This is a genomic window from uncultured Roseovarius sp. (assembly GCF_947489715.1).
Taxonomy (GTDB): Bacteria; Pseudomonadota; Alphaproteobacteria; order Rhodobacterales; family Rhodobacteraceae; genus Roseovarius.
Map to the genome: position 1 here is coordinate 1 of NZ_CANLER010000010.1, position 57,671 is coordinate 57,671.

The 57,671-nt window shown below is 50.6% G+C and carries 50 protein-coding genes (1 of these 50 running past the window's edge); 19 read left to right on the forward strand and 31 right to left on the reverse strand.

What is annotated here, in order from left to right:
* The 4 genes from Q1B27_RS20185 to Q1B27_RS20200 all read right to left on the reverse strand — a co-directional run.
* On the reverse strand, window positions 1–893 hold an 893-nt coding region (locus Q1B27_RS20185), incomplete at its 3' end, for a PA14 domain-containing protein (RefSeq protein WP_299850445.1).
* A 1,251-nt stretch (window positions 894–2,144) separates the two neighbouring features.
* Window positions 2,145–3,344 (reverse strand): glycosyltransferase family 4 protein, encoded by a 1,200-nt coding sequence (locus Q1B27_RS20190; RefSeq protein ID WP_299850447.1) that lies wholly within the window; start codon window positions 3,342–3,344, stop codon window positions 2,145–2,147.
* Between the two features lie 3 nt (window positions 3,345–3,347).
* Window positions 3,348–4,421, reverse strand: a complete 1,074-nt coding sequence (locus tag Q1B27_RS20195; RefSeq protein ID WP_299850449.1) for a Gfo/Idh/MocA family oxidoreductase — start codon at window positions 4,419–4,421, stop codon at window positions 3,348–3,350.
* Between the two features lie 7 nt (window positions 4,422–4,428).
* Entirely contained in the window at window positions 4,429–5,562 is a 1,134-nt protein-coding gene (locus Q1B27_RS20200; protein ID WP_299850451.1) for a Gfo/Idh/MocA family oxidoreductase, read from the reverse strand.
* Between the two features lie 234 nt (window positions 5,563–5,796).
* Here Q1B27_RS20200 and Q1B27_RS20205 point away from each other — a divergent pair, with 234 nt between their 5' ends.
* Entirely contained in the window at window positions 5,797–6,618 is an 822-nt protein-coding gene (locus tag Q1B27_RS20205; protein WP_299850453.1) for a glycosyltransferase family 2 protein, read from the forward strand.
* Window positions 6,619–6,620: 2 nt separating this feature from the next.
* Entirely contained in the window at window positions 6,621–7,424 is an 804-nt protein-coding gene (locus tag Q1B27_RS20210; protein ID WP_299850455.1) for a sulfotransferase, read from the forward strand.
* A gap of 1 nt (window position 7,425) precedes the next feature.
* Here Q1B27_RS20210 and Q1B27_RS20215 read toward each other — a convergent pair whose 3' ends face one another.
* Genes Q1B27_RS20215 through Q1B27_RS20225 form a run of 3 tightly spaced genes read right to left on the reverse strand, consistent with a single transcriptional unit; the run spans window position 7,426 to window position 10,237 of the window.
* Window positions 7,426–8,403, reverse strand: a complete 978-nt coding sequence (locus Q1B27_RS20215; protein ID WP_299850457.1) for a glycosyltransferase family 2 protein — start codon at window positions 8,401–8,403, stop codon at window positions 7,426–7,428.
* Window positions 8,396–9,244, reverse strand: coding sequence for a sulfotransferase domain-containing protein (locus tag Q1B27_RS20220; RefSeq protein WP_299850459.1), 849 nt, complete (start codon window positions 9,242–9,244; stop codon window positions 8,396–8,398). The genes Q1B27_RS20215 and Q1B27_RS20220 overlap by 8 nt, the downstream gene beginning before the upstream one ends.
* A gap of 3 nt (window positions 9,245–9,247) precedes the next feature.
* Window positions 9,248–10,237: a glycosyltransferase family 2 protein gene (locus Q1B27_RS20225; protein ID WP_299850462.1), complete on the reverse strand. Its 990-nt coding sequence runs from the start codon at window positions 10,235–10,237 to the stop codon at window positions 9,248–9,250.
* Between the two features lie 523 nt (window positions 10,238–10,760).
* Between Q1B27_RS20225 and Q1B27_RS20230 the strand changes: the two genes are divergently transcribed.
* The 4 genes from Q1B27_RS20230 to Q1B27_RS20245 all read left to right on the forward strand — a co-directional run bounded on the left by Q1B27_RS20230 (window position 10,761) and on the right by Q1B27_RS20245 (window position 15,551).
* Window positions 10,761–11,858: a Gfo/Idh/MocA family oxidoreductase gene (locus Q1B27_RS20230; RefSeq protein WP_299850465.1), complete on the forward strand. Its 1,098-nt coding sequence runs from the start codon at window positions 10,761–10,763 to the stop codon at window positions 11,856–11,858.
* Window positions 11,858–12,745 carry a hypothetical protein gene (locus Q1B27_RS20235; RefSeq protein ID WP_299850469.1) on the forward strand — a complete coding sequence of 296 codons (888 nt, stop codon included), beginning with the start codon at window positions 11,858–11,860 and terminating at the stop codon, window positions 12,743–12,745. The genes Q1B27_RS20230 and Q1B27_RS20235 overlap by 1 nt, the downstream gene beginning before the upstream one ends.
* A gap of 3 nt (window positions 12,746–12,748) precedes the next feature.
* Window positions 12,749–13,582, forward strand: a complete 834-nt coding sequence (locus tag Q1B27_RS20240) for a WecB/TagA/CpsF family glycosyltransferase (RefSeq protein WP_299850473.1) — start codon at window positions 12,749–12,751, stop codon at window positions 13,580–13,582.
* Window positions 13,583–13,973: 391 nt separating this feature from the next.
* On the forward strand, window positions 13,974–15,551 hold the full coding sequence (locus tag Q1B27_RS20245) for a hypothetical protein (RefSeq protein ID WP_299850477.1): 1,578 nt from the start codon (window positions 13,974–13,976) through the stop codon (window positions 15,549–15,551).
* Between the two features lie 90 nt (window positions 15,552–15,641).
* Here the strand turns inward: Q1B27_RS20245 and Q1B27_RS20250 are convergent, their stop codons facing one another.
* The 3 genes from Q1B27_RS20250 to Q1B27_RS20260 are packed head-to-tail and all read right to left on the reverse strand — an operon-like array spanning window position 15,642 to window position 19,287.
* Window positions 15,642–16,505, reverse strand: coding sequence for a CpsD/CapB family tyrosine-protein kinase (locus tag Q1B27_RS20250; RefSeq protein WP_299850480.1), 864 nt, complete (start codon window positions 16,503–16,505; stop codon window positions 15,642–15,644).
* Window positions 16,506–16,519: 14 nt separating this feature from the next.
* On the reverse strand, window positions 16,520–18,079 hold the full coding sequence (locus tag Q1B27_RS20255) for a lipopolysaccharide biosynthesis protein (protein ID WP_299850483.1): 1,560 nt from the start codon (window positions 18,077–18,079) through the stop codon (window positions 16,520–16,522).
* Entirely contained in the window at window positions 18,076–19,287 is a 1,212-nt protein-coding gene (locus Q1B27_RS20260; RefSeq protein WP_299850485.1) for an AAA family ATPase, read from the reverse strand. Before Q1B27_RS20260 ends, Q1B27_RS20255 begins: the two co-directional genes overlap by 4 nt.
* Window positions 19,288–19,776: 489 nt before the next feature.
* Between Q1B27_RS20260 and Q1B27_RS20265 the strand changes: the two genes are divergently transcribed.
* Window positions 19,777–20,469, forward strand: a complete 693-nt coding sequence (locus tag Q1B27_RS20265; protein WP_299850487.1) for a sugar transferase — start codon at window positions 19,777–19,779, stop codon at window positions 20,467–20,469.
* Window positions 20,470–20,593: 124 nt separating this feature from the next.
* Window positions 20,594–23,038 (forward strand): tetratricopeptide repeat protein, encoded by a 2,445-nt coding sequence (locus tag Q1B27_RS20270; RefSeq protein WP_299850489.1) that lies wholly within the window; start codon window positions 20,594–20,596, stop codon window positions 23,036–23,038.
* A gap of 389 nt (window positions 23,039–23,427) precedes the next feature.
* On the opposite strand, the gene Q1B27_RS20275 is transcribed toward Q1B27_RS20270, so the two are convergent.
* Window positions 23,428–24,096, reverse strand: coding sequence for a VPLPA-CTERM sorting domain-containing protein (locus Q1B27_RS20275; RefSeq protein ID WP_299850491.1), 669 nt, complete (start codon window positions 24,094–24,096; stop codon window positions 23,428–23,430).
* Between the two features lie 389 nt (window positions 24,097–24,485).
* Window positions 24,486–24,713: a hypothetical protein gene (locus Q1B27_RS20280; RefSeq protein WP_299850493.1), complete on the reverse strand. Its 228-nt coding sequence runs from the start codon at window positions 24,711–24,713 to the stop codon at window positions 24,486–24,488.
* A gap of 267 nt (window positions 24,714–24,980) precedes the next feature.
* Here Q1B27_RS20280 and Q1B27_RS20285 point away from each other — a divergent pair, with 267 nt between their 5' ends.
* The 3 genes from Q1B27_RS20285 to Q1B27_RS20295 all read left to right on the forward strand — a co-directional run bounded on the left by Q1B27_RS20285 (window position 24,981) and on the right by Q1B27_RS20295 (window position 27,749).
* The gene (locus Q1B27_RS20285; protein ID WP_299850495.1) at window positions 24,981–25,601 is read left to right on the forward strand and encodes a polysaccharide biosynthesis/export family protein; all 621 of its coding nucleotides are present in this window, start codon (window positions 24,981–24,983) and stop codon (window positions 25,599–25,601) included.
* Window positions 25,602–25,622: 21 nt separating this feature from the next.
* Entirely contained in the window at window positions 25,623–27,014 is a 1,392-nt protein-coding gene (locus tag Q1B27_RS20290) for a hypothetical protein (protein ID WP_299850497.1), read from the forward strand.
* A gap of 72 nt (window positions 27,015–27,086) precedes the next feature.
* A complete protein-coding gene (locus Q1B27_RS20295; RefSeq protein WP_299850499.1) occupies window positions 27,087–27,749 on the forward strand; it encodes a rhomboid family intramembrane serine protease in 663 nt (220 codons plus the stop codon).
* A 13-nt stretch (window positions 27,750–27,762) separates the two neighbouring features.
* Here Q1B27_RS20295 and Q1B27_RS20300 read toward each other — a convergent pair whose 3' ends face one another.
* The 9 genes from Q1B27_RS20300 to regB all read right to left on the reverse strand — a co-directional run bounded on the left by Q1B27_RS20300 (window position 27,763) and on the right by regB (window position 41,525).
* Complete coding sequence (locus Q1B27_RS20300) at window positions 27,763–29,115, reverse strand: efflux transporter outer membrane subunit (RefSeq protein WP_299850501.1); 1,353 nt, start codon at window positions 29,113–29,115, stop codon at window positions 27,763–27,765.
* Window positions 29,116–29,626: 511 nt separating this feature from the next.
* Window positions 29,627–29,947, reverse strand: a complete 321-nt coding sequence (gene trxA / locus Q1B27_RS20305) for a thioredoxin (protein WP_299850503.1) — start codon at window positions 29,945–29,947, stop codon at window positions 29,627–29,629.
* Between the two features lie 61 nt (window positions 29,948–30,008).
* Complete coding sequence (addA, locus tag Q1B27_RS20310; protein ID WP_299850505.1) at window positions 30,009–33,392, reverse strand: double-strand break repair helicase AddA; 3,384 nt, start codon at window positions 33,390–33,392, stop codon at window positions 30,009–30,011.
* Window positions 33,392–36,325, reverse strand: coding sequence for a double-strand break repair protein AddB (gene addB, locus Q1B27_RS20315; RefSeq protein WP_299850507.1), 2,934 nt, complete (start codon window positions 36,323–36,325; stop codon window positions 33,392–33,394). Before addB ends, addA begins: the two co-directional genes overlap by 1 nt.
* Complete coding sequence (locus Q1B27_RS20320) at window positions 36,318–37,010, reverse strand: nucleotidyltransferase family protein (protein WP_299850509.1); 693 nt, start codon at window positions 37,008–37,010, stop codon at window positions 36,318–36,320. The genes addB and Q1B27_RS20320 overlap by 8 nt, the downstream gene beginning before the upstream one ends.
* Complete coding sequence (locus Q1B27_RS20325) at window positions 36,986–38,011, reverse strand: phosphotransferase (RefSeq protein ID WP_299850511.1); 1,026 nt, start codon at window positions 38,009–38,011, stop codon at window positions 36,986–36,988. Before Q1B27_RS20325 ends, Q1B27_RS20320 begins: the two co-directional genes overlap by 25 nt.
* Window positions 38,004–38,480, reverse strand: a complete 477-nt coding sequence (tsaE, locus tag Q1B27_RS20330; protein ID WP_299850513.1) for a tRNA (adenosine(37)-N6)-threonylcarbamoyltransferase complex ATPase subunit type 1 TsaE — start codon at window positions 38,478–38,480, stop codon at window positions 38,004–38,006. The genes Q1B27_RS20325 and tsaE overlap by 8 nt, the downstream gene beginning before the upstream one ends.
* A 40-nt stretch (window positions 38,481–38,520) precedes the next feature.
* Window positions 38,521–40,044, reverse strand: coding sequence for a PAS-domain containing protein (locus tag Q1B27_RS20335; RefSeq protein ID WP_299850515.1), 1,524 nt, complete (start codon window positions 40,042–40,044; stop codon window positions 38,521–38,523).
* A gap of 89 nt (window positions 40,045–40,133) precedes the next feature.
* Window positions 40,134–41,525 carry a sensor histidine kinase RegB gene (regB, locus tag Q1B27_RS20340; protein ID WP_299850517.1) on the reverse strand — a complete coding sequence of 464 codons (1,392 nt, stop codon included), beginning with the start codon at window positions 41,523–41,525 and terminating at the stop codon, window positions 40,134–40,136.
* Window positions 41,526–41,615: 90 nt separating this feature from the next.
* On the opposite strand from regB, the gene Q1B27_RS20345 reads away from it, so the two are divergent.
* Window positions 41,616–42,245 carry an SCO family protein gene (locus tag Q1B27_RS20345; RefSeq protein ID WP_299850519.1) on the forward strand — a complete coding sequence of 210 codons (630 nt, stop codon included), beginning with the start codon at window positions 41,616–41,618 and terminating at the stop codon, window positions 42,243–42,245.
* A 75-nt stretch (window positions 42,246–42,320) separates the two neighbouring features.
* The gene (locus tag Q1B27_RS20350) at window positions 42,321–42,872 is read left to right on the forward strand and encodes an ActR/PrrA/RegA family redox response regulator transcription factor (protein WP_299850521.1); all 552 of its coding nucleotides are present in this window, start codon (window positions 42,321–42,323) and stop codon (window positions 42,870–42,872) included.
* Window positions 42,873–42,924: 52 nt separating this feature from the next.
* Here the strand turns inward: Q1B27_RS20350 and Q1B27_RS20355 are convergent, their stop codons facing one another.
* Together Q1B27_RS20355 and Q1B27_RS20360 are read right to left on the reverse strand one after the other, a co-directional pair.
* A complete protein-coding gene (locus Q1B27_RS20355; RefSeq protein ID WP_299850524.1) occupies window positions 42,925–43,515 on the reverse strand; it encodes an HD family hydrolase in 591 nt (196 codons plus the stop codon).
* A 36-nt stretch (window positions 43,516–43,551) separates the two neighbouring features.
* A complete protein-coding gene (locus Q1B27_RS20360) occupies window positions 43,552–44,454 on the reverse strand; it encodes an FkbM family methyltransferase (protein ID WP_299850527.1) in 903 nt (300 codons plus the stop codon).
* Between the two features lie 257 nt (window positions 44,455–44,711).
* Between Q1B27_RS20360 and Q1B27_RS20365 the strand changes: the two genes are divergently transcribed.
* From Q1B27_RS20365 to Q1B27_RS20375, 3 genes are all read left to right on the forward strand, one after another.
* On the forward strand, window positions 44,712–45,032 hold the full coding sequence (locus Q1B27_RS20365; RefSeq protein ID WP_299850530.1) for a hypothetical protein: 321 nt from the start codon (window positions 44,712–44,714) through the stop codon (window positions 45,030–45,032).
* A gap of 539 nt (window positions 45,033–45,571) precedes the next feature.
* The gene (ahcY, locus tag Q1B27_RS20370; RefSeq protein ID WP_299850534.1) at window positions 45,572–46,966 is read left to right on the forward strand and encodes an adenosylhomocysteinase; all 1,395 of its coding nucleotides are present in this window, start codon (window positions 45,572–45,574) and stop codon (window positions 46,964–46,966) included.
* Between the two features lie 310 nt (window positions 46,967–47,276).
* Entirely contained in the window at window positions 47,277–47,618 is a 342-nt protein-coding gene (locus tag Q1B27_RS20375; RefSeq protein ID WP_299850538.1) for a DUF2853 family protein, read from the forward strand.
* Between the two features lie 248 nt (window positions 47,619–47,866).
* Here the strand turns inward: Q1B27_RS20375 and Q1B27_RS20380 are convergent, their stop codons facing one another.
* The 5 genes from Q1B27_RS20380 to tsaD are packed head-to-tail and all read right to left on the reverse strand — an operon-like array spanning window position 47,867 to window position 51,066.
* Entirely contained in the window at window positions 47,867–48,262 is a 396-nt protein-coding gene (locus Q1B27_RS20380; RefSeq protein WP_299850542.1) for a DUF1761 domain-containing protein, read from the reverse strand.
* A 58-nt stretch (window positions 48,263–48,320) separates the two neighbouring features.
* Complete coding sequence (locus Q1B27_RS20385) at window positions 48,321–48,740, reverse strand: EVE domain-containing protein (protein WP_299850545.1); 420 nt, start codon at window positions 48,738–48,740, stop codon at window positions 48,321–48,323.
* 3 nt (window positions 48,741–48,743) lie between these two features.
* Window positions 48,744–49,013 carry a YciI family protein gene (locus tag Q1B27_RS20390; protein ID WP_299850548.1) on the reverse strand — a complete coding sequence of 90 codons (270 nt, stop codon included), beginning with the start codon at window positions 49,011–49,013 and terminating at the stop codon, window positions 48,744–48,746.
* Window positions 49,013–49,972: an NAD(P)H-dependent glycerol-3-phosphate dehydrogenase gene (locus tag Q1B27_RS20395; RefSeq protein WP_299850550.1), complete on the reverse strand. Its 960-nt coding sequence runs from the start codon at window positions 49,970–49,972 to the stop codon at window positions 49,013–49,015. The genes Q1B27_RS20390 and Q1B27_RS20395 overlap by 1 nt, the downstream gene beginning before the upstream one ends.
* Window positions 49,969–51,066: a tRNA (adenosine(37)-N6)-threonylcarbamoyltransferase complex transferase subunit TsaD gene (gene tsaD, locus Q1B27_RS20400; protein WP_299850552.1), complete on the reverse strand. Its 1,098-nt coding sequence runs from the start codon at window positions 51,064–51,066 to the stop codon at window positions 49,969–49,971. The genes Q1B27_RS20395 and tsaD overlap by 4 nt, the downstream gene beginning before the upstream one ends.
* 81 nt (window positions 51,067–51,147) lie before the next feature.
* Between tsaD and Q1B27_RS20405 the strand changes: the two genes are divergently transcribed.
* From Q1B27_RS20405 to Q1B27_RS20415, 3 genes are read left to right on the forward strand one after another with little or no spacing between them, the layout of a single operon-like run.
* Window positions 51,148–51,870 (forward strand): uroporphyrinogen-III synthase, encoded by a 723-nt coding sequence (locus Q1B27_RS20405; RefSeq protein ID WP_299850554.1) that lies wholly within the window; start codon window positions 51,148–51,150, stop codon window positions 51,868–51,870.
* Window positions 51,871–51,919: 49 nt separating this feature from the next.
* A complete protein-coding gene (locus tag Q1B27_RS20410) occupies window positions 51,920–53,188 on the forward strand; it encodes a hypothetical protein (protein ID WP_299850556.1) in 1,269 nt (422 codons plus the stop codon).
* Between the two features lie 19 nt (window positions 53,189–53,207).
* Entirely contained in the window at window positions 53,208–54,686 is a 1,479-nt protein-coding gene (locus Q1B27_RS20415; RefSeq protein WP_299850558.1) for a heme biosynthesis HemY N-terminal domain-containing protein, read from the forward strand.
* A 67-nt stretch (window positions 54,687–54,753) separates the two neighbouring features.
* Here Q1B27_RS20415 and Q1B27_RS20420 read toward each other — a convergent pair whose 3' ends face one another.
* The 3 genes from Q1B27_RS20420 to Q1B27_RS20430 all read right to left on the reverse strand — a co-directional run.
* Window positions 54,754–55,938 (reverse strand): amino acid aminotransferase, encoded by a 1,185-nt coding sequence (locus Q1B27_RS20420; RefSeq protein WP_299850560.1) that lies wholly within the window; start codon window positions 55,936–55,938, stop codon window positions 54,754–54,756.
* A 219-nt stretch (window positions 55,939–56,157) separates the two neighbouring features.
* Window positions 56,158–56,565 carry an MBOAT family O-acyltransferase gene (locus tag Q1B27_RS24550; RefSeq protein WP_367181372.1) on the reverse strand — a complete coding sequence of 136 codons (408 nt, stop codon included), beginning with the start codon at window positions 56,563–56,565 and terminating at the stop codon, window positions 56,158–56,160.
* A 634-nt stretch (window positions 56,566–57,199) separates the two neighbouring features.
* A protein-coding gene (locus Q1B27_RS20430) for a hypothetical protein (RefSeq protein WP_299850564.1) crosses the window boundary here: on the reverse strand, window positions 57,200–57,671 show its final stretch. The gene runs 590 nt beyond the window's last position; only the last 472 of its 1,062 coding nucleotides appear in the window; the start codon falls outside the window, past its right edge; the stop codon is at window positions 57,200–57,202.

Sequence of the window (57,671 nt, forward strand, 5' to 3'; positions counted from 1 at the left end):
TCGCCATCGCCATGGTCGGTATGCCCGTCGCCATCGCCATGGTCGGTATGCCCGTCGCCATCGCCATGGTCGGTATGCCCGTCGCCATCGCCATGGTCGGTATGACCGTCGCCATCGGTTTCAGGTCGTGCGTAGGACAAACTGGAACCACTGATCGGTATACGGGAGAATTCCGTGTCTGGTCCCGCCCACTCCAGCTGAAGGGTTTGGGAACTGGTATTCTCAAGATACAAGATCTTGATTTCGTGCACACCAGCAGCGAGATGCAATTCAAGCACCCCGGAACGAAGACCATCAGGACCTTTGTTTCTGTTCAGAATAACGCGCGTGCCATCGATAAACAAAGCAGCGCTGTCATCGGACTTAAGGAAGAGTGTGTATGCCCCGCCTTTTTCAACGTTCAGATGACCACTGAAGCGCGCCGCAAAATTGTTGACGGGACCATCTTCGAAAAACGCCTTGCGTGAGCGATAGATGTCCAGTTGATCTACCGCGTTCACAAAGTCCGGTTTCTTGTAGAAGTTCACTCTACCGATTGAGCTTACCACTTCTGGGAGCAGGAAATACTCTGCTTTTAGGCCGTCGACCTGAGGGGCATCGTGCTCTTCCTCCAGGTGCTTCTGTCTTTCTGCCTCACGCATTTCGGCCAACGCTTTCCGCTTTTCGATAAGCGCTTCCTGCCTCTCTGCGAGGACTTTTTTCTGTTCGGCTCGTTGCTCGGCCAGAGCTTTCTTTCGCTCTGCCGCTGCTTTGCGCGCCGCCTGCTGTTGCATCGCCAACTGCAGCATCAAATTGTACTGTATGGTCCAGACGCTCGGGAAGTACCCGAGTTGTGAGCCCGCTTGCGGACTCGGAAAAAACAATTGAAATGCCCCATGTTGGAGGTTGCTCATGACCGACGCTCCCGTATTTCATCCCCACTTGCTGTACTCCTTGGTTTACATTCTGGACATTTTTGAGGCTAAGACGCGGCAATAAGGGGCCAGCGCCAGCGTGGCTTGGTTGGGAAACAGACTACTTCTGATACTGAACAGGGTGCCGAGACGTGGCAAACTTGGTATTAAAATCAGTTACTTGCACAGAACAAAGAGTTGACCGATCTGATTTCAATCGAACCGGCCAGCGACGAAAACTGATCTGAGGATACTGCCGTCACCTCTATGTATGGATTCGCTCCACTTTGTACGGGGTGCACACTAGGGCGAATGACAAATGAGGAGCAATTGAGAAGCGGAAAACAACCAGAAGTTGGCATTTTCCTGCTTAAAATCACCAAAAGCAGCGGGGTTTCCCGCCAATCGGACCTATTGGGACGCCCGGCTATACCAATGGCCAGCTTTCACTTTTCAAAACCGCAATGAACACTCGGGTCTACCGATAAAAGCAAAATTCATCTTCCTGAAGAAGCTCGGCAATCTTTTCTTTCAGAGGTCTTTCCCTGTGTCGTGTGTATCGCGCGGCACTGGGTTGTATCAAAACTTCATCATAGCGCATGACACGCGGCAATTCCGGGCGAATAGACATCTCGTCTTCTGGAACGATCGAGCTGCCGCGGAGCAGATGGAACAAGCCTTCTCGTGTACCCTTGAGATGTTCAGGAACTTGATCGTTCGAGTTTTTTGCAGACATTTCCAGCCAACGGCCCTTTCTGAGCCATGCAATTTGGCCCCCCCAAGATTGGTAATGAACAGCGAATACTGGCTAAAAAAGGGCGTTGTCGGGCAATTGTTCTGGCTGAGCTGCTGAAATACGGTCGCAGCCTATACGAAAGGTTAGAAAAACACTCAAAAGCAATCGTTTGAAGCTCATTTCGCCAAAACGTCTTGTCGGATTTCGCGAATCCTGTCGGCTTTTCTTTCCCCGTCAAGTTTATGCTTTATCTTGTATACGCCTACCTCTGCGACACTATATCGTCTTTTTTAAACATTCGCCAAGCTTCTTGTTACGTCACTCAACCTATCCGCGAAATTTACAAGTGCGGCGCATGAAGAAGAGGTCTACACTGTGTTGCAAAACGACTTTGAGGCAATCTGAAGCGCAGTAGCCATCGAGTTCCAAGGAAGAAAACCCCAAGGCGATATCTCAAATGAGTAGCCTCCGAAAGTAGCGAGAAATAGCGCCTTAGCTCTGAGATGGGGCTTTGGTCAGGACGTTTTCCGAATCAAATCCAGTAATGCGGCTGAATTTTTGCGGATATCATGCCTTTCCATCACGCGACGGCGACCTTCCTGACCTAAAGCCTTGAGCTTGGTGGGGCCTGTGCTCAACGCTGCATCCATCGCCTGAGCAATGTTGCCTACAGATCCTGCTGGTATGATCCATCCACAGCCGTCGTCGACCAATTCGGGAATGCCAGCAATATAGGTCGAGATCGCCGGGCGACCTAAAGCCAGCGCTTCCATGATAACCACCGGCAAGCCTTCGGCAAAGCTGGGCAGCAATAACGCGCGGGCGCGGCTTAGTTCGTCCCGAACGGTTTGATTGTCACGCCATCCAAGCAGTTTCACATTTTCAGAGAGGCCGTGACGTCTGATCGCTGCTTCGACATCGGCACGGCTTTCCCCGTCACCAATTAGGTTGACACGTATCTCGGGATGCTTGGCGGCAACCTGCGCTATGGCCTCAACCACCAATGTCTGAGCCTTTTGCTGGCAAAGCCGACCGACGGAAACAAACGGCGCTTCTTTGTTAAAAGGAGCTTCGCTGGATGCAAACTCTTCCACGTCGATACCGCAGCCAACAATATGCAACTTGTCCCAATGGTCCATCCCCGAAGCGCGAGCAAGTTGCACCCGGCAATAATTGGAAATGGCGACAGCAAACCGCGATTCTGCCACTTTCAAACCCAAGGACGACCGGCCCCAATCGACGAATTCATCGGGACCGTGTGCGGTAAAGCTGTAACCAGGTCCGCCAAGACGATGAGACAGCATGGCGACCGCCGCGGAGTTGGTCGAAAAATGAGTGTGGAGATGCGAAATACCGTCACTATTGGCGCGGCGTTTCAGCGAGATGGACTCCAGCAGGTAAGCGACATGGGGGATGAATGCGCCGCCGGCGTTCCGCAAAAGACGTAGCCAGGTCGAGATCGCACGGGCCATCCCGACAGGATTGGAAATAACCTCTTTGAAGAAATCACGCAGCAATCCCGGAAGTCTTCCGACCAGCAGGTAGAAGGTCCTTTCTTTCTCGGCTATGTCCTGATCGTCCACCAATGTTTCAGACCACGGGCGTATCGCGTAACGCTTAACCTCGACCCCCTGATCTTCGATCGCGTGGATCTCTCGACGAATGAAAGTGGTGCTCGTCATTGGGTAGGCGTTCATCAGGTAACCGATGCGCATTGACTAAGCCCCCCTGCTTTGGCGGCGAGCTTGATCCAGAACCTCTTGCGTGGCCAACGACAATTCCAAGGGAATTAAATTGCTTTCATTGCGACCACCTCGGATCAGATTACGAAAATGTTCCAGTATAGGGATGTATTGATCCGATCCATGCGGGATAAACTTGGCTGCGGTGGCATCGCGAAATCGTTTTATCTTGCGCAGCATGGGGTTTGATTTCAGACGGGATTTAAATCCTGCCTTGGTGGGCCCTAAGTGGCTTGAGGATCGAACAATGCCTTCCGGACTCATTTGCTGACAAAGCAGAGATTCTGAACCAACAATAGGCGCACCTAATTGCAATATACCATGAGTACAGGACAATGCAGCGGTATTGGACATGAGCGCATTCAGCGAAACACTGATCTGGGATGTCGCGCCTGAAACGTGTGAGATACAAACATCCGTGGTTAGATCGGTACCGTTTTCGTCGAACTGCGCTGCGGCGTGGACAGACTCCGCCGGTCCTAGAAGATGTATGGCCAGCGAAATGCCATAGACACCGCGATCCAATAGCGCACCACCATCCTGAGGATCATATATTGACGGATAGCCTTCGCGCATAACTGGATAACCGAATGAAAACTGCAGGTGTACCGGTTTGCCGTAGCTTTGGCTGTTTAGCCTTTCACTAAGCTCAAGATATGAGGGAAGCGCGAGACACCATAGGTTTTCCATGAGCAGGCAGTTTCCAGACCGCGCCGCATTTGCCAAAGTTTTCGCATCCTTAAGTTTTGTTGCCAGTGGTTTTTCCAGGAGGATGGGTTTGCGTGCCTTAAGCGCGGCGAGACCGTCAGAAACGTGATTGCCAGATTGACCGCAAATGTAAACGGCCTCCACGTCAGGCTGTTCTGATAGTTCTTCCGATGAGCCAAAGGACTTTGGCACGTCGAAACCTTTGGCAAACTCGCACGCGCGACCTTCTGACCTTGAAGCAACGGCATGTACAGTGAAATCTGGTATAGCCGCAAGCGCATGCATCATGCGCGCGGCCATGGCACCGGTACCTACAATGCCCAATCGAATCGGATCTTTCATGTCACTCTTATCCAAGCTTTTGTGCCCAGGGCATAGGTTCCAGTGGGTCACAGCGCGTCGTCATTCGTTGCGCGCCTGTCGTCTCTTCGGAATCCTGAATAGCCAACGTCACTTCTGTCAAATGCAAGGCAAGGTCAATGGACATGCGCGAAGCTCGCTTTTCTACTAAGGCGTCGGCAAGCTCAGTCACGCCTAAAGCAAAGTTCATTGAGGCCGAGCCCCATCGTCCCACCTTTGGGTGCGTTTCACCGGGCAGTTTCAAACGTTTTGCAATTGGCGATTCCATCAAACGCCGGCGCAGGTTGAAGCGGCGGCGAAACCGAACCTTGGCGGTGTTGTTCCAAGCCTCGTCCAGTTCGATCACGCCACGATCCCCGACGATTCGCAGAGAATGGTTATGCGGGCCGATGATTGTGCAGGTCAATCTAGCGACAACCCCGGACTCGAAAAAAAGCGTTGCGACTGAGAAATCAGGTGCGGGCGCATCAACTGGGAGTAAATCACATACTTGGCGTGACGATGCGGCGACAACGGAGCGGATCGAACCAAAGATCGATATCAACCAGGTCAGGTAGTAGCCAGCATGCTCCAACGTGCAGCCAACTTCGAATTCGTCACCTGCTGGCCAAGGTGCGCCACTTTCGCTGATCCAATCAGCATAGCGAGCCTGTGGTATGAACCCATCATCGAGCTCTGCATATATCGCTCGAACCTTACCGGCGACATTTTCGCGGATGGCCGCACCTACGGTTTGTGCGGCTTCACCAAGAAAGCTACAGGGCGCAGACGCCAACATCAGGTTACTTTCGCGCGCCTGATCGCAAAGTGTCTTTGCGTCTTTAAGGGTCGTCGCCAACGGCTTTTCGGTATAGACGTGACATCCCGCTTCCAATCCAGCCATGCCAATTTCGAAATGCGACGATGGATTGGTGAGATTGAGCACAATCCCACCTGGACCAATTGCACTGAGTAATTCGTCCTGTGAGGTAAATGCAGGTTGTTTCCAGAAGGCGCAAAATTGCGCGAGACGTTCGGGGCGACGATCAAAAGCACCAACAAGCTCGAAATTCGTGCCAAGCTGGATCGACCGCATATAAAGATCGGCCACAAATCCGGTTCCGATGATGCCAACCTTGATCATGTCGCTTAACTGCCAGTCCCTCTTGTCAGCAATGTGGCCCTATTAGGAAATCCATGTGTTTGTCTGTGCCTCTGGTGCCGTGGAGGGACGATTTTGTCCATAATATTCTGCACATGGCTGGCTTGATAGTCGACAAAACCCCCAAGAAACGGGTAACGGTCAGTGACGACGATCAAGAAATGGGCAGACAGCATGACAGAAGGATCGACAGATCGGGGGAACAAGAAAACCCTGATGAGTGTGATCATCGCTGCCCGGAATGAAGAAGATTACATTGGCGATTGCCTTGAGGCTTTGCTGGCTCAATCTTCTGAAACGGGCCAGACAGAGACTATTCTGGCTGCAAATGCATGTACCGACCGGACTGTCGAAGTGGCTGAAAGTTTTCAGGAAAGGTTCGAATCGCGTGGATGGTTATTGCGCATTGTTGAGGTGCCCGAGCCAGGAAAGGTGAACGCGCTGAACTGGGCAGATAGCATGGCACAAGGTGAAGTGTTGGTATTTCTTGACGCTGATGTGCGTTGCGACCCAGACCTGCTGATGCAGCTGCGCGAAGTTTTGAAAGTAGATAAGCCCACCTATGCTACAGGGGCGTTGAAGGTCACAAAGGCAAAAAGTTGGGTAACGCGGCGCTATGCAAGGATTTGGGTTGAGTTACCCTTTGTAAAAGGCGGCGCAGTCGGCGCAGGTCTGTTTGCAGTCAATCGTGCGGGCCGTGCTCGTTGGGATACCTTTCCGGACATCATTTCGGACGATACATTCGTGCGATTGCAGTTTTCGCCCGAAGAAAGGGTTGAGGTTCCTGCGCGCTACCACTGGCCGATGGTTGAAGGATTTGGAAATCTGGTTCGGGTGCGTCGGCGACAGGATGACGGCGTCCAGGAAATTCATCAGCTATATCCCGAAATCATAGAAAACGAAGCAAAAGCACCGGTAACTAGCAGCCAGCTCGCAGGGCTTTTTTTGAGAATGCCAGTGTCATTTACAATCTACGCATTGGTGCATGTTGCAGTGCGGTTGCGTCGTTCGAAATCGGATTGGGCGCGGGGCAGGTGAGCATGGAACGACACGTTGTTCTGACCTTGGGACGCAGTGGCAGTAACACCTTGTGCGATATGATGAATCAGAACCCGGCAATACTGAACTTCGGCGAAGTTCTGGGTGAGTGGAATGCCATCCGAAAGGTGCAAAAGGCGCTGCCGTTGGTTCCTCAAGATGACGAAGCATTCTTGGATTGGGTGCTGTATTCGCGGTCATTCCTCAGGACCGTCAATATGATCCGGTCAGCAAAGAAGACGTTGCAGGGAAAAAGGTCAGCGTCAAAGCCTCTTGGCAACATAGAGACTTTCGGGATCAAGGATTTTTCGCTGAACTTCATCAAGTTCGGACTTGAAAGATATCTGGATGCACGTTCCGATTTGAAAATAATCGGGTTGCTGCGCGAAAACGTCGTTGACCGAATGATTTCCAACGCGATGCTTGGGGCGACAGGAGTGATCAAATCCACGAGCGCGGGCAACGGCAGAACCCTGCGCATTGATCCGGCGCGCATTTCAGGGCTTCTTTCGGATATCGAGACTGAAAATGCCAATCTCGACGCAATGCTGGCGCGAATCCCTCATGCGCGAAAACATGTGATCCGATATGACGATTTGTTCTCGGATCAGGACGGTCGCCACGAAACAATGGCTGGAGTTTTTGAGTTTCTGAACGTGGCCCCAATCCGTACCGAAGAACGCATGGTCAAAATCATTCGCAAACCTGTGTCAGAGGTGATCGAAAACTTTGAAGATTGCGTTGAGGCTGTACAGGGAACGCCCCACGAGGCTTTATTGAGGGTAGCGGAGCGTGATGAACCCTAGCTCATTTGTATTCGATCAGCCTGCCGCGCCTGTTCAATAAACGCCGCAGCCAATACTCCAACACACCAGTCATCTCGGCGAATTTTCCGATTACCAACATGCTCGCTCTTTCCCAAGCGATGCGGTCGCCACCCTCTCGGAACGCAAGTCGCAAAACCTGGAACGGGTAGAGCAGCAAGAGTACGAAGGCCCAGGGAGTGATCAACCAGGCTGTGAAGAAGATGAAAAGTGGCAGGAAAAGCCCCCAATTGAGAGCCTTGCGGGTTTCCCGAACCCAATGTCGTTCGGGTGGCAAGCCATGCAGTGCCGCACCTTCGGCGAAGGCGTGGCCAGCTCGCCGGGTGCGTTTCCACCATTGCTGGAAACGTGTCATATCAGCATCGTGCAGTGTCATTTCATGATCCAGGCGCCAGATTTGCCAGCGCCACGCACGCAGCCGAACGCAAAGTTCGGGCTCTTCACCTGCAATCAGGCTGGGATCAAAACCTTCGACATCGCTTAGCGCCTCGATCCGCATCAGGGCGTCGCCCCCGCACGAATTCGTCATTCCAATCGGCGTATCCCATTCCCAATCACATAGGCGATTATAAATTGATGCGTCAGGATGGCGCTCGCGCCGCCGACCGAAAGCCACAGCAGCATCGGGGTGCGACATCAGAAAGTCTGCGGCGGTTTTGACCCAACCCTCCTGCAATTCGCAATCACCGTCTATGAATTGAACAAAATCCACATCACGTTCGGCCTTCAGCGTCTCCAACCCGATATTTCTTGCCCGGGCAGCAGTGAATGCGTTGGACATATCCAATTCGACGACCTTGGCCCCTGCGCGCTGGGCACGTTCAACACTGTCATCTTCTGATCCAGAGTCGACATATACAATATTTTCAATCTGCGCACTGACCGAAGCCAGACAGAGACCCAGTCGGTCGCCTTCGTTGCGGCCGATGATGACCGCGCCTATGGCCGGCTGTCTAGTCATCGGCAATGAATGGATAGCTGATCCGCAGATCGTCACGATCTGCGAATATTGAACGCAGCTTTTTGAAATCTGCAACAAACAGCGCCTGGATGTCGTTTCTCAACGCTTCGGATAATTCAGGGCGATCCCGCATCTGGCGCTTTTTCTTCAGCCTGTCACGGATAGATTGCGGTACCAAGGTCCGGCGCAAGGTCGCGGCAACAGGATTGCTGAAGATCAAGCCATGTAGCGGAAAGCGCCTAATTCGCTCGGCAGAGACGTTGACCTTAGTAAGCTCGTCCGACCAACTAGGCTGCCCCTTGTAGCCTAAGAAATCACAGACTTTCTCAAGCAATTGTTGCGGGTTTTTTTTCATTGTTTCCAGGTTGAGCACCAAGACGTGGTCGACACCGTAGGCGTCGACATAAGGGCCAATCTGATCTGCGTAGCACCCATAACTCACGAGTTCCTTATGGTTGGCGAAAGCCTTCTCAATGTCGTCGGACATCACGCCCATGGTCCATTCGTGGATGTAATGAGAGACCGCGCGAGCTACGGGATCGCGGATCAGGTATATGATTTTGGGGTTGTCGAGCATGTTGCGTATGCGTGGTAATGCGTCGGGGAGAAGCGGCAGCTTGGTATAGTGAGTGCTGGCCTCACCTTTGATGTCATCTGGTGCGGCGTCTGCGAACAGGTTTTTGTACCAATCTGCACCCTTGGAATAGATTTCATCGTCAGAGAAAAAATTCGGCTCTTTCGGCGTGGTCATGAAAAAGCCGGGCTGCGCCTCTAACTGTGCGGCAAGCGTACTGGTTCCGCATTTCATAGCGCCGACTATTATGAAATCCGGTAGTGCCATTGCTTATGTCTTTGGTTTGTAGTCATCGCCAAGAGGCGAAAAGAAATTAGTCCACAGATCGCGATGTTCCTGCTCGTTGCTTGATGGTATCTTCTTACCAGCTAACACGCGCAAGACGGCAATCGCACGTCCGAAAACCCACGCAAGGTTGGCAAGCAATAATCCGCCTGTACCGTACATCTGATAGAAAAGCCTTGTTCGCGATGCGTAGAAATAGGCTGGCAGGCGTTTTTTCTCTTTGGCGAGCGATTTTACCGGTCCACTGCCGCCGCGGAAGTGCACGGCGCGTGCCTCTTGGATGTACCGAATGCGCCAACCAGCTTGCCGCGCGCGCCAACAAAATTCTACATCTTCGAAGTAAAGAAAATACCCTTCGTCCATCAGGCCCACCTGATCGATGACTTCAGCCCTGATTAGAATACACGCAAAACTGGCCCACTCGATCTGATCTGGCTCGGGCGGCATGTCCAGCGCTACGCGCCGACGTTGCAATAACCGTGTAAGTGGGCCGCTTTCGGCACCGCGAATAATTTCGCTGGTAGGTGATGGAAAGCGAAAGCAACTGATCTGCTGTTCACCATTGTCATAGTCTATCCTGGGCGCAAACAAACCCGACTTCGGCTCTTTGGACGCTCTGAGCAGTATTTCCTGGGTGAAGCCCGGTTGCAAAATCGCGTCTGAGTTAAGCAATAGATAGTATTCGGACCGAATCGCTTGCATGCCAAGGTTATGTCCACCGGAAAAACCGGTATTGGTGGGCGATTGAACGAGGTGAACGTGTTCCGACAGGTTCTGTTCTTCAATCCAGTTGGAAATTTTTACAACCGACCCATCATCAGAAAAATTATCGACTATCACGACGTGACCATTGATTTCCGACAAAGTGGCAATGGCAGATTCTGCGCATTGAATGGTAAGATCTGCAGTCTTGTAGTTAATGATCGAAACAACAATCCTTGCAGTATTTGCTGGTGTATCGGAGGTTTGTTTCAAAGTTTCGATTCCAATTGGCCGTACATCTTTGGAACCGGGCTATGTGCTTCAAGCCAGCTCCTTTGCCTATCGCTATTAACGAGTTGCCCTGACAAATGAAACATTAGCTTGGCTGTGTCGAACCAAGGGGCCATCTCGCTGCGATTCAATCAAAAAAGTGATCTTTCAACCACAGATTTAGGAGTGATCGCCGATCACGAAGCTATTGCTCTCATTTCTACGGTGGAAACATACGGGCAAAATCTCGCTGTCATTGTAAGTCAGCGGATCAAAAGCAATGCCGTTTTCCATTGCATCGATCACCAATTCTTCGCGTTATTTCGGGAATGCGCACCACGAAGGCAAAGATTGGTGCAAATAGTGCTTTTCCTTACTTCTGTTTGCTTAAATTTTCGCCTAAAGAACACGCAGTTACAGAATTCAACGTAAACAACTGAACTTTCATAGCGACGCGCAGCTCCCGTCAAATAATAGACACAAAAAACTGCAAGTAGCGTCCAAAGAATAACTCATACGAGCGGTCATGTCTGGAAACATAAAAATTGCGGTTGTCGGGCTTGGAAAAATGGGCATCTCCCATTTTTCATTGGTCAACGCACATCCTGATACCGAAACATTTGCCTGTGATGCTACCGGTTTTATGGTCGACATCCTGAACAAGAACATTTCGGCCAAAATTTACAAAAAGTACGACGAAATGCTGGATAGGCAGCCTTTGGATGCCGTTGTGATCGCCACGCCCTCACGTTTGCACGGCCCGATGGTGCGTGCGGCGTTGGAAAAAGGCATTCATGTTTTTTGTGAAAAGCCGTTTTGCCTTGATCCCGCTGAAGCCGAAGAACTTTCCGCGCTGGCGGAAAGCAAGGGTCTGGTCAATCAGGTTGGATATCACAACCGATATGTCGGTGCGTTCCAGAAGATGAAAGAAATCGTGGACGTTGGCGCGCTGGGGCGGATCACGCATATCCTGGCCGAAGCTTATGGCCCTGTCGTGCTACGTCCCAAACGCCAAACTTGGCGAACCCAAAAAGCGGAGGGTGGAGGATGTCTATACGATTATGCGGCACATCCTTTGAATCTTTTGAACTGGATTTTCGGTGCGCCCGCTAATGTCAGCGGCTCGGTCTTGAACTCGGTTTTCTCTGAAGGAATTGACGACGAGGTATTCAGCACCTTGCAGTTCAACGATGGTCCAACTGCACAGCTTTCCGTGAACTGGAGTGATGAATCACATCGTAAGATGACCACAAAGATCAGTATGATCGGTACAAATGGCCGCATGAATGTGGATAGGCAGGAATGCCAGGTTTATCTGCGCGAGCCTGTTGCTGAATTGCCTGAATACAAGAAAGGTTGGACAGTCAAATACACGACTGAACTGACAGAAGATCCATGGTTTTATCTTCGTGGCGAAGAGTATTCCGCGCAAATTGATGATTTCATCACTGCTGTACGAGATGATCGAAAAGGCGCTGGAGAAAACAATTTCCGGTCAGCGGCAATGACCGACCGAACACTGAAACAGATTATGGATGACAGCGTGGGCGTGACACCCGCAAAACCGCAGAGTTCTGTGAAAAAACCGACTGAGCGCAAACGCGGCTGGTTCGGGCGGTCATAATGATAGGAAAAGAAGCCACAATGGATCGGTTGCTGTTTGGTGATAACCAGTTTTTTGGAATCAATCATATGTCCGAGGAGAAAGCGCGCGCGCAGGCAATGCGATTTCAGGAAACCAGCGCTATCATGGACGTTTTGGATACAGCATATGATGAGGGCATCAAGACCTTCATGTGCACCACCCATGACCGGATTGCCGAAGTTTGTGAAATTGTGCGTGCCAATCCGGATCGCTACTCGGACTTCACCTTTTATCCCTGCATGCCCTATGCGCACAAATACGCTAATGCGGTGACGGACTACGGTATGCTGGGTGCGATTACCCATTTCATGCCGGAAGATGGGTTTTTGAAAACCGCGCTCAGGGGCGGTGCGGCGCTGGCATCAAAAGACGTGGATGGGATTGCCAAGGTACTGATCGATGCAGAGATGAAAATGTTCAAGGGTTTGAAAACCCCTGTGATTTTCATGCAGAACGTCTTTACCGATCTGTTGATGGGCATGGGCTTTACGGGTGCGTTTCGCGTGTTCCATGATCACGTCAAAGAAAAGTACGATGCCGAGCCTGCATTCATCACCATGAACATGCCAATGCTTGTCGATGTGCTAGAGCAAGAGGGGATCAAGAACCCGATTGTCTGTTCGAACATCAACAAGCTGGGCTTCCGGATGTGCGGTGGTCTGGATTCCTATGTTGAGACGCTACAAAGCGGCCGGGTTCGTGCAATCGCGATGTCAGTCTATGCATCTGGGGCGATCTCAGCTGAAGAGGCGATTTCCTGGATTTCAGAATTGCCAAATGTACATTCCATAGTTTTCGGCGCGTCCAGCGCCGGAAACATTCGTAATACCCGTGACCTTGTTAATCAGTATATGTGGAAGGATTAGAACATGGAGGGTGGTCTTATTACCGCGCGGAATGACAGCATGATGGCGTCCGATGCCGACGCGCCCCGCGATGTCGGATACAAGAAGGTTCCGCTGCTGAACGCTTTTGTCCACGATGTGACGATGGACGAGGTGGTGCAGGATTTCACGGAAGGTCTGATGCTGACGCTGCATGTCGATATGATCATGAAACTTCAAAAGGATCGTGATTTCTACGAGATTTTCAACAAGTTCGATCTAATCACCTGTGACAGCCAGATCATGTATTTCGCGACGAAATTCATGGGAACGTCTGTAAAAGAACGAGTCTCAGGTTCGGATTACTTCCCCAAGTTCTACATGTATCACAAAAACAATCCAGATGTCACGGTTTTCATGTGCGGGGGTAAACCGGGTATCGCGGAAATCGCAGCCCGTAAGATCAACGCCAAGGTCGAGCGTGAATTCATCTGCGGTACCTACGCACCGTCCTTCGACTATGATCAGAAACCCGAAGAGATCGAACATATAATCGATCTCATCAACGCGTCTGGTGCGACGGTTCTGTTGGTTGGATTGGGCGGCGGGCGTCAGGAAAAGTTTATCATCCAGTATCGCGACCGCCTGCCGAATGTTCGCCTCTTCTTACCTTTGGGTGGCACGATTGATTATGAGGCTGGCACATTCAAACGGCCACCCTCCTGGATCACCGAGGCAGGTCTGGAATGGCTTTACAGACTTGTGAAGGAACCGCGTCAGCGCTGGCACAGATACATCGTGCATGAGCCGCCATTCTTGTGGAAAATCCTTCTTCAACGTTTCGGGCTTTACCGCGATCCATTCGCAAAGAAGCAGTAGACGAACCGATAGGTTTCGTTCAAGCGGGCTTAACAAAATTGCGACTGCGCCGACTTTGCTAGGTGATGATCCGCCTGAGTTCGATTAGACAATCAATTCTTTTCGCGACAATTTGTGTTGCCATTCAATAGTATCTGCTTTGCAAGCAGGCTCATTTAACGTGTTTGAAATTTACGGCATTGCGGCCGTAAGTGCTTGTCCGCAAGGGTTTGCATCTCTCTCCTCCACTTTAGGGCTGTCGGAGTTTAGAGGGTGGTAATCCATCATGAACTCTGAATAATCGTAGTGATAGACCGCTGAGAGTGACTGGTTCAACAAGATGATTTGAAAATTAAATTGTGCACAGAAATAGAGATTTTAAGTCCTTTACAGATTTTTGTAGGTTTACAGAATGAAGACTCATTTTTTTGAAGATGCATTCAGCACGTTGTTTTCGGCGCTACTTATTGCGGTTTCCGCCGCATGCGCCCACGCGGAGCCTGGTGTGGTTGAGCCTGATGACTTGGTCCCGCTGGGAGGGCTTTCTTTAACGGCGCCGGATTTCGAACTGCCAGCGCTTTCACCTGAGTTGCCTCTTCTCGATCTGGAAGACAATTCGCCTGAGGCCGGCTTGCTACGACAATTCCAAAGAGAGGGGCGCGCTGCCGGGTTCAAGAATGTAATCTATGACAATCGTGATCGAGGGCACTCAAAACCGAAACCGGGCCAGTTTCCGACGCTCTCGCAACTCGTTATTTCCGATGAGCTTAAGAAGCGTAATCTGGATTACGGGTTGGCTGGGGGGCTCATTGTTCCTGCGATTGTTATCGGCAATTCTTCAACTGCTCTCACGAAGGGAAAGTACAAACGCAGCCAACCCAGGTTGGCAATGACCACACCGGAGGGTCCGACTAGAGCGTTTCTGACCTACATTACAAACCATCTCTATATCTATCCCGAACACCGAGATCACGACAAAGTGGATTTGTTCCCGGCGAACTGGCCTTACATGGTGATCACACAAGGGTCGTCACATTCCGATCGGCCGTTCATGAGAGCGCTTTTCATGGCCGTAGCAGCGCTGAGTCCGGATACTCAACAAGCGCTACAAGAAAAAAACTTGGTGGCGCCGACGTTGCAGATGATTTTGCGGCGCAGTCAAAAGGCTATTTATTCACGGGAAGCATATCTTTCGGGTCGAGCCCACCCGACTGTCTTCTCAAAAAAGGACCTCGTGCCTGAGCGAATGGTGACTTTAGCTTCGTCGCTTAAACCGGAGGAAATTCCTCCGATGATCGTTTTGACGGTCGAAGAAGAAGATTTTGGTTCCGAGGCGGGGCTTGCTAGTTTGTCGGAAAAGCTTTTTGACACGCCATCTGCAATAGCCCGCGTCTGGCGAGGGTTTGAGTTTTCGAAACGCATGATGGTTTCAGCAGGCAAAACCGCAGATCCGAACGGACACACCCTTAAATTCTCTTGGGTGCTTCTGCGTGGTGATCCGAACCGCGTCAGAATTGCGCCTATTGGAGAAAGCGGGGCAAAGGCTGAAATCACTGTCGAATGGCATGACACGCGACAGATTATGCCTTCTCAGAAGCGTCTCACGCACCGAGTGGACATCGGTGTTTTTGCCTGGAACGGGTTTCATGACAGTGCCCCGGCCTTGATTTCGATCAGCTTTCCCGGCCATCAGAAACGTGAATACAAGCTGATTCAGGAAATAGGCCCGATGCGACTTTCGTCGGTTGACTACCGTGCTGCTGAAAGAAACGCAGCATACGATCCATGGATTTACTGGACGGCACCGTGGAAAGACCTCATGGAGTATGATGGTGCTGCGATCTTGTCCGGCATAAAGCGTGAGATGTCGGAGACCGTTGTCGAACTTTCAGGGCCGAATATGTTACCAAATGGTAAGGCCGTCCAATATACCCTGAAGGATACAGAAAACCACCGGCTTCTTTCGATGGAGTTTGAAACGGCTCAATAGTATTTGGTTTCTTGGGAATACGGGGGTTTTAAGCCCGATTATCTAACTACTTCTGTCCCTCCGCTGTCTAGACAACAATAGTATTCGCACTCAGCTATACTCTTTTCCGTATTCCTCGTGTTTGCCCAAATAGCGGCACTTATTCAGGATCACTCCCAGTACATTTGTTCGTGCGGCGAGTTCCTGTTCGCATTTATCGATTTCGTCGATCGTTGATTTTTCGGCCTCTGCAACAAGTAGAACGCAATCGACCTGATCCAGAAACGCCAAAGTATCATCGCCTGCAAAGACAGGTGGCGTATCGAAAATCATTATGTCAGGCTTAAATCGTTCTTCGATACCATCGACGACCTTTCCTGCATTTGTGCCTTGAAGCAATTCGGCGGGATTACGAACGGTCGTGCTGTTGGATCCAAAGATTAGGTTCTTTCCATATCGGCGCAAATGCTCATCAGCCGGGTTTTCGCCTGAAAGTACCCTGGAAAATTGACACTCATCCGTGAGTTTTATGGTTTTGGCTACTGAGGGTCGCCGCATGTCAAGTTCCAGCAGGATCGTATAAAAATTAGTTTGCCGCGCAAGACTGAAAGCAAGATTGACGCTGGTCAATGTTTTGCCTGCACCTTGAGACGGCGAGACGATGGCAACACGCGTCCATTTATTCGCCCGCATCTGATGCAGCATTTTTGTCCGCATTACATCGTATGGCACTGAATCGTGGCTTGATCGAAAGGCGACAATCCGATTTGCCAAAAGTTGTTTCTCCTTCGGATTGAACGACTCTATCGATTTCCAAATCTCCTCTCGATCGGAAACTGACATGTTCTTGGGCAACACATAAGTATCCATTCCTTGTGTGCCTGCCACGGAATCTTCTGCTTTGCCCGCAGGTTTGCCGCTTTGCTCCTGTCGCGCTTGTCGAGCTTTACGAAGGGCTGATTGAATTCGTTCCATGGTACCTCTCTAACTCAGTTACCAAACCCCTGCCGGAACTGCTTGATCAAATCGGAAATGCCAAATTTATTCAGCACTTTCTCGATCAACAGGTCCATCGGTAGATAATAAGTATGCAACAAGAACAAAGTGATTGGGATTCCCAAACCGACAACCAACAGCGCAATGAAAATTACGAACCTTCGGAAATTTGCCTGGCCGCGCGTGCGGATATAAGGAATGGTGACAAATGGTGTGATGCCCAACCTGTTGGTTAAATCCACAGACCGTCTGATTGATGTGTTCAACAACTCGATAAGTATCACTACCGCTAGACCTGCAAAAATGCCTCCAGCGGCTCCTGAGAATGCAATCTTTTTACGTTTTGGACTGGTTGGAGCATTCGGTACAGTTGCCTGTTCTATGACAGTGATACGTTGGCCTCGAGATTGCGCTTCGATCTGGTCGCCGGTACGAGCGGCCGCAAAATCGGCGGTTGCCTGATTATATTGCACACGGATGTTGTCGTAGTCGCGTTCAAGCGAACTGAGTGTGATCGCGTTTGCAGGTGTTCGATCGATTGATTCTTCCAACTCTAAAAGTTCAGTCTCAACCGTCTTTTTCTCTTCGATTAGAAATTCCATCTGGCCGTCCAGATCGGCCAGTTGAACCTCATAAGCCGACATCAATCCGCCACCTGTACTACGCCGCTTCGAGGCCACTTGATTTTGCGCGGCATCAACCTGCGCCATTAAGGCTTTCACCCTGGGGTTCGTATCGGAATAGAGAACCAGTGCAGAGGCAAGTTGATTGCTCAATTCCTGAAGGCGCTGCTCTTCGGGGCTAAGTGCCTCGCCAGTCAGTTCGATTTGTCCTGTTCTTTGATAAAGATCCACCAAACGGGTACGACGATCCCGAAGGCTTGCCAGTTCGCGCTCCATTTGCAGGACCCTTTCCTGCAAGGATGCCTGTCTGTTTCGTCTATAATCCAAGCTATCCGGCAGCGCTCCTTGGTTATTGCCTTTGAACTTGAGGATTCTCTGTCCCTGCTCGGCAAGTTCTTCATCAAGTTTTTTAACTTCGTTCCTGAAAAAATCCAGGGTTTGACCTGTTGCCGAGGTTCTGAGCGTCCTGTTTTGCTGTAGAATAAGCGTCACCAGTTCATTCGCTACCTGCGCTGATTCCGTACCGGTGCTTGCCCGATAAGAAACTGTCACGAATGATGCTGCATCGCGTCGGCCTGGCAGAGACATTTTGATACGCTTTCGCATATCAGCAACGATGTCGTCGGTGCTTAACTTTCGCTGGTCCTTATAAAGGTCAAACTTTCGGGCGATATCCAGAAGGCTTGCGCGTGTCATAACGCGTTGCGATATGATTTCAAGCAATTCCGCGGCGCCTGTTCTTACCGTTGACGATGCCAAATCTCCAGGAATCTGCGGTGATTCAACCAGCAACCTAGCTTTGGCCTCGTAACCGGCAGGCAGAGTATAGGCGACGGTCAATCCGAATGCGGACAGCGCAGTTGTAACCACGAGAAAGTAGTGAAGTCGTCTAAGAAAAAGAGAGGCGAAGAATTTGAAGTCAAGCATCATGTGGCTGTCTCATCATTCTGTCCGGCAGGGGAAGCACCAAAAAACGCTCCATCGCTCAATACTTGCTCAACGGTTAGCAAGGTTACGGTTTTCTGGTTCTTAGCAAAAGCATAAACCATCGACAAATCGCAAAGTTGGTTAACAAGACGTGGCACACCATGGGTGTTCTCATGGATCAGCCTGCTGGCACTTTCGGTAAACAGGTTGCGATGCGCACCTGCTTTTTTAAGTCGGTGTCCAATGTATGCCAAAGTCGTGCTTTCATCCATCGTTTTCAAATGAAAACTTGACGCAACACGTTGCGCAAACTGGCGAAGCTCCGGTTGTTGAACAATTTCCCGAAGTTCGGGCTGCCCTACGAGTACCAGCTGGAGTAACTCATCCTTGTTTGCGTTGATATTGGTGAACATCCGCAGTTCTTCTAAAGATTCCTGACTCAGGTTCTGAGCTTCGTCGAAAATAAGAATGACACGATTACCGGCGGCATACTCTCCAATGAGATATTCCTGAAACTGGTCAAATAGGTCGACATAGGTGGCTGAATTGTCTGCCGGCTGATCGAGAGCCATCAAAACCCAACGCAATAGTTCCCCCCGCGAACCATGTGCATTTGAGATTAGTCCCACCTTCACATTCTCATCTAGGTTTTTTAGAAAATGGTGCAACAGGGTCGTTTTTCCGGCGCCAACCTCGCCTGTGATCAATGTAATAGGTGCGCCTGTCAGTGTGCCGTATTCAAGCATCGTGAAAGCGCGCTGGTGTGCGGGTGACCAGAAAAGAAAATCCGGATCAGGCAGAAGCGTAAACGGACGCTCCTTAAGCTCGAAGTGTTGGGTATAAATTTCAATCGTACTGTTCATGGGCTTCGTGTAACTCGATTCACGTGCACCTTCCATTGATTTAGCTACAGGTATGCCGCTTCGATTGCTTGGCATATAAGGCTTCTGGTTCGTTTGATGAACTGTGTCTATGTGCTTTTTTTCTAAAGAAGGTTCTTTTTCAGGTATCGAGCGCACACTTAAGAAACCAGAAGCTTCCGGCGGTTTGTTGCCTGTACCGCTGTTTTCGGTTGAGGTGGCACGCGCTGGGAGAGCCTTGCGAGTTTCGGAACCTGTTGGTTGGCAAGGCGCTGAATCAGAGCTTCTAAAAATATTCACCACATCTAGCGGTATTACGGAGTCAAAAGATTTAAAAAACCTGCGACTCATACTTAACTCCAAATTCTGGATCCGCGTTTTTACCATACCAATATATTCGGTCTGGAACTCCAGATCGTTTCAAGTGGATTGCTTTGTCCAAAACAAGACAGGGGGGAGGAGAAATCATGTTCGGTCCATTTGAAGCTTATGCAGTACTTTTTGGTGAGTGATTCGTGAAAACTGTCAAATTTCTGCCACTATGTTGATTTCGGGCTGCCACATTTATTACACAATCCGCCAAATCCGCCCTATTGGTTACATCAGCTACACAATCTTCAATTCAAGATTGATTAATGCAACCCTAGCGCAAGTCTTTGGCCTTCAGAGAGGAATATGCTTTGAAAGTTGCCGGTTGAATGGTAAGAATTAATTAAATAAAAATATCGGCGAGCTTGTCGACGATAATAATAAAACTTGATATAATAGAGCAGAAGTTGTGTGGTCCGTGTTTCGGGCTGTGGGTATGAAACGTGTAAAGATTTAGGGTCGCTGTGTACAATGAGCATCCAAGACAATGATTTTGAAAATAGATTTGCGTTTGCCGAAAAAGTCTCACCGATAACGGGCTTTAGCATTTTGCAAAAAGGCGCTTATAGACATGTATTCAAACGTGTCTTTGACTGTGCGCTTGTTCTGATCTCTTCACCGATTGTAGTGCCGGTCGTTTTGCTGCTTGCATTGCTTGTGTCGCGGGACGGACATCAACCTTTCTACAAACAATCGCGTATCGGAAAAAATGACCGCATCTTCACGATGTGGAAGTTGCGCTCGATGGTTCATGATGCGGAAGCGCGACTGGAAAACCATTTGGAAACCAACCAAAGCGCTCGTGAAGAGTGGGATGAGAAGCAGAAGCTTGCAGATGATCCAAGGATCACATCTGTCGGCCAGCTTCTCCGCAAAACTTCGCTGGATGAGCTTCCGCAACTTTGGAACGTTCTGATTGGTGATATGAGCATCGTCGGCCCGCGTCCGATGATGCCAGAGCAACGTGACCTGTATCCTGGTCGCTCCTATTATGCTTTGCGCCCGGGTGTCACTGGTTACTGGCAAATTTCAGACCGCAACAAGTCGACGTTTGCTGCTCGTGCTAAGTTTGACAACCGTTACTATGAGGACGTCAGCTTTTCCACCGATGTGTCGATCGTGGTTTCCACCGTAGGTGTTGTGCTACGCGGAACTGGTTGCTAAATTTCAACGTAACTGTTGAGTATCGATAACGTTTGCGATTTCTTCGCAGGCGTTATCTGTTGCTTTGGTGATGCCGCTTACATTTATTGCTATCGGCACAGATATATGAAGGTAGGACATAACCATGCGTCTGCGACTTCCTGGGTTCCCGGCTCTTTTGCTAACCGCACTTATTGCCCTGTCAGCTTGCGAAAATTCGGAAGAACGTGCACAGCGGCATTTTGAAACGGGAATGGAATTGCTCGCAGAAGGGGATGTATCCCGCGCGTTGATCGAATTCCGCAACGTCTTCAAATTGAATCCACGCCACAAAGAAGCTCGGATGGCGTATGCCCGTACCCAGATGGAAAATGGGCGCCGCGGCGAAGCTTACTCGCAATTTTTGCGCGTCGTAGAGCAATATCCGGAAACTATCGAAGCACGTATTGAGCTGGCTGAGATGGCAATCGAGCGCAGAGATTGGGATGAAACGAAACGACACGTTGCCACTGCTGTCGAACAGGCACCCGACAATCCACGGGTAAAGGTGGCTGATACCGCTTTAAAATATACCCAAGCCTTGTCTGATGATAATGCGGTGGCCGTCGAACAAATGGCGCAAACCGCCAAAAAGGCTTTGGAAGAAAACCCGGATAACTTTATCGCCCGCCGGTTGGTAATCGATTTCTTGCTGAGGAATGAAGACATGGAAGCTGTGCTTCCAGTGATTGATGAGGGGCTCGAACAACAGCCCGAGAATTACGAACTTCATTCAACGAAACTAAATGTCCTGCTGCGCACAGAGGACAAAGAACAATTGGGCGAAACGCTCAAAAAAATGGTCGAGCTCTTCCCTGAAGATGAGCTGGCGCGTCAGTACCTAATCGCTTGGTATGTGCAGCAGGGCGACAACAAAGGCGCTGAAGAATTTCTGCGCGAGTTGGCGAGCCGTACAGATGCAGAAGATGAAAGCCGCATGGCCGTTGTGCAGTTCCTCAGGATGACAAGTGGTGATGACGCCGCGCGCGAGGAAATCGACCGTTTGGTCGAAACGCAAGAGGATCCGACACGCTTCATAGCTATCCAGGCAACGATGCAATTCGACGCTGGCGAGCAAGAAGAAGCCTTGGCCAAACTCGAAAAGCTGGTCGATGGTGCGGAGGAACCGAATGACGTCATCAACGACATCAAAATTCTCCTTGCGCGTATGCAATCTTCAACTGGGAATGTGGTCGGTGCCAGAGCTAGGGTTGAGGAAGTTATCGAAAATGACAACAGTCATGTCGAAGCATTGAAAATGCGCGCCGCTTGGCAGATAGAAGAAGATCTAACGGGTGATGCGATTATCGATTTACGCACGGCGCTTTCGCAATCTCCGCGAGATCCGGCGATAATGACGCTGATGGCGGCCGCGCATGAGCGCGCGGGAGATCGCGAACTGGCCGGAGAACGCTTTTCTCTCGCCGTCGAACTCGCCAACCAGGCGCCGCCCGAATCATTGAGATATGCAAACTATTTGATGAAGGATAACCGAATTGAGGCGGCAGAAGCCGTTTTGGACGAAGCCCTTCTCAAAGCTCCTGATAATCTTGACTTGATCAGAGCTATGGTTGCCCTGCAATTGCAGAATAAAGATTGGAACGAGGTTCAGCGCATTATCTGGAAACTCCGCTCCATGGAAGCGATAGAAGCGCAAACACTGGCAAATGCGGTTCAGGCAGAGATGCTTCTTCAACAGGACCGTCTGGATGATACGATTTCGTATCTGGAAAAACTGTCTGAGGATGAAGATGGCCAACAGGCTTTCGCCGCAATGGTCGAAACACAGGTGCGTGCTGGCAAAATTGATGATGCCGTTAAACAAGTGGAAGATCGGTTGGCTGAAAAGCCAGACGATTTCGTACTTCGCCATTTGCGCGCCGGCCTTCATATGGTCAACGACGAACGCGATCAGGCAGAAACAATCTACCGGGCTTTACTCGAGGATTTGCCGGCCAATGATCGCATTCTTCGTACTTTGTTCAGCCTCCTGATGGCAGATGGCCGTGAAGAAGATGCTAGGCAACTGGTCGAAGACCAAGCCGCTCTTATTGATGAAAATCCAGAGGCCGTAAACGCCTTGTTCCTTAAGGCGGAAATTCTTGAACGCGACAGAGATTTTGATGGCGCAATTGCCATATATGAAGATATGTACGCGAAAGACAGCAATAATATTGTTGTCGCGAATAACCTTGCAAGTCTGATTTCTACCCATCGCGATACAGAAGAGAGCTTGAACCGCGCTTATGTGGTCGCGCGTCGTTTGCGCGGCATCGAAGTGCCGGCACTTCAGGATACGTATGGCTGGATTGAATTTCGGCGCGGCAATTTTGATGAGGCGGTTATTCACCTTGAGCCTGCTGCCGCTGGCCTTCCAAACGACGCATTGGTTCAATATCATCTAGGTCGCACCTATCTTGCCCTAGATCGTAACGAAAAAGCAAAAGAGTTGCTTCAGCGCGCTGTAGATATTGCCGGTGATAACCCTCTACCGCAAATCATCGAAGCGCGTAAAATTCTAGATGGGCTTTCCTCCGACACCAGCGAGTGATCATCCGGTCATGTGATGTGATCACCAGAACGTCTAAGTTTTGCAGGGAGGGTGTTGTGATTTGTCCGCAAGCCACCGCAAAGTGCTGGCAATAGCCGAACGACCTTCGGGAATGTTCCTGAAGAGTTGAGAAAATTCTACCGGAGTGGATGGTGACTAGTGTGAAAATTGCCGCCTAAACTTTTCTGAGCATGAAGGCATTTTGGTGAGTCAGTCTGCGTGATCTTTTGCCCTGATCTCATAAGATGAAAATGATTTTGAATGTGATGGATTTCGACGCCTGATTTTGCAGGAGGCTTTCTAGATGCTGCTGCTACATACATTATCGAACACAAAAAAAGAGGGGCCAAAAGGCCCCTCTTCCAATTCTTTTCGTTAAGCTTGAACGCTTAGGCTTTTCTCTTGCGCCGCACTACGGCGAAACCGCCAAGAGCGCTCAGCAGAAGCAAACCACCAGCTGGAAGCGGAACGATCGAGATACGAAGAACCATATCGTCGAGGTCTGCATCACCTGTGCCATCGCCTAGGAAGGCAAAAACATGCTTTGAATTCTGCTGTTGATAGAAGCCGATACTCAAGTCATCGTCAGATTGACCGGCCGCATTATTTTCGATGTCCCCCCGGAAAACACCTCCAGCGCCAAACGACTGAAACACCAGATCAACCCAGCTTGGGAGGTCAAGGGTTACGATTGAGTCCCCTCTGGAACTGGTCTTGTTGTTCAGAGTTCCGCCGGCTTTGTTAAGCGCAAAGTTTTTAGCGCTCGCTTCGGCACCGAGATACATGATCCGAATCTTGCTGGCTGCATCGAGCATAAGCCCATTTGTGCCGTCGAAAGTATCGAAAAGGCTCAAAGCGTCAGTGTCGAACCTTTTAACGGTGTCGCCAACTCCAATTGGAGGAAGGAGCGCAGGACTAAGCGCACCATAATTCGGATTGTGAGGCTTCAATCCCCCTGGTAACACATAATCCGTACCGCCGACGATTGAAAGTGATGCTGCGCTTACTGCCGTTGCCATCAACAACGAACTTATTGCAGCGCCTATAGCTAGTTTCATGGTAAACTCCCACACTATGATAACCGTTTCGACCTTCACCGCCAGCACATGCTAAAATTGGTTCCGTTCGAAATCAGTAATACGTTATATTAAATTGTAGCCTAACAAAAGCCACATCTGCGAATATACACGTTAACCGTGTATTTTTACAGGAGTTTTTTGATATCGATGAAAAAGTTATCGGTTCTGATAGCTCGTAGGGCGCAAATTGATAAAGTTTTGGAGACATTGCGGCCAAACCGCCATTTAGATTTCTAATCTGGAAACAATTGTGATTCGATTTGTCACAGCGATCAGAGGGTCGTCAATTTTTATAAGAAGATTGAAGGTGAATGAGCGGGAGGTGACTAAAAGCTTAGCTGCATTGTCGTTGAGGGCGCTTTTGTTCCCTAAAACGAGCGCAAAAAAGCAAATTTTCCTTCGCTTATATGCTGGCAGATCAACGTGCGAATCAGTACGGAAAAAATTGTTAAAGTTCCAACGCCCACATAGATGAAAATTGCAGAAATAAGTGGAGCACCCGAGATTAAAACAAAAACACCAGCGACCAAACCAGCAAGTACACTGCAAAAAACAAAGGCAATCATTTCAGTCAGCTCCCTATAAAAGGCTCCCAACCCTGCGCATCCTTCCAATCATCATCGTCTCTTGGGTGCGGCGCGTTTATTTGCCTAAATTGGGGCAAAAGCGTGAATCTATTGTTAAGTTGCCTTAGAAACGTCCTATTGGTCGTGGATTGCCAAAATTATTGTTGCGTCGCTGGCACGGGTGGCGCAAGAACTGGTTGAAATACTGCAAAAAGCCAAAAAACTCTTCCGTAACCTTGGATTACAGCCTATTTTTGATGTGAAGCGCTTAAGTATCCCAAAAATCGAGAGTTTAGTATGAAACGCATCATTACAAAAATTTTTGCAGCTCTTCTGCTCTTACCAATTGTTGGAGCGCCCGCACTTGCGCAGGATAACTACAAGATCAAACCAGGTGATGTCGTTCGCGTTGAAGTGCTTGAAGATTCTTCCTTGAACCGCGACGTTATCGTTTTGCCAGATGGCCGTATTTCATTTCCACTTGCTGGTCCCGTCAAAGCGGGCGGTCAAAGTGTTGAGGAAGTGCGCAGCGAGGTAATTGAGAAGTTGGCCTCGAATTTTGCTACTGAGCCGACCGTGTTCGTATCTGTTACCCAGCTGGGCACTCCGACACTGAGCGGTGGTTCGACGGCTTCCAAGGACACTGAAACCATATATTTCCTTGGCGAAGTTGCCAATCCGGGCGCTTTTGAGATCGAGAGCGGCACGACAATGTTGCAAGCTTTGGCTTCGGTTGGCGGGTTTTCAAAATTCGCAGCAACCAAACGCATTCAGCTCCGTCGGAAAGACAAATCCAACAAGGAGCAGGTGTACACCGTAAACTATAAAGCGATCCTACAAGGAAAATCCAGCATCGGAATGACGATCATGGAATCGGGCGACGTGATCATAGTTCCGCAACGAAGACTATTCGAATAGCCCGACTTTGAGGGGGCAGTATTGGCAAAGCATAAGATTGTTCACGCGGCGGCTGCGAGTGGACTAACTCTCTGTATTCTTCCGGCTCTTGCTGAAGAGAATCAGGGCGTTGTGATGACGTTTGATTTTGAACAACGCTTCGAAGCTGGCGATAACATTGCCCTTGAAAACCCCGAAGAAGGAAATACCACGCTTTCCACGACGTCGTTGACGTTTGGGTTAACGACAGAAACGCACAACCAATCGCTTTCTGTTCTGGCCGGTGCGAAACTGCGTGCCGGAGAAATTCCGTCAGGCAGTGACATTGAAACAGGCTTTGTTGAGCCGCGGATTTCTTTTTCTTATATGCGCGAAGCTGCCAATTCCGTGCTGGATCTTGATGGTAGCTATCGCCAAAGCGACATCTCCTTTCAACCAGCGGTATCCGACTTTGCCGACGATGATGGCGTGATCGTCTTGCCACCTGATTTTGAAGATCTTGAAGGATCAGGTACGCGTCGCAATTATAATTTGAATGCCAGCCTGGAAATCGGTAGGGAAGCTCCCCTTGGGTTTGTTTTCACGGCGAGCACAAGCGGTATTAGTTATGACCAGCAAACCGCAGCACTGAGTGATATCGAACGATACTCTGCCGGTATTCGTAGCAATTTCCGCTTTTCAGATGTGACCACTGCTTTTGCCGTTTTCAATTACGACCATTACGAAGCCGACGACATACAAAGCACCGAGCGCAATACAAACGCTGTTGAGGTCGGTGTCGCTCAAGAACTTTCAGAGCGTTTTCGCTTCGAAGCCGCAATCGGGTTCTCTGAGACCGAAGAAACTCTGTTTCGGGTTTTGGATACAACAACTTCTGGCGTCACGGGGCGGGCCACATTGTCATATGATATGCCGAACGGCGTCATAACTGGCAATTACGCGACAACTCGTGACCAGGACGGGGCTCGCCATAACGTCAGCGTCGGACGTTCTTACGAATTACCTCGTGGGGAGATTGCTGTAAGTGTTGGTGCGACGAGCAAAGACAGCGGCGATCCGGCACTGATTGGTAGCGTGGATTATATGCAAGATTTGGCGACGGGTAATTTCAAAGTGGGCATTAATCGCAACGTCTCGATCAGTAATGAAGACGAAGAGCGGATCACGACCACTGCTGTGATGGGCTATAACCACGACATCAACAACATCTCTAGTCTTGGGCTGGACTTCTCTTATGGTTTGTCCGAAGGCAACTCGACAGCTGATGAAACCCTGAGAACGGATGTATCGGCAAGCTATAATCGTGATGTGACAGAAGACTGGAAGATTTCTACAGGTGTATCATACCGTGTCCGAGATCAGGATACTTCTGGTAAATCCGATTCCACGTCGATTTTCGTCACGCTCAAACGCGAATTTGATTTCTTCCGCTAAAATGCATTTGCCGAGCCAGACAAATCAAACATCTGGACGATTTGTGCTGAGTAAAACTGAAAATGCGTTGTCATGAGCTCAAATGTTAATGCCCGTTTTTTTTGGTCGCCTGTGATTTTTTTTCTTGTACTTAGTTCGACGCTTATCGAATTGGTGTTGCAGGGTGCTGATGCAGGGATATGGGGATCAGCACGCCTTAGAATTCTGACCTACCAAAACACAGCTTTCTATCCCGGTTTGTTGGGTGGTTGGATCCCAAACTATGAATTGCAGCCCTACGTTATGTTCCTCAGCTATGCTGTTGTGCATGGAGGTTTGGTACATCTTGTTGTGAACATGGTGACCCTAATAGCTTTGGGTTCAGCAGTCGTTCGTGATGTGGGAGATATTCGGTTTATCTTGATTTATCTGATATCCGCCTTTGCGGGCGCCTGTGTCTTTGCGATACTCACCACGTCGTTTCGACCAATGGTTGGGGCGTCTGGCGCGCTTTCTGGACTGGCCGGAGCTTTGATTTATTGGAACATTCGATACGCTTTCAGACAGAAAGTCAGTGCGGTACTTAAGATCTCTTCAATATTGTGGCCGCTTGGAATTCTCCTCATTCTCAATGTGTTGATGTATTATGGGTTTGACAAAAACGTCGCGTGGGAAACGCATCTGGGTGGAACAATCGGCGGATTTGTTGCGGCAATCTTTATGCGAACAGATGACATGGATGAACCGGTCGACTAGCGCTTGCCCGACATTATTCGATGATGACTTCCCCAGCGTTCATGACAGCATCCCGGCTAACAACCTCAGCGATTTCTTCATGCCCGACACCAAGCGCAACGCGTAACGCGATGTAGGCATTTGCCAACTCTCGCATATTGGCTGCCAAGGTCGCTCTGGCGTTTGAGACTGATCGTTCCCGATCAATTAGATCGAGTACAGTTGTATCCCCGCTTTCAACGAGCAAGCGCCGCGTCAAATCCAAGGACCTCTGGTTCAATTGAACGACCTCTCGCGAAGCTTGTACGGCTTGATTTGAAGCCCTCAGATCCGCTAGCGCTGTCTCAACTTGTTCAACAGCAACCAAGACCGTGCGCCGCCAAACCAGGTAAGCCTGATGTGCCCGGGATTCAGCCGCATCGACGGATGCAGCTAGCGATGGCTGTGAGAAAACCGGTACCGACAATCCCGCAACAAAGCTTTCATTCCAGGAACCACTGTTTAGTGGTGCGGTGATCAGGCCACTCAGGCTGAGGCTTGGATAACGAGAAGCTTCAGCGACGCCCACATCCGATACAGCGGCGGCATAACGGCGTTCGGCGATACGAATGTCAGGCCGCGCCCGCAACAAGTCTGCCGGTACACCCATATTGGAAACGCCGCGCGGCGCAGGTTGCGAACCTTTGTAACCCAAATCAATTCCCAACTCTCCAACAGGAATGCCCAGTAACGTCGAGATTCTGTTGCGTTGCTGGATTATGTCCGCTGTGACTGCGGGGATTTCCGCTTGGGTTTCTGCCACAAGCGCTCGGGCACGCAGAACGTCCAGCTTTGTCGCAGCGCCAGCATCTAGTTGTTTATTCAGATCGCGTAAGGTTCTTCGACGCGATTGAAGGTCTTGTTGTCTTGTTTCCAGCGTGCGTTGCAGGAAGCGCATGTCGATATAGGCAGTGCCAAGGCTCGACAGCAGTAATCTTCGCGCTTCACCCACACCCAATTCGGCGGCCTCTAGCCGTTCGCGTGCTGCTCGTTCGGCCCATTGTGTGCGCCCGCCTAAGCCGAATGATCCGGTAACGCTTACCTGCGTCGACTCGCCTCCGCGGCTGTTGCCAGTTGCTTCGATCTCACCATTGCCGGTTAAGGCAACGCCGTCCCGCCTGACATTGGCTTCGGCCTCTCGTACTCGTTCCCGAGCCTCTGCAACGTCCAGATTTCCCTGCATACCCTGATGTACCAAAGCGTTCAGGGTCGAATCGTTGAAATCTGTCCACCAATGGAGATCGCGCGCACTAGCTTCGCTTACCGGAGCTATAAGCGAATAGCGGTCTGACAAGTTGATTTCGGGCGTTTTGTACATCGGGCCAACAGCGCAACCCGACAGGAACAACCCTGCCCCCAGTGTTAGGACAATACGCATTGAATCTGCTCTTTTCTGCCTCGGTTGACCCTTTTTAGGCGCATTGTTGCGCTCTTTTAGTGGGTCTTTGCGCTAAAGTACCAAAATTTAACTCTTCAGTACTGCCAAGGATGTGAATCATGCAGATTTCAGAAGACCTGTTGCCGAGTTGCGTCAGGTTTTATGAGGAAATGCCAAGAGAAAATTAGAACTTTTACATCGAAAACAATATGTTGTGGATGAACATTGCTGGCTGGGAATATACTGACGGTTCTTTTGATGGGAGCTCTCGCGATGAATCCAGCGGTGCAACAAAGACTTGAACAAACAATTTTGAATTCTCTGATGTGTGCGAGGGATCGCGAGAGCCAACGCGCCTTACGTTGTCTGAACACCAGGTTCAATGTCTTTGTGAACCTGAATGGATTCGTCTTTAAATAGAGGATTTTAATGCAAAAAGGGCCGCGCAAGGCGGCCCCCTAAGTCTCGTGAGCGAATTGAACTAAATACTTTCTTCAATCCAGCCCTGCAACGCCGCCTTGGGTGCCGCGCCGGTCTTGTTCGAAACGACTTCGCCGTTCTTAAAAAGAAACAGTGCAGGGATACCCCGAACACCCATTTGAGATGGCGAATTAGGGTTTTCATCAACATTCACTTTGACGATCTTGACCCTGCCGTCCATCTCGTTCGACAGTTCTTCCAGTGCGGGGCCAATTTGTTTGCAGGGCCCACACCATTCTGCCCAAAAATCCACCACGACGGGGATGTCGGAATTTTTAACTTCGGCGTCGAAAGTATCGTCCGTAACGGCAACAGTGGCCATGATCATTTCTCCTGAGGGTAATAGCGGTTTGAGCTGAACCTATGTAGACCAACGCGGCAGGTCAAGATATCTGGGTGTTGATCAAGGCATCTGTCAAAAGATCGTGTGGCAGCAACATAAGCGAGGCCGTGCGCGTCCATAAAATTGCTGTGTCGATTTTATGGGAAGGATAGATTTTTTGAAGCGCGTGGGCATAGGTGCCCATCTGCCTTAAAATACCGTCTGGTACATCGATCGCGGTTTCAGGAACCATAGCATTGGTTTTGAAGTCGACTGCGAGGATGTGATCATCATTAATGATCAGACGATCTATGGTACCGTGAATGCGCGCGCCATTGACTGCGTCCAAATTTGCGGAAATTGGCACTTCAGCCAGCGTATCTGAAGCGAACAGATGCATAAGTGCTGGTTTTGTCAGTACTTTGGTTGTTTCTGCGATCAGAAGGGAAAGCTCTTCACCCTCTGCGGCATCCTCACCGTGTGAAAGTAGGCTTCTCGCCGTGTCAGACCACATGGATTGTTCTGCTTGTGGCAGGAATTCCAAAAGGCGGTGGATTTGTCGACCCCGACGCTTTGCAGCATCCTCATCCAGCCCAAATTCGCCTGAAAGTGCCTTGGCACCCCCCAACTCAGACGGACTCAAGGTTTTTGGATCAGGGGTGATCGATGGGGCCGGTGCGCCAAAAAACGCGGGGATCTCCAGATCTTTACTGGGACGGTTTTCGGCAAATTTAATCTCTTTTCCTGCCCAATTACCATATTCGATGCGTAGGCCGGTTCCATTCGGGAAATCGTGGGGACGTGCCTCACTGATCTGCATGCCCGCTTCGACTTTCTCGTACCACGTCTCGCCTTTGGTACCCTTTTCACCTGCCGCGGCGACGATTAACCATTTTTCAGCACGGGTCATTGCCACGTAAAGCAACCGATCACGCTCCGCCATCTGTGCGGCTTTGGCTTCATCTACTGCTTCTTTGATTTTTTGTGGGGACGCATCTGAACTGGGTCGCCAACATGCTGTACCAGCCGACGCGATAATCTGATCTCGGATCACCAGGTTGCGCTTTCCGGTGTCTGGAAGAATAACAATCGGCGCCTCAAGACCTTTGGCTCCATGCACAGTCATCACCCGAATCCTGTTGCCGGCGCTATCCATCTGTCGTTTGATTTCCAGATCGTCTGTTTCTATCCAGGTCAGAAAACCGGTCAGACTGTCCACGGCTTTTCGCTCATACGCCATCGCCTGTGTGAGAAGGGCGTCGATACCATCTTCTGCTTCGGAACCCAGCCGTGCCAATAGGTGTTTTCGACCCTGATGGCGGGTCAGAATGCGTTCGATAAGATCATATGGGCGTAGGAAATCCGCCTTTTGACGTAAATCATTGAGAATACTGATCGTTTCTGGAAAGTCGAACGAACGATTGCGCAATTCAGCCCACAAGTATTTCGACGCGCGGTCTTGTGCCAAATCGTATAGATCAGCCTCGCTCCAACCAAACAGCGGGGATTTTAGCGCGACCGCCAAGGAATAACTGTCTTCTGGCGTAGCAATGAAAGACAAAAGATGAGTCAGATCGCGTACAGCGAGTTCCGCGCCGACCTTCAGTCTGTCCGCACCGGCAATTGGCAAATCCAACGCCTTACATTCGCGGATAATCTCGTGAAATAAATCGCTTCGACGTTGAACGAGGATCAGGAAATCACCGGGCTGCACCGGTTCTGACGCGTGCTCGCCATCATCCGAAATTTCGCTTGAGGGAATTGGGTATTCTTCAAGGATCAGCCCATTGATGGCTTTAGCTATTTGCCTGGCCAGCAATATGTCCGGATCGTTGGCTGCTTTGACATCCACTGGCATGTGCCAGGGTGGCATATCTTCCTTTTCCGGAGGTGCGACATAGGGCCATAGATCCACGCGGCCAGGTAGACAGGATTTATGTGCAATGTGGCTCTGTTTCGGCGAAAAGCCAGATTTCTCAGATCCTGAGAAGACCTGATCCACTAATGAAAGGACCGCCTGTGACGATCGAAAAGAATGGGCCATCTCTGATTCTTTAAGCGGTGTACCTACCTCTCTGAGGCGTGTGGCAAATTCGACCTGCATCCGGTCGAATTCATTCGGATCAGCGCCTTGAAAAGAATAGATTGACTGTTTTTTGTCACCCACGACGAATATGGTTCGCTGCACGTCACCACGCGCACCCTCGCCACTTGTGAACTCCTGAGCGAGGAGTTCAATTACCTGCCATTGAACCGGGCTTGTATCTTGCGCTTCGTCAATGAGGATGTGGTCGATACCACCATCAAGCCGAAATAGCACCCATGCGGCGACCTTTGGATTGGTCAACAGATCGCGGGCACGTAAAATTAGGTCATCGAAATCGAGCAAGCCGCGCAGTTGTTTTGCGGTCTCATAGGCCGGCAGGTAAGTGTGTGCAAAAGCGTGTAAAGCGTTGGTTTTTCTTACTGCTTCGCAAACAAGACGTGACTCACGCGCTGTTTCGACACGCTGCATCCAAGCTTCAATTTCGGGCATGACTGCGCCAAGAACGGTTTGGCAACTTTTCGTTGGAAAAGAGCCTATCTTGGCTGAAAACGGATCTTTTGCACCTAACCCTGTTAAAAATACGGATTCTAGAATCGGCAAGGCGCTGATGTCCAACTTTCCTAGGCTAGAAAGCTTCCGACCAGCTTTTTGGTCATTGGTTCCGCTTGTAAGGAGTGCAGGAACCAGTTGATCAAGAAGGTGGCGCTCGTTACCGATAAAAACGGAATCTACAACCTTGTCGAGTGTCAGATCAGATGGTTGTCCAAAACCCGCTGTCAGAGCGTGTATGTCGAGTGGTTCAGAAAATCTGGTGCGATGGCGAACGATCTCATCCGTCAGTTCGTCAAAGCTTTCACCCGAATAGTGACGGACCACTTCGTACAGCACGGCGGATTCTGGGCCTTCAGCGATTTCCTCAATAATCTCGGCGCGCAATAGGCTAGCAGTGCGATCATCCATCTCTGTAAATTGCGGACTGACACCAGCCTCGAGTGGGAACCTTCGCAGGAGAGCCGCGCAGAAAGAGTGGATTGTCTGAATTTTTAATCCACCAGGCGTTTCGATTGCGCGGGTAAACAAACGACGCGCATCCAACAATCGTTCGGTAGAAATGGCTCCTGTTAGACCAAGTTTCGTTAGCTCCGCCAATAGCTGATCGCTCGGCAGCATCGCCCATTTACCCAGCCGCTGGAAAAGCCGGTTCTGCATTTCTCCAGCAGCGGCTTTGGTGTAGGTCAGGCAAAGAATATTCTGAGGATCAACTTCCTCAAGCAGCAGTCTTGCCACGCGGTCAGTCAAGACACGGGTTTTACCAGAACCAGCGTTTGCCGATAGCCAGGTCGACTTGTCGGGCCGTGCAGCATCGATCTGTCTCTGGGTTGCCTCATCACGATGCATCAGAATTTAACCTTCACGGGATCATCGGTGATGTCCCATTCGCCAAATCTGGCCAGTTGATCATAGTCGCTGAGGTCGCGCTTGGATTCCATTGCGCGACGCGCGGTAAAGCCAGTATCGAAATCAAGATACGTAGCAATCAATTCATTGAATTCAGCCCACACACGATTTGGCGGCTCAGCTTCCAGCGGGGCATTCACTTCCTTGCCACCTGAACCGAGTCCGATGAAAACAGCCCTAACGACTGACGCCGGATTGATGTTTTCAAAGCCGCTACGTTCAGCAATAACCGCTTCAAGCAACAATTGTTTGTCGAAATGGGCCTGCTGATCCTTACTGGGTGGTGATCCGGTCTTATAGTCGTAGATATGCAAGTTACCGTTTCGGTCGATGTCGATCCGATCAGCTGTTGCGGACAGTGTGAAATTCAAATCGGGTAGAACCGTTTTGCCCTTCACTTCGAAAGCTGCCGGTTCAGCCAGCTCACGGCGGACGATTTCATTACTGACAAACCAGTCTGCAATACGTTCCAACCGTGCCAACCATGTGGCGCGCGCTGCTGCCCATGGAACTTTCTGATCAAGCACCGAAAGGGCGATTTCGATCAGCCTTTCCTTGGAGCAGTTGGTCATATCCGATTTGCTTTCGCGGATAAATTTCTCCAAGATTTCGTGCAGAATAATGCCGCGCAGCAATGCATCAGGGGCTTTCATCAGCGGGTCAAGCGGCCGGAGATTCAGAACGTGTTTGCCATAAATTGCGTAGGGGTCACGGATGAGGTGCTTGATTTCAGTTACGGAAAGTTGCTTGGGGCGGGCAGCGGCGGGTGGGCATGGTGCTGGACGCGATGCGGGATCTGCTTGACCAGGTTCTTCCAGAATTCGAGAAAGAGTTAGCCAATAATTTCCGCGGGTTTTCATTTCTTCCAGCGCGGCTTCTCCTCCTTGATTGGGGAGGCCACCCAGAAGATTTTTCAAACGGTTTAGCCAGCGGGAAACCACGGTTTCTGCATCGTCGGAGCGGATGGATCGGGTCAACCACACTTCCGGCGCAGCGACGGCCTGTTGAAAATCATGCGCAGAAAGTCCTACGCGACGTTCAGGCAACAATAACCCAACCTGATTTCGCAACGACCGATTAAGCCAGGGATCGGGAGAGGGCGCTTCGGGCCAACTGCCTTCATTCAAGCCTGCCAATATAAGCAAATCGGCGCCCTGAACGCGCGCTTCTAACGTACCCCAGATCAGAATATTGGGATGTGGGTCAACCGGATTACGAACCTCTTTTTGCGATAAAAGAGCATGGAAAAGGCTAGCGTAGTCATTTGCATTTATCTTGCCTCCGTACGCGGCCTCACGTCCAAGCTCGTCCATAGCGGCGCATGCTAAACGCCCGGCATCACCATGCCAAAGCGTGCCAGAACCTTCACACTTGCACCCTTGGGCAATATTCTCAGCAAGGCCCAGATGACTTGCAACGCGCGCTTCTAGACTGTGCTCTTCAGTGGCGTAGTGGCCTATGAAGTTCACACAGAGCCATTTGACCCATCGTACCGCAATCTCTTCTTCTCGCCCCTCGGCCCAGGCCTTCAGATCATCTACTTCCGGATAAGGTGGGCCATTGCGGCGTAAATGTAGCTCCAACTCACGGGTCAAAAGAAGATGCATCCCGCGTTCGGCGCCGCGGTGGGTTAATGGGTGTTTTAGAAGCGTCAGGAGCAATTCTGCGCTTAGACGCTGACGAAAGAGATCACTGACATGCCTTAGAAAACGGCCCGGGGGTGAGAGATGCAGGGGCGTACCCGCACTGTCATCTGGTAGGATGTCCCAACGATCAAGCGCAGCAGCTACTTGACGCGTGAGCGTTCTGTCGGGTGTGATCAAAGCGGCGGTCCGCCCTTTTTCCGCAGCGTCACGCAGACCCATGGCGATAGACAGCGCCTCCTGTCGTGGCGTTGGGGCCTCGACCAAGGTGACATCCTGCATGGCAGTGTTGATGTCATCGAGCTTTATGCCCTCAGTCAGCCATTGGTCGGTTACCGGTGCGGGCCGGAGGGCCAAAGATATGATCTGGTTTCGCGCATCGTTAAATGGCGTTGTTTGCGACCATTTGGGGATATCTGACAAGCATAGATTGAGATTATTAATGAAGCTGTGAAAGCGATATTGAGGATGATCCTCGGCGGGAATGTTGCCATCGAGTGCTGGCCAAACATGTTCGGGCATATCGAAGTCAAAGCCTGGAAGGATGACGGCCCCTTGTGGCAGTTTAGCAACCGCTTGCATTAACAATTGCGTGGCCCCGCGCGAGCCGGTCGAACCGGCAATGATGACAGGGTTTTCAGGAGGTTTTTTCTGCCATCGCCTGATCGTTTGTTCAATAACCAGCCTCTGACGCGTTTCGGTGTCCGGTTGATTATTATCTTCGTCAAAATAGTGTCTAACGATGCTGAGAAATGACTTAATACGCTCCCAATGTCCGGATTGGTCTGTCAAATCAAGTGTCTCAATCGCATCGGGTGAAACACCTTCGCCCTGCATTTCATCCATCAATGCCGCTAGGCTATCTGCAAGATCGTAGAGTGAGGAACGCGGTGCGAGATCAGGTTGACGTTCAAGCAGTGCCGACAAAAGTTGTACCAGTTCGAGGCGTCGGCGGAGGGGCGGAACCGCATCTGGTATATTTGCCAAGCCCCAGTGTTCGCCCAGATCAGTGATAAGATTGATGCGCGGCAATAGCATTTGAGGCCCGGCATCAAACAGGTTGCGAATACGTCGGGCCATCCGGCGCGTGTTGACGACCAGTTGAATCCGGGCAACTGCATCTGGCGGTTGATCGCGGCTTCGTTCAAGCAAACCGTCTACCAATGCTTTTGGAAAATCGACGCCAATCGGAACGCCGAAAACCCGAGGGCTGTCGACAGGATCAAACATCAACATCGTTCAAAAGGCTTTCGGCAAGCGCAATGCTTTCCGGTTGCCCGACATCGCACCAATTTCCGGGGTATTCCGCTGCGCAGAGTCGACCTTCGGATAGCATTATGTCCCACAATAGATTGAGCGAGAATTTGCGTTGCTCGATAGTTGGTAGCAAATTGGTTTTGATGATCTGAAGACCAGAGTAAATCAGCCCAGGACCTCGTGTAGCATGATCATCGCTATCAATGATGAAATCACCCTCACCTTGGTGTCCGAGCGCTTTCGCTTTGGGAATGCATAGAAGGAGCGCATCCATTTCTTCCTCATGCCATCGATGCGCTAGGTAATTAAGCGGGTTAGGTCCTTGCCAAATCGCATCGGTATTCATGGTAAAAACAGGATCCGCACCAAGAAAAGACTGCGCCGCCCGCAAGCCCCCTCCGGTCTCAAGGATTTCCGGCTCTTCGCGCGAAAAAGAAACGTTACTTCCTGAAAGGTGCGCTTCGATCTGATCGGGAAGGTAGTGGAGATTGGTAACGATTCTGGCAGGATTGTAGGCGCGGACCAGGTCCAAGGCATGATCAATGAGTGGTTTGCCCCCGACATTGATCAGCGGCTTTGGGCAGGTAGCGGTGAGCGACCCCATACGCGTCCCGAAACCGGCTGCAAAGAGCATTACTGAGTTGGGACGGTCGCGCATTTGTCTTTCAGTATTTGAAGTGTTTGTGGCATCGGTTCTGGCAGTTTCGTTTTGATTATCTCAGCGACCTTCGTAAGAGCCGGGTGTGCCAGATCATGTCGCAGATGCTCCCAGACACGTGGGATCAGGTCAATATAGCTTGATTTGCCGTCTCGTATGCAAAGCCTAGTAAAGACACCCAAGATGCGTAGATTCCTTTGTGCACCGAGGCAACGATATGCTGATTCAAAATCTTCTGGAATGACGTTGGTGGCAGCGACGTATCGGTTGATCATTTCTCGTTCGATTTCGTGGGGAACATCGCGTCTCGCATCCTGCAATAGCGAAACGAGATCATATGCTCGATGGCCAAGCATCGCATCCTGAAAATCCAACAAGCCTACACGAGCGATGCCCACGCGATCTGGTAACCACAAAAGGTTTTCGGCATGATAGTCGCGTTGTATCAACACGCTGCCATCAGCTACATGATCGGTAAGAACATCGCAGATAGCAGTATGAAAATCATGCCGAGCCTCGATTGTCGGTTGCTCAACAGCTGCGGCGTACCAGTCGAATGATAGGATAGCCATATCACTCATAAGTGCTGAATCGTAGCTTTCCAAATCTAAGGGTGGCGCGTGTTTGTGCAGATCGATCAGGGCATCTGTTGCTGCCGTATAGAGCGTTTTTTCAAGCGTCGGGTGGTCAGCGGCGACACGGGTGAATAGCGCATCGCCCAAATCCTCAATCAACAGAAACCCCTGAGCATTATCTTCGGCTAGTATACGCGGTGCGCTGAGGCCGATGCTCGAAAGATATTTGGCAATGTAAACAAAAGGGCGCACGTCCTCCCCTTTAGCTGGTGGTGCATCCATTAAAACAGCGGTTTCACCGGTTTCGGGCGATGTCAGTCGGTGATATTTGCGGTTTGAAGCGTCACCTGCCAAGAGTTTCATCTGGGCATCTGCCCATTTTGCCTCAAGCAAGAATGCGCGTGCCAGGCTCGGGCGATCAGTCATTCAGAACCTTTTTCAGTTTACATTCCCAAGTTGGGTTTTCCCAGATCAGTGTTGCCAACCGTCTATCATCACCGAACGGAGCATCCAAGCTAACTGTCAGTGCATCCTTAGGTGAATGACCTCCTAAGCGGTCGGGCCATTCGACCAAACAAATTGCGTCTGAGAAAGCTTGGTTCAGGCCTAACTCCTCAATCTCCGAGAAATTTGAAAGGCGGTAGAGGTCTGCGTGCCAAATCTCACCAATTGAAGTCTCGTAAGTTTGCACGAGGGTAAAAGTTGGTGATGGGACATCTTCGGCAATTTCCATTTGCGATAGGATGAGGCATCGCGAAAAATGGGTTTTTCCTGATCCAACACTGCCTGCCAATAATATGGTATCACCTGGCACAAGTTGTGTTCCAAGTCCGATCGCAAACCGACAGGTTTCTTCAGGAGTAGCGAGTTCTAACTGGACGGTGCCTTGTACCATATTGCGACACTACACGCGGCGCATTTGGCTGCAACAAACATCACGATATGACAGTTTCGATCTTTGGGTTTTCCACTTTCAGACCGACGGGTCTGCATATCAGTGCCGCACCGCCTGCCACCGGAACCAATCGACAATGAAGCTGTTCCCCTGACTTGGTATCAATTGTCTCTTCAATTGAGTGCGAAAGTGTCTTGCAGGTGGTTTGTGTTTCGACGGTCTTCCAGAATTCTGGGTGGGGGAATTTTTGCCTGCAAATTGCAACCAAATCGCGAATGCCGAGCTCGGCAAAGCTGGTATCGGGGTCGACACCGAACATATCAGTCCAGGTGGCGTTGCAGAATATCACAACGTTATTCGACGCAATGACCGCAACCGCGTGGTCAAGCTTATCCATCACTGATTGGCGCAGATCATTCTGTGTCCGGAACCGGCGCGTGAGTGAGATTTCGGCAGTGATATCTTCGAAGAGGAATGCTACAGCACCATCTGGATGAGGCCGCCCGGTGACGCGATACGTAACACCCGACGGCAGCGACCATGTCTCCTGATAAAGACCGTCCGAAGCCGTTTCAATCATTTCGCTAATCTGTGTCCGCCATTCGGCATAACTTTTGGGCTCGGGCATCACCTGACGATCCCGGAGATTGTCGAAGAAGCTCATTAGACTGGGTCGCCCGCTCAAAAATTCAGCGGGTAGAGCAGTAAGGTCGACAAGTGCAGGATTGAAGAGCGCGAGTTGCTGGTTTCGGTCGAAGATGGCTAACCCTGTCGTTAGATTGGCGAATGTTTTTGTCAGGGTCTGAACGAATTCGCGTTGGGCCGCCTCAGCGTGCACCGCGTCAGTTACATCAATGGCATAATAAAAAAGAAGTTGATCCGTTGCTGTCGTGTGGACGTCAAACCACGTTTGCGCCTCACCCAACGGATGGGCGATCGCTATTCGAGCGTTGGCGCGGGTTCCCGGTTCAATGGGCGCATCTATACCATCCAGAATCTTGTCCAACTGTTTTAATAGAACCTGTTCACAGACATCATTCTGCCAGACGATCTGACCTTCCTTGTCTGTTTTCCAGATCGGGTAGGGAGCGCCCTTTAAAGCGGCATGGTCCTCGATGAATGCAGTTTTCAGATGAAGCGCCTGATGCCTTTCTCCGGGCTGACACGGTACTGGGTCGGTAAGAATGACGCGTGTGATACCTGCATCAGAAGTGATCTTCACACTCGCGTTATCCTCTGCCCTATTCGTCGCTGAGTAACTTTGTGTGCTTGTGGTGTCGTCGGGCAGATATTCTGGCAATCCCTCAAAGCGTGTGCCCAACCAGTTGCGAAGGTCGGTCCAATCTTCGAACCCGGTCAATATTTCTGCTGCGTTGTAATCATGATCGGCAAGAACGCCATTTTTGAACAAAATGGTGTTCTCCGAAACAGGCTCGGATGGCAGAGCGGTTTTAGGTTTCTGGCGAATGCCAATGAGAATGCCCGAAACCCATAACACAGTGATCGCCGCCATTACTGACACGGTCAGCAAACCGGCGAGTGACATTATCAAATTTCCATCCATCGGCAAAAAATCCTCTGCAAGCCGCAGAAGATAGGTTGACCTGACTTGGTTAAAGCAAAGTTAACTAAGGTAAATGAAGAGCAAATAGCTTAAGCGGTAAACGGTTGATTTTGCCCTTCGGGTAGTAAATTCTCGGCTGACATCGCATCTATCATATGTCTGGGCCAAACAAGTTCGACGACAGCACCAGACCGGTTGGCACTAAAGCTATCTGAACTGAATGAATCGGATCCGTTTGCAAAGCTCATATCGGCCCCTGATCGTTCCAACAGGGTTTTGGCAATAAACAGACCTAATCCCATTCCTTCGTATCCGGGTCGTTGCGGATCGTGTGTTGAACGGCGCCGTACAAAAGGCTCGCCTATACGACCTAGCAGATGTTGTGGGTATCCCTTACCATCATCCATAATACGAAGAGTAATCGTTTTGTCATCCCAACCGCTTTCGATCCAGACGTTTGCTTGCGCGAAATCTACCGCGTTTTGTACAAGGTTTCGCAAACCGTGAATGATTTCGGGACGGCGCAGGATGATAGGCTGGGATTTTTCATCACCTGCATCTTGATGAATGTCGAAATTCACCGATTTACCTCGGTCGAGATGTGGCTCGGCAGCCTCTTCTATTACCGACATCAACGGCGCCTTTCGCAGGTGAAGGTCGTCTTTGCCTGCGCGCCCCATCGACCTGAGGATGTCGCGGCAACGGTCCGCTTGTTCGCGGATCAATAGAGCATCGTCCTGAAGCTCCGGAGCGTCGTCCAGCTCGTCCGCCAATTCTGAACTTGTTAGCTTGATGGTTGCCAGAGGTGTACCCAACTCGTGTGCAGCAGCAGCTATGACACCACCAAGATCTGTCAGTTTCTGTTCGCGTGCCAGCGCCATTTGTGTAGCCTCAAGCGCATCGGACATGGCGTGCATTTCGGTAACAATCCACCGGGAATAGACGCCTAAAAAAATTACGGAAATTACAATCGCAACCCAGTTTCCGAAGCGAAAGATATCGGGAACGCGCAGAATAAATCCCTGCTCAGTGCGAAGTGGCAGATGAAAATCCATCAACAATGAAACGATGGCGATGGCGGCAAGACCCAAGAAAAACGTGGAGCGTGAAGATAACGCTGACGCAGCAACCGTTACCGGGCCCACAATCAAAATGGAAAACGGATTGTTAAGCCCACCGGTCAAATGCAACATCAATCCGAGTTGCAACATATCAAACAGAACAAACAGCATGGTTTCAGTTTCACGCAACCGCTTGTTTTCTGGGTAAACAAAAAATGCCACAAGGTTACTGAGAACCGAAACGCCAATGACAAGATAACATAACCCAGTTTCAAGATTCAGATTATAAAGCCGCTCCGCAATAATCAGCGCGGAAACTTGGCCTGCGATTGCCCACCATCTGAGCAAGACCAATGTGCGCAACCGAATCCAATGGCCGCTGTCACGAGATTTGAGGGGCTCTGAATTTATGTCTGTCATCTGCGCGCCTTAGTCCCGTTGCGGTTTGGAATTCCGGTGCTAGATATGCCACCGAACTGCACTGCCACCCGACAGAGTAAGGATTAGATCATGACACGCAATATCGCGATTATCGCCAGCCTTGTGCTTCTTCTGTTGTTGGGGGGTATCTACGCAACTACAAAAATCTTTGCGCCCGACGACCGTTTTGCTCAATGCCGGTCTTCGATAATCGCAGGTGGACCAGGAGAAATCGGCGGGCCATTCACGCTGGTCAGTGAAACAGGCGAAACGGTGACCGAAAAAGAGGTTCTCGATAAACCTTCTCTGGTCTATTTCGGTTATACATTCTGCCCAGATGTTTGTCCGATCGATGCCGCCAGAAATGCCGAAGCTGTAGCCATGCTTGAAGAGCGTGGCACGATTGTAAAACCAATCTTTGTCACGGTTGATCCAAAACGCGATACGCCGGAGGTGGTTGCCGAGTTCACGGATTACATGCATCCACGAATGCTTGGCCTAACGGGATCAGAAGAGCAGGTAAAAGCAGCCAGCAGAGCTTATCGAGCATATTTCAAAATTCACGAAGCTAATGAAGGCGCGGAGGATTTTTATCTGGTTGATCATTCGACGCAGACTTATCTGATGTTGCCCGAGCATGGATTTGTGGAATTTTTCAACCGTGCTGATACCGCTGAGAAGATGGCAGAGCATGTGCAATGTTTCATCGATGCCAGCTGATTATTCTGAGTGTCGTTTGACGTCACTTGCACCGCACGTTACCATTTTTTGACATGCGCCGAACAGGAGGGATTTATGGCAGAAGATCTGCGCGAAATTGGCGAGGATAGATCCCTTCTACTTTTGGATGATGACGAGCCGTTCCTGCGGCGGTTGGCAAAGGCAATGGAAAAACGCGGCTTTTCGGTAGAGACAGCTGGTTCCGTTGCAGCTGGAAAGGCCATTGCTACCGCGCGGCCGCCCGCTTTTGCGGTTTGCGATTTGCGTCTCGAAGATGGCAACGGGTTGGATGTTGTCGAAGTCATTCGGGAACGCCGCCCAGATAGTCGGGTGGTGGTTCTGACTGGTTATGGTGCAATTGCTACGGCAGTTGCGGCAGTTAAGATTGGCGCGACAGATTATCTTTCGAAGCCGGCTGATGCGACAGATATCACCAATGCGCTTTTGGCTAGTGGAGATGAATTACCGCCACCACCGGAAAACCCGATGAGCGCTGACCGAGTGCGTTGGGAACATATTCAACGGGTCTATGAACTCTGCGACAGAAATGTGAGCGAAACCGCGCGGCGACTGAACATGCATCGCCGCACGCTGCAACGCATTTTGGCTAAGCGTTCACCTCGGTGAACAAGCTCAATTTCGTAGAAATTCGACTGTTTCAGCCACTATTGCTTTTGCATCAAAGCCTGGCCATCAACTCGGCGTGGCGCTTCAAATAATTTTTGCGCACCTCAATTGGGGCTCTTAGACACAAATCTAATCCGTCGATGACTGATTGATCGGGCCTGCCGAAAAAGCGATTGGCCTCGGCCTCGGTAAATCCTGCTATCCGTGTCGCCTCCATCCATGCACTGATCTTATCTGCTTTTTTGATCTGCTTTTTGACCGTTATTGGGATCGATGCGGGTAATCCAAAGCGGATATGTATTGCTGCGGTCAGTCGTTGGTCCAGTTCTCCGTAACCAGGGCCAACAGCGTTTTTTACCGGAGAAATCATATCGCCAATCACGTATTCCGGTGCGTCATGCAGCAACGCTGCCAGACACCATTTAGGCGGGACTTTGGGATTAAGCCGCACGAATAGATTTTCGACCAGCAGTGAATGCTCGGCGACCGAATAAGCGAAATCACCAAGCGTCTGTCCGTTCCAGCGTGCTACGAAGGAGAGACCGTGGGCGATATCTTCGATCTCGATATCCACTGGAGTAGGATCCAGAAGATCAAGTCGTCGGCCAGAAAGCATTTTTTGCCATGCGCGGGGTTTTGGCATGGTATCTCCGTTTGGTTGTGTAAATCACTCGTAGCTTCAAGAAGTGTGATTTGCAAAATTTTCCAGAATAGCCAACAAGAGCGGCGAGTCGTCATGTGCGGCGATGAAATTATATCCTTTGAAGATATCTGATTTCAGTTTTTGGACGTCGCCTATATTTTTTAACCTTTTTGGTTTTCCAGAGATGGAATAGACATTGATGCTTGGATCACTCAGCAGATGCGCACTGGGCAGGCATTCGCGGTCATTCCCATGATCTTCGTAGATAAAAACAGAGCCCTCTTTTAAAGCTCGCTTCCCTCCTTCAAAGGCGGCGATTTCAGCGCCTTCAACGTCTAGTTTGATCAAAGCCGCCGTTCCAGTAGCCAGCAGATTGTCGATTGAAATGGTTTCAACCGTTTCGTCAGCGCCCTCGCTTACGCTTGCAATTCGGGCCGACGCGTGACTGAGAGGGACATTGAGGAATTGCATTTTCTGCCCGGACTTCGCATGAATGGCGCGTTTGTGACGGGTCACATTGGCAAGGTTCACTGTATTCTCTTTCAAAGCGTCAAAAGTTTTCATTGATGCTTCAACGGCGACGACTTGCGGGAAATAATGGGCGGCGCGGACTGTCCAATATCCTTTGTTCGCTCCCAGATCACAGAATAAATCCGTGTGTCCTGTGGCAGATTTGATCACCTTTTCTACCTCAGGCTCATAATCATGATGATACAGCACAAAGCGTGTCCAGTATCCATCATTCAAATAGATTTTGAACGGCGGTTCTCCATTTTGGGTAAGATAGACAGCATTTTCGTTATAAAAGATATGTCCCAGGCCACGGGCAAACAGCCCATAAAGGCCACGCGTTATCGACAGGTGAAAGAGACCCATCAATACATGGTACTGAACACGGGCACCTGTGTTTGAAAATCTGAGTTTGCGGTTCTGCAACATGGAAACTGATCCTGACTATTCAAACGCAGTTTGCGTAACCTGCCATCAGTACATGTGCAATTGGGCTTCACAGAATAGTGCGAAAGGCGCGATGAAGGGATTTGCCACAATTCGGTCGCATTCTTGCCTCACGATCTGCTGCCATTTTGTGATCGGGGCTTGAAATACTGGCCTTGAGCGCGGAATAAGCAATGCAGGGGGGCACGTAATCCTCCCTTTGCGTGGTCCCCTGTTTCAGAAAAGAAAAGGAGCTTGCTATGTACAAGCATCTGTTGGGGACTGGTCTGAGCTTTGGTTTGATAGCGGCATCAATGCCCGCATATGCAGCGAATTGCGCCAAACGTGAAATGGTCGTCGAGCGACTAAAGTCCCATTATTCAGAAAGTTTTGCCGGTGGTGGCCTTCAAGCTTCGCAATCAACGCAATCGGTCGTCGAAGTCTGGGCTTCGGAGAAAACAGGCACTTTTACAGTGATCCTGACCACGCCCGAAGGTTTGGCATGCATCGTGGCTACTGGTACGGATTGGCATCAGGCGCATCTACTGAATGAGCCTGAGGGCACTGAAAGCTTAAAGTAGGCAATGCCCCGCTTTAGGTCGGCGTTGTCTGATGCGTGTTTCCAGCGCAAACACGCCGTTGTGCTGAGTTTCCTCGCGTACCGCACCACCGATCTTCATGTCTAAGGTATCGAGAGCGGGCCCCTCACCTGCTGAAATGGTGAGTTCAATGAGGAGCAACACCATGTCTAGACTTCTTTTTCAGTAGCATTTGCCTTTGGCGCGGTTGCCCTGATGTCGCCTGTTTTGGCGCAAGCCTCAAATTCTATGCCGCGCGATGCCTTGGTGCGAAAATTTACTAGCAATTACAATGTGCAAATTGAGAGCGGAGGCTTGCGAAGCAATCAGAAACTGCTGGAGATTTGGACGTCCGAAAAGACAGGCAGTTTTATTGTATTCATCACGCTACCTGATGCGCATAGCTGCATCGTTACGACTGTACAGAATAGGGTTGGTTTCAAAGCCCCAGCCCTAGAAGAGATCACAAGCTAATCCCGCATTGCCGAACAGGTGGTCGAGTGCTATCTGCCTTGAAAACCTATTTTGCAAGGAGCCACGAGATGGCGAAAGACTTCCTGGTCAAAGATATCAGTCTAGCCGCATTCGGCCGGAAAGAGCTGGATATTGCGGAAACTGAAATGCCAGGGCTTATGGCTCTGCGCGATGAATATGGTGATGCAAAACCTCTGAAAGGTGCCCGGATCGCTGGCAGCCTGCACATGACGATTCAGACAGCCGTTCTGATTGAGACGTTGGTTGCGCTAGGCGCCGACGTTCGATGGGCTTCATGTAATATTTTCTCAACCCAGGACCATGCAGCGGCAGCAATCGCAGAAAGTGGTACGCCGGTCTTTGCCGTCAAAGGCGAAACTCTAGAAGAATACTGGGACTACGCGGATCGTATCTTCCAATTCTCTGAGGGAGGCGCGAACATGATCCTGGATGATGGCGGAGATGCGACGCTTTACATCCTGATTGGCGCACGGGTAGAGGCGGGCGAAACCGAACTGATCGCGACCCCGACATCGGATGAAGAAGTGGCGCTTTTTGCGCAAATCCGCACGCGCCTGAAAGCAAGTCCAGGCTGGTTCACCAAACAGCGTGACATGATCAAAGGTGTTTCCGAAGAGACAACCACCGGTGTGCACCGCCTGTATAAAATGGTCGAAGAGGGTCAATTGCCTTTTCCGGCTATTAACGTCAACGACTCGGTTACGAAATCCAAGTTTGACAACAAATACGGCTGCAAGGAGTCACTTGTGGATGGCATCCGCCGTGCCACAGATACGATGATGGCTGGCAAGGTCGCGGTTGTCATGGGGTATGGCGATGTCGGTAAAGGTTCTGCGGCATCGCTGCGTGGCGCCGGTGCCCGTGTGAAAGTGACTGAGGTTGATCCGATCTGCGCGCTTCAGGCGGCGATGGATGGATTCGAGGTTGTACGGCTTGAAGATGTGGTCGGAGATGCTGATATCTTCATCACAACGACCGGCAACAAGGATGTGATCCGCATCGAGCATATGCGCGAGATGAAGGACATGGCGATCGTTGGTAATATTGGCCATTTCGATAATGAAATTCAGGTGGCCAACTTGAAAAACCATAAATGGACCAACATCAAGGAACAGGTCGACATGATCGAGATGCCGAATGGCAATCGATTGATCCTGCTGTCCGAAGGTCGTCTGTTGAATCTCGGGAACGCGACCGGCCACCCCAGTTTCGTGATGTCAGCCAGCTTTACCAATCAGGTATTGGCGCAGATTGAGCTTTGGACGAAGGGCGATGAGTATGACAATAACGTCTTTATTCTGCCCAAACACCTAGATGAAAAAGTCGCGCGCCTGCATCTGGATCGGATCGGCGTTAAGTTGACCGAACTAAGCGCCGATCAAGCGTCATATATTGGTGTCAAACCAGAGGGTCCTTTCAAGCCCGAACACTATCGCTACTGAGCGAGCACGGCTCTGCGAGTAGGATTGGCGCGTCAGACATTCTGACGTGCCTTTTTCCTAAGATAAAGCCGCCGGATGCTAACGCAAGCCGCAGCAATCGTGAGAGGTTTTTATCGAGAACATATCTTTACTGTTCAGCTCTGTCAGAAAAGTACCAGTAGGACGGTGTGCCATTGATGGCCGAAGGGGAGAAACATCCAAGTTTTCCCTTTGAGGCAAATACAAGTGTGGTTATCGTGTCGCCAGCGCCGCTTGGGGGCTAATTCAGTAAAACAAACCGGTGAGTTGCCGGTCAGGAGGGAGATTATTAATGGGACGACGTGACGATCTGATTGCGAAATATGCGGATGATTTGCGTGACAAATGTGGCATGGCGCCAGACATGGAATTGCTGACAAAGGTGACCATCGGGTGCGGGCCTGCAATTTACGATGCTGACGCGTCGACCGTTGCGGCCGGGCAAGATCAAGAATTGGAAACCGTGAAAGACAATTTTCTTGTGAAGAAATTGGGTCTTTCTGATGGACCGCAATTGATGGATGCAATCAATCAGGTAATCGATACCTACGGTCGTTCTGAGCGCAATAAATACCGCGCAGTAGTCTACTATATGCTGACCAAACATTTTGGCAAAGAATCCGTCTACGGCTGATCTTTTGTCGATATTGATATTCGGGCGCCCGCCCTTTTTGGTGGGCGTTTTTCGTTTGAATTATTGAGCTTATTTGAAGTTTATTCTAAGTACTTGTCGTTTGTGAAATCTGCGTATCTGGGGTAGTTTCCGTATGTCAGGCCAGTATGGCCGGAACCTATTCGATATACGCGTGTGGTGTGTAGGGAGCACGTGGGGTAACGGAGGGTACCGGCGTATTGCCTGTGCCCTCCGTTCGTTTTTTGCTATCAGAACAGCGTTAGAACCGCCCCGATAATTGCGCTGCCAAAAGTGATATAGCCCGTGTCGATCAGCGTGAGTTTAAACGGTCGCTCGCTGAAGCCATAACATGTGATTAGCCAAGGACTCGCCAAGAAAAGCCCGATACCCAGCCCTGAAATCAAACCCTTTCCAAAGCTATCGATACCGCTCAAAGAAAAGATATGCCGCATCATACCAGCCACGATTACGGCCATCGCGAACGCAATAACATAGGGTATCGGATTGGATTTATTCGCAGGCTGACCATCTTCACCAACCTCTACACCAGATGCCTCCATCCACGGCTTAGCCAGCTTCATGTACCAAACGGCGCCAAAAGCATAAGATGCAACAGCAGCTACAATTACGTTCAGAAATTCCATAATTAGCACCCCTATCAGAGTCCTCTTTTGTTTAAACCGCTTATTTTAAGCCACTCGGCTAAGCCGATATACCCGCCATTTCACAAACGATCTGCCATTCGCTTTCTGTCACTGGCTGCACAGACAGGCGGGAATTTCTGACCAAGACCATTTCGGTCAGGCGTGGGTCGTCTTTGATCATTTCAAGTGTGACTGGATTTTCGACTGAGCAGATGGCTTTGATGTCGACGCATTCCCAGCGTTCGTCATCTGTGGTGCTGTCAGGATGCGCAAGGGCGATAACCTCGACGATGCCGACAACTGCTTTTTCCGTCTGGCTATGATAGAAGAACCCACGATCTCCGATCTGCATCTGCCGCATGAAGTTTCGGGCCTGATAGTTACGCACGCCGTCCCATTCTTCACCGATCTCACCTTTGGCTTGTTGGTTGTCCCAACTCCAGGTCGAAGGCTCGGATTTGAAAAGCCAGTATTGCATATCTCAGATTACCTTGTTCCATTCGATAAGTTGAACATCGGCGAAAAGCCCTGCATGAGCGTAAGGGTCGTTTTCTGCCCAGCGTCGTGCGGTGTCCATGTCAGGAACATCCAGAACGATAAGTGAGCCGCACATTTGCCCATCGTCGTTCAGAAGCGGGCCTGCTTGGCTGACGACTCCAGTTGCCTTGAGATAGGCGACATGGGCGTCGCGTGTGTCCAATCTGGTTTGCAGGGCGCCCGGTTTGTCACGGGCAATCAGGGCTATCAGCATTATTCTTCCTTAAGTGGTCGTGAAAGCAGCATATCCATCGCTTGCTCCACGCGCAATTTTCCATCTATTAGTGCGACGACGACCTTGGTGATCGGCATATCAATTTGTATTTCTTCAGCGCGGTCCAACACTGCACTGGCAGTGGTAGCTCCCTCAACAGTAACATTTGGATCGAATTCGTCATTTCGACCCAAACTTAAGCCAAAACGATAATTCCTTGACTGATCGGATGTGCATGTGAGGGTTAGATCACCGAACCCTGATAATCCAGCAAGTGTATCGGCATCTGCGCCGAGAGTTGCTGCCATGCGAGACATTTCAGAAAATCCCCTGGTCATAAGTGCGGCACGTGCACTTTCGCCCAGACCCGCACCAATGGCCGCTCCGCAGGCGATAGCCACAACATTTTTCAAAGCACCTCCTAATTCCGCGCCGATGGTGTCGGTTGTGCGATAGATACGCAGATTTGGCGTTGTCAGAGCAATCTGAAGTTCCTCACCCGCATCTGAATCTGCGCATGCAAGAGTCAGAGCAGTAGGCAACCCTCTTGCGATATCTTGGGCGAAACTGGGTCCGGTCAGCATCGAGGGTACGGCAGAGGGAACCAGTTCGGCGATGATCTGCGTGGGACCGAAGCCAGTGCCATGTTCGATACCTTTGCAACATGCAACAAGCTGACAATTGGCAAAGGCATCTGCGTGCTCCGCCAGAAATCCGCGAAGCTTCTGGGTGGGAACGGCCAGCAAACAAATGGCATTGGACGACATTTCAGGGAAATCTTCTGTGGGCATCAAGGCACTGGGTAATGTGACACCAGGCAGACGTTGCCGATTTTCCCGCGTCTTCTGCATTTCCAGCACCTGTTTAACACTTCTGGACCAAAGCGTGACCGAAACTTTGCCGGCAAGCGAAATTGCCATCGCTGTCCCAAACGCACCTGAACCAAACACATAAATCATGCTTTGGCCCCTTTTTTACCGCTGCCAAGCAAAGCCGGCCTTGATCGATCCAGCGGCCAGCGGGGTCGTGCAGCCAAAGTCATGTCGTTGCGTTGGCCAGCCACAAATAGCTCTGCTCCAGCAAAGGCGATCATCGCAGCATTGTCGGTACAAAGCGCTATTGGTGGTGCGAAGAAAGCCGTACCCGTTTCCTTGCAAATCGTCTCTAACCCAGCGCGAATGGTTTTGTTTGCCGCGACACCGCCTGCCACCGCAAATCCGGGATTTCTACCGGCGGTTGGCAAATAAATATCAAGTGCACGACGAGTTTTCTCGACCAATACATCCGTGATGGCTGTCTGAAACCCTGCACAGAGGTTTGCGCGATCAAGCGGCTTTAGACCGCCATTTTCTTTGATTACCTGATCCCGCGTTCGCAGCAATGCTGTTTTCAAGCCAGAAAAAGACATATCGCAGCCTTCGCGATCAAGGAGCGGTCGTGGAAACTTGTAGGACGCCGGATTACCCAAATCAGCTTCTCGTTCTACTGCCGGGCCGCCAGGTCGAGGTAACCCAAGCAAGCGGGCCGTTTTGTCAAAGGCCTCGCCGGGCGCATCGTCTATTGTGCCGCCAAGCCTGGTGAAGCTATCGCACCCATGAACAATCAGAATTTGGCAATGCCCTCCGGAGACCAACAACATAAGATAGGGATAGGCCACGTTGTCGGTGAGCCGAGGTGTCAGAGCATGGCCGGCCAAATGGTTCACGGCAATCAGAGGCAAGCCCGTTCCTGCAGAAATGCCCTTGGCGCACATGACGCCCGACATTACACCGCCAATCAGGCCGGGCCCGGCCGTGACCGCAACCGCATCAAGTGAACCAAAGCTGCAGTCAGCTTCGATCAGAGCCTGTTTTACGCACAAATCCAGTTTTTCTGCATGAGCGCGTGCTGCGATTTCGGGCACGACGCCGCCAAATGCGCTATGTAGGCCCTCTTGTCCGTAAACGACCGAGGAAAGGATATGGGCGGTTTCGTTCGGCGAAACCCTCACAACCGCGGCTGCGGTATCGTCACAGCTACTTTCCAGCCCAAGAATTGTCAGCGGCTCTATCATATGGCTGCCCGTTGCGTGTTGCCCCTCTGGCAGGTATCACCGGAAAGGCCTGCAAACAACACCGGAGCTACAATGCTTCCTATGATCCTGATCACCAGACCTGAGGCAGCTGGCGCATTGTTTGCAGATCAACTTCGAGACAGGCTGGGATGTGGTGCGCATATTGTTTTGTCGCCCTTGATGCGAATTGAGATCGCCGGAAAGCTGCCGGATATAAACGTGTTTGACGCGCTGATTTTTACCTCACGTAACGGAGTTGATGCGTTCGCCGCTCAGACTGATCGTCGGGATATTCCATGTTATTGTGTCGGTGAGGCAACCGCGTGTCGCGCGCAAAAGTACGGAATGAAAGCAGCATCATCCGCTGGCGCGGCAAATGATCTGGTGGCGTATATTGTGTCCAAAAAGGTGAATGGGCGGTACTTACATGTACGAGGTGAGTATGGTGTCGGCGACGTCGCGGCGCGACTGACAGATGCGGGTATTCTGACCGAAGAAATTGTACTTTATCGGCAAGTTCAGCAACCGCTATCGGATCAAGCTCGTGATCTGTTGCGGGGCCGAGTTCCGGTTGCACTTCCGCTTTTTTCACCGCGTACCGCGCGAATTTTATTTTCAACTATAAATATGAGTGCTCCGCTGTCAGTGATTGCTTTGAGCAAAAATGTGGCCAAAGAAGTGCCCGAAGCCTACTTTGAAGTACTTAAAATCGCTGAACGACCGGATGCAAAAGCGATGATATCAGCGATTGAAGTAATAGTCAGTGAAGCGAAGCTGCTTGAGGCGAGAAATCGGGCACAGTAAGGTCTTTTAAGATTTATTGGTGTGTAAGATTCGAAAAGGGTGGTGGAAGTTGGCGAGAAAGAAGAAATCTTCGAAGGATTTGGAAGCTGAAACCGACCAGACTTCGGTGAATGACACAGATGAAACTTCCATCGAAGATATGGCTGAACATTCGCCAAATGAAGATGAAAAGCCAACGGATCAAACCAACGCAGGCAGTTCCGAAAGTTTGGAAGAGGTCGACACTCAGGAGTATCCTGACGAAACCCAAAATCCTGAAGAAGATGAATCGGCTGCTGAAAAACTAGATGATCGTCCTGAGGCCCTCCTAACAGACGATGCTGTTGTCAAAGCTGAAAATATCGAGCAGGTGAACATTGGTGATCGCGTTACGGCACCTGTTGCTGAGCCAGTAGTTGTCAGGCAGGGCGGTTTCATCCCGATGGTTTTAGGCGGGATCATGGCGGCGGTGATTGGCTTTGCCGTTGCCCGTTACGTGCTTCCAGAAACAGGTTCAGATGCGGTGCTGTTGACAGAGATTCAACGCAAACTGGATCAACAGAGCGATGTTGTTTCAAAAATGAATGAACGCATCGATACCCTTGAATCTGGCAATGACCTGAGCAATCTGGAAGCATCACAGTCAGATAATTTGGCGGCTATTTCAGGTCTCTCAGATCGCCTTTCCGAGATCGAGACCCGTCTGGATGAAATCGAAAGCGTTCCTGCGGGAGAAGGTATTTCAGACGCAGCGTTGGCCGCCTATGAACGACAGTTAAAAGATTTGCGTTCTGAAGTTGACGCTGTGACGGAAAATGCAGCCTTGTTGGAAGAAAATGCACAAAATGCTGCAAAGGCCACTTTGCGTCGAGCGGCCTTCACACGGATTCAGACCGCGTTAGATGCGGGCGTTGCGTTTGGTGCAGCGGTTACTGACTTGGAAGGGATGGGCATAAGCATTCCGAGCGTTTTGCAGGAAGCGGCACCCAATGGCGTTGCGTCGCTGGCCGATCTTCAGGAGAGCTTTCCGGATGCAGCAAGGATTGCCTTGGCTGCGTCGCGCGATGCAACCGATGGAGCCGAAGACGGTGGTCTTACATCTTTCCTGAGAAGCCAACTTGGTGCTAGGTCGTTGCAGCCGCGCGAAGGAAGTGATCCCGATGCCATACTGTCCCGGGCGGAGGCAGCTGCGCGAGAAGGTCGGTTGACTGACGCGCTAGCGGAAATTGAATCACTACCTGAGGAAGGTCGTGCTGAGTTGTCCGGTTGGTCAGATCTGGTAGCCCGGCGGCTGGAAGTCGTTGCCGCTGCGCAAAAGCTGGGCGAGAGCCTGAATTGATACCGAAAGGGCAAGCGTAATGCTGTGGTCAATTATCAAGATTGTTGTTTTCATTGCCCTTGTTGCGGCGGCTGCTATCGGCGCCGGGTATCTGTTGGAGCTTGACGGTGGCGTTCGTATCGTCATGGCGGGGCAGGAATTGAACCTGACACCATTGACGGCTGTTATCGCATTGTTGGTTCTGGTCGCTGCGATTTGGGTATTCCTGAAACTGGCGTCACTTGTGATTGCAATCCTCAAGTTCATCAACGGTGACGAAACTGCGATCTCGCGGTATTTCGACCGAAATCGTCAACAAAAGGGGTATAAGGCCCTGTCAGAAGGCATGATGGCGCTGGCCTCGGGCGAAGGCGAGTTGGCAATGGCCAAAGCGAGCCGTGCGGAACGGTATTTGCGTAAGCCAGAACTCACCAATTTGATCACTGCCCAGGCGGCCGAAATGTCAGGGAATCGCCGCAAGGCTGAAGAGGTTTACAAGCGCCTTTTGACGAATGAAAAGACACGGTTTGTTGGCGTGCGCGGCATTCTGAAGCAAAAATTGGCAGAGGGCGATACAGATACGGCGCTAAAGCTAGCGGAGACTGCCTTTGCGCTGAAACCCAAGCATGCTGAGATTCAGGATACTCTTCTGACACTACAGGCCCAAAACGAGGACTGGACTGGTGCGCGCAAGACGCTCAATGCCAAGTTAAAACACGGTAGTCTGCCGCGGGATGTTCACAAACGGCGGGATGCTGTTCTGGCACTGTCCGAAGCACGCGATGTGTTGGATGAAGGCAAGGACATAGAGGCGAGAGAAGCTGCGATTGAAGCCAACCGCCTGTCACCAGACCTCATACCGGCGGCGGTACTGGCAGCGCGTGGGTATATTGAGAAGGGTTCCAAGCGATACGCCGTCCGCGTGCTGAAAAAGGCCTGGGACGCAAGACCGCACCCAGATCTTGCGGCGGTTTTTGCGGAGATCGAACCAGAAGAAACACCGGAAGCGCGTTTGAAGAGGTTCGCCAAGCTCCTTAAGGTACACCCGGAAAATCGCGAAACCAAACTGTTGGAGGCGGAGCTGCATATTGCTGCAGAAGATTTCCCGGCAGCACGGCGCGCCCTTGGCGATCTGGCCGCAGTAGACCCGGACGCCCGGGTGCTGACGATCATGGCGGCTGTTGAGCGCGGCGAAGGTGCTTCGGACGCGGTGGTGAAGGGTTGGTTGGCCCGCGCTCTTTCCGCCCCGCGTGGCCCGCAATGGGTATGTGAAAATTGCCATCACATTCATGCGGAATGGGTGCCCGCCTGCGACAATTGTCAATCCTTCGATACTCTCAGTTGGACCGCGCCACCTGCAGCTTCGGTTAGCAGTTCGACCGGCGTTGAGATGTTGCCGCTGATTGTTGGCTCTATCGAAGATGATGTTTCGGATAAAATGCCAGCAGACCCGGAAAACGAAGAGATTCCAGATGCGGAAATACTGGATGAACCGGAATCGGAAACGACCGACAAATAATCGGCTCAGCACGCTAATTCCATTTATTGAACATTGGCCACAGGGCGCTGTCCGATAGCGCCGTTCTTCAAATACCTGCTTTAATGACCGCTTCCGCCAAAATTGGTACGGTTTTTGAATTCAAACCGGCGATATTCAGACGGGAATCTCCGACCATATAAATCCCGTAGTCCCGCCGGAGCGATTCGACCTGTTCCGGGGTGGCACCAAGGCGCGAAAACATTCCGCGATGTTCGGCAAGAAAATCAAAACGATCCGATCCCGACCGTTGCCGTAATTCACGAGCCAGTTGCTCACGAAGTTTCAGCATTCCCAATCGAACATTTTCAAGTTCTGCCTTCCAGTCAGCGCGCAAGGTGTCGTCATTCATAATCAGGCTGACCAGTCGCGCACCGTGATCTGGTGGGAACGAGTAATTCTGACGGTTAAGAAATTCCAAGTTTGTTTGGGTGGTTGTTCGCAAGGATTTGTCCTGCAAAACAGCCATCAAAATCCCTGTACGCTCGCGATAGATGCCAAAGTTCTTAGAACAACTTGCACCGATCAGTGTCTCGGGCATTTCAGAGGCTACCATGCGCAGCCCGGCGGCATCTTCTTCCAGACCGTCGCCGAAGCCCTGGTATGCAAGGTCAATCAACGGAATCGCTCCGTTTTGTTGCATCAATGTGATTACCTCTGACCATTGAGCCTGGGTCAGGTTAGCACCGGTTGGATTGTGGCAGCAGGCATGCAACAGAACCACGTCGCCGGATCGAATATTGCCTAGATCCTCGATCATTCCCTCAAAGTCGATGGCGCGTGTGTCGTTATTAAAGTAACGATATTCGGCGATGTTGATGCCGACATAATTGATGATTGACGGATGGTTTGGCCAGGTTGGGGACGATATCCAGATCTTGGTGGAGGGGTTCGCGAGTTTTACCAGTTCCAATGCTTGGCGGAATGCTCCGGTGCCGCCGGGCGTTGCAACGGCAGCCACGGTTTCTTGCGATACTTTATCACCTAAGACCAATGCAATCATGGCATCTGAAAAAGCTGGATCACCCGCCAAGCCGACATAGGACTTGGTCTTTTCCTCTTGCCACCATTTTTTCTCTGCCGCTTTGACCGCGCGCATCACCGGGGTTTCTCCAGCAGCGTTTTTGTACACTCCGACACCCAGATCTATTTTGTCGGTTCTTGTATCACTGCGATACAATTTCATGAGTGTCAGGATTTTGTCGGCTGGTTGCGGTTTCAAGGCGTTCAACATGTTTCAAGTTCCTGAGGTGGTGGGAGCTATTGCGTCAGTTCCAGAGGCAACTGTTGTACTTCGTAAATCCGGCTAACCAAGTGCGCAAGAACTGCTACACAGCATTTCAGAACTGATTGTACGGCGATTCCTGGAGGCCGGGTTCAATGAAAAACAAACAGAAAATGATGAGCGCAAAAATCACGATGATCTTTAGTATTTCGCGGCGGGAGTTGGTCATCATGATAAGGGCCCATAATTTGCGAACCAAGATAGGCTGATCACAACGACCCAGATAAGGATACGCGCTAGCCAGCGTTTGGTTCTCGTTTCTGGTGGCTCGAAGCTGTTTGCCAAGAGCAAACCATGCGCAATACCCCAAACCAGATATCCCAGAGAAAGGTTGTGCCAGATACCCATGAAAACAAATGCGGCAACGGTTGCGAGTTTTGGCGGCACTCCGCGCAGGTTAAGCGGCAGAAATATGTATTGAAGCACGAATTGAGCCATCGACCTGTGCCAGCGAGACCAGAAATCTTTGAAAGTCAGCGCTTTCCACGGGTGTTGGAAGTTGACCGGTAGGCGATATCCAAAAAGCCGGGAAAAGTGTTCCGCAATAAGTGATTGCCCCCAGAACGCCGCAAACAACTGAAGAAAAAAGCAACACCCAAATCATGAAGAATATGCCATGTTCGTAGCGTTCCATAATATTGGAGACGCCTCCGAAAGCTGGTGACAGTAGAACCGCCAACAGGAAGCCCAACAACATCATCCGGTAGTCCCGAAGGACTGGCTGTTCAAAGTTTCCCTTGCGGTTCTGGTCGCGAAGTAAAGTTCCCGAAAAGACCGGACCGATTACCAGCGCGGGAAGAAAAAACGCGGCGGGCAGAAGCCAATATGTTTCGCTGATCGGCAGGGTTTTCCTGCTGCTGAGCAATTGTTTGGCCGTCATGAATATGCGGATCGTCGAAAAGGAAATGGTCAGTGTTGCAACGGGCATCAGTAAGAAGAGTTGGTGAAAATCGACAAACAAAAGATTGAGCAACAGCAGGTAGGGGCCGTATTGCCGCAAGTCCGATTTGCGTGGAAACTTGTTGAACAACCAGACCATGAATGCAGCTTCCACCACGGTTAGTAATAGAAATACAGCTGCTATCGGAGCGAATATCACGACAGCGGAAAAACCTATCACCGTCAGCACGTGGACCGCAGCCGCTCGGGGAAGCGGCAGGCAAATTAACCAAGCTAGAAGAATAAGGATGATGTGAACAAGCGGTTGCATCTATTCCGTCAACTTCATGATTTCAGACGTAAAAAAGCGTGAATAGATCAAAGCGCCGTAAGTTGAGGCATGGGTGGTGTCTGCAAAACTTTTTGCAAGTTCAGGACCTACTTCAGTGTCAAACAATCCATAGGGATGGACTAGTGGATATTCTGGAAATGCAGTTTCGATTTCTGCGATTTCTTCTTGTGAGATGCTGGTGTCGCCAAGGACTGGAAGCAGAACGACAACAACTTTGCTCCCCGCGGCCGTCAAAATCTCAGCCATCTGTCTAAGCTGGTCTACTTCAAAGCTGCGCATGGGGTCTGATGGTGAAAAGGCCAGATATTCATCCGCCTTCAGTGTCATTTTTTCGCGGCGAAGTTTTTTTTCTTCGCTTTCTTTGAATTCTATGTCGTCATGCAAATTGTTGAAATACCAATTCGGACGTGACTGACGATGCAGCGCGTCACCCGTGCATTTATCCAAGGCA

What these genes read in the sequence shown, in the direction of transcription:
- Q1B27_RS20420 (WP_299850560.1), bottom strand. Translation starts at nt 55,938, where the DNA reads ATGTTGAACGCCTTGAAACCGCAACCAGCCGACAAAATCCTGACACTC.
- Q1B27_RS20380 (WP_299850542.1), bottom strand. Translation starts at nt 48,262, where the DNA reads ATGGAATTTCTGAACGTAATTGTAGCTGCTGTTGCATCTTATGCTTTT.
- Q1B27_RS20375 (WP_299850538.1), top strand. Translation starts at nt 47,277, where the DNA reads ATGGGACGACGTGACGATCTGATTGCGAAATATGCGGATGATTTGCGT.
- Q1B27_RS20245 (WP_299850477.1), top strand. Translation starts at nt 13,974, where the DNA reads ATGAAGACTCATTTTTTTGAAGATGCATTCAGCACGTTGTTTTCGGCG.
- addA (WP_299850505.1), bottom strand. Translation starts at nt 33,392, where the DNA reads ATGCATCGTGATGAGGCAACCCAGAGACAGATCGATGCTGCACGGCCC.
- Q1B27_RS20275 (WP_299850491.1), bottom strand. Translation starts at nt 24,096, where the DNA reads ATGAAACTAGCTATAGGCGCTGCAATAAGTTCGTTGTTGATGGCAACG.
- Q1B27_RS20390 (WP_299850548.1), bottom strand. Translation starts at nt 49,013, where the DNA reads ATGCTGATAGCCCTGATTGCCCGTGACAAACCGGGCGCCCTGCAAACC.
- Q1B27_RS20260 (WP_299850485.1), bottom strand. Translation starts at nt 19,287, where the DNA reads ATGAGTCGCAGGTTTTTTAAATCTTTTGACTCCGTAATACCGCTAGAT.
- Q1B27_RS20210 (WP_299850455.1), top strand. Translation starts at nt 6,621, where the DNA reads ATGGAACGACACGTTGTTCTGACCTTGGGACGCAGTGGCAGTAACACC.
- Q1B27_RS20230 (WP_299850465.1), top strand. Translation starts at nt 10,761, where the DNA reads ATGTCTGGAAACATAAAAATTGCGGTTGTCGGGCTTGGAAAAATGGGC.
- Q1B27_RS20265 (WP_299850487.1), top strand. Translation starts at nt 19,777, where the DNA reads ATGAGCATCCAAGACAATGATTTTGAAAATAGATTTGCGTTTGCCGAA.
- Q1B27_RS20240 (WP_299850473.1), top strand. Translation starts at nt 12,749, where the DNA reads ATGGAGGGTGGTCTTATTACCGCGCGGAATGACAGCATGATGGCGTCC.
- regB (WP_299850517.1), bottom strand. Translation starts at nt 41,525, where the DNA reads ATGACAGACATAAATTCAGAGCCCCTCAAATCTCGTGACAGCGGCCAT.
- Q1B27_RS20205 (WP_299850453.1), top strand. Translation starts at nt 5,797, where the DNA reads ATGAGTGTGATCATCGCTGCCCGGAATGAAGAAGATTACATTGGCGAT.
- Q1B27_RS20215 (WP_299850457.1), bottom strand. Translation starts at nt 8,403, where the DNA reads ATGACTAGACAGCCGGCCATAGGCGCGGTCATCATCGGCCGCAACGAA.
- Q1B27_RS20235 (WP_299850469.1), top strand. Translation starts at nt 11,858, where the DNA reads ATGATAGGAAAAGAAGCCACAATGGATCGGTTGCTGTTTGGTGATAAC.
- tsaD (WP_299850552.1), bottom strand. Translation starts at nt 51,066, where the DNA reads ATGATAGAGCCGCTGACAATTCTTGGGCTGGAAAGTAGCTGTGACGAT.
- Q1B27_RS20250 (WP_299850480.1), bottom strand. Translation starts at nt 16,505, where the DNA reads ATGGAACGAATTCAATCAGCCCTTCGTAAAGCTCGACAAGCGCGACAG.
- Q1B27_RS20320 (WP_299850509.1), bottom strand. Translation starts at nt 37,010, where the DNA reads ATGCGCGACCGTCCCAACTCAGTAATGCTCTTTGCAGCCGGTTTCGGG.
- Q1B27_RS20365 (WP_299850530.1), top strand. Translation starts at nt 44,712, where the DNA reads ATGTACAAGCATCTGTTGGGGACTGGTCTGAGCTTTGGTTTGATAGCG.
- Q1B27_RS20335 (WP_299850515.1), bottom strand. Translation starts at nt 40,044, where the DNA reads ATGGATGGAAATTTGATAATGTCACTCGCCGGTTTGCTGACCGTGTCA.
- Q1B27_RS20190 (WP_299850447.1), bottom strand. Translation starts at nt 3,344, where the DNA reads ATGCGCATCGGTTACCTGATGAACGCCTACCCAATGACGAGCACCACT.
- Q1B27_RS20295 (WP_299850499.1), top strand. Translation starts at nt 27,087, where the DNA reads ATGAGCTCAAATGTTAATGCCCGTTTTTTTTGGTCGCCTGTGATTTTT.
- tsaE (WP_299850513.1), bottom strand. Translation starts at nt 38,480, where the DNA reads ATGGTACAAGGCACCGTCCAGTTAGAACTCGCTACTCCTGAAGAAACC.
- Q1B27_RS20395 (WP_299850550.1), bottom strand. Translation starts at nt 49,972, where the DNA reads ATGATTTATGTGTTTGGTTCAGGTGCGTTTGGGACAGCGATGGCAATT.
- Q1B27_RS20325 (WP_299850511.1), bottom strand. Translation starts at nt 38,011, where the DNA reads ATGACTGATCGCCCGAGCCTGGCACGCGCATTCTTGCTTGAGGCAAAA.
- Q1B27_RS20385 (WP_299850545.1), bottom strand. Translation starts at nt 48,740, where the DNA reads ATGCAATACTGGCTTTTCAAATCCGAGCCTTCGACCTGGAGTTGGGAC.
- Q1B27_RS20200 (WP_299850451.1), bottom strand. Translation starts at nt 5,562, where the DNA reads ATGATCAAGGTTGGCATCATCGGAACCGGATTTGTGGCCGATCTTTAT.
- Q1B27_RS20350 (WP_299850521.1), top strand. Translation starts at nt 42,321, where the DNA reads ATGGCAGAAGATCTGCGCGAAATTGGCGAGGATAGATCCCTTCTACTT.
- Q1B27_RS20345 (WP_299850519.1), top strand. Translation starts at nt 41,616, where the DNA reads ATGACACGCAATATCGCGATTATCGCCAGCCTTGTGCTTCTTCTGTTG.
- Q1B27_RS20195 (WP_299850449.1), bottom strand. Translation starts at nt 4,421, where the DNA reads ATGAAAGATCCGATTCGATTGGGCATTGTAGGTACCGGTGCCATGGCC.
- Q1B27_RS20285 (WP_299850495.1), top strand. Translation starts at nt 24,981, where the DNA reads ATGAAACGCATCATTACAAAAATTTTTGCAGCTCTTCTGCTCTTACCA.
- Q1B27_RS20415 (WP_299850558.1), top strand. Translation starts at nt 53,208, where the DNA reads ATGCTGTGGTCAATTATCAAGATTGTTGTTTTCATTGCCCTTGTTGCG.
- Q1B27_RS20405 (WP_299850554.1), top strand. Translation starts at nt 51,148, where the DNA reads ATGATCCTGATCACCAGACCTGAGGCAGCTGGCGCATTGTTTGCAGAT.
- Q1B27_RS20255 (WP_299850483.1), bottom strand. Translation starts at nt 18,079, where the DNA reads ATGATGCTTGACTTCAAATTCTTCGCCTCTCTTTTTCTTAGACGACTT.
- Q1B27_RS20270 (WP_299850489.1), top strand. Translation starts at nt 20,594, where the DNA reads ATGCGTCTGCGACTTCCTGGGTTCCCGGCTCTTTTGCTAACCGCACTT.
- addB (WP_299850507.1), bottom strand. Translation starts at nt 36,325, where the DNA reads ATGTTTGATCCTGTCGACAGCCCTCGGGTTTTCGGCGTTCCGATTGGC.
- Q1B27_RS20220 (WP_299850459.1), bottom strand. Translation starts at nt 9,244, where the DNA reads ATGGCACTACCGGATTTCATAATAGTCGGCGCTATGAAATGCGGAACC.
- trxA (WP_299850503.1), bottom strand. Translation starts at nt 29,947, where the DNA reads ATGGCCACTGTTGCCGTTACGGACGATACTTTCGACGCCGAAGTTAAA.
- Q1B27_RS20355 (WP_299850524.1), bottom strand. Translation starts at nt 43,515, where the DNA reads ATGCCAAAACCCCGCGCATGGCAAAAAATGCTTTCTGGCCGACGACTT.
- ahcY (WP_299850534.1), top strand. Translation starts at nt 45,572, where the DNA reads ATGGCGAAAGACTTCCTGGTCAAAGATATCAGTCTAGCCGCATTCGGC.
- Q1B27_RS20360 (WP_299850527.1), bottom strand. Translation starts at nt 44,454, where the DNA reads ATGTTGCAGAACCGCAAACTCAGATTTTCAAACACAGGTGCCCGTGTT.